We start from the raw sequence: 55,804 nt of genomic DNA, 5'->3' as shown, positions 1-55,804 counted from the left end.
GGCGCGCGCTGGTACTGGGCGTCCTCAACATCGGCGCCTTCAACTTCCTGCTCTTCGTCGCCGCCTACCGACTGCCGGGCGGCATCGCCGCCATGATCATGTCGGCACAACCCATGTTCGTCGTGATCCTCGCCGCCCTGTTCCTCGGCGACAGGGTCAGAGCGGTCCACGCCCTGGCCTGCGCGATGGGCACCGGTGGCGTGGCGCTGCTCGTCTTCAATGGCGCGGCAGCCCTGGACACCATCGGAGTCCTGGCCGCGGTCGGCGGGGCCCTGTGCATGGCGACGGGCATCACCCTGACCAAACGGTGGGGCCGGCCGCAGGGCGTCAGCCTGCTCACGTTCACCGGGTGGCAGCTCACAGCGGGCGGCCTGGTCCTGCTGCCCTTCTGGATGTCACTGGAAAACCTGCCCGACCGTTTCACCGGCTCCAACGTCATCGGATTCGCCTACCTCATCACCCTGGGCGCCGTCCTGAGCTACATCGTCTGGTTCCGGGGCATCGAACGCCTGCCGGCCGTGGCAGTCGCCTTCCTCGCACTGGGCAGCCCGGTCGTGGCGACCCTGCTGGGCTACCTCGTCAAGGACCAGACGCTATCCGCCCTGCAGATCGTCGGCATGGCCGTCATCCTCCTGGCGGTCGTGCTCGGACAGCCGCGCCCACCCGGACCCAAGCCCGAGGCGACCCCCTCGGATCCGTCCCACACCACCGACGCGCACCTCCCCGACCATCCCGCTCCGGAACACGAACGCAGCGGATAACGGCCCGCGGCCCCATCTGCCCGGCACCAGGGGTGGCCAGCACAAGACGGGTTACTGAGGTTTTCATGTTGTCGTTGGGTGGTGACGGTTCGTGACCCCTGAGGTATGCCGGTGGGGTGAGGTATTCGGAGGGTGAGGGTCTGACCGCTGAGCGTCGGGCGTTTCGTGAGGAGATCCGGCTTCAGGCCGACGGAACTCGCTGGCCAGAGAGAAATCAGGCGTTCTGTCGCATAAGGCATACTCGGCTCCGTGCGTTGCACAGGTGACCAGCGACAGCGAATCTCGAACGGCTGTTGCCGTTCCGATCCTGTGGGGTGTTGGTCGAACGGGAGTCTCGATCGGGTGACCGTGGCTGGTGCCGCACTGAGCAGGGCCTCCTGGCAGCTCGAAGGTTGTCTATGCCAACAGGCTGTCCAGAAGGCCCTGCTGCCGCTCTTACGCTCCCGCCGCTGATCGCGACACGTGCTGCGGCGTGTCGTGCAACCCGACACGGCTCAGGTCGGTGCGCACGTCGGTCGGAGCGCCAAGGAGCTTCGAGTGCTTCGCAGCTTCGACGGAACCGAGATCGTAGATGGTGAGCTCGAAGTCACGATGCGCCTTGGCGTCCAGGGCCAGCGGCAGGTGGATACGCCCGTCCCCGACCATGCGTCGTACCCCACTGCGGCTGAGCCCGAGCCCGAGCATGAGCAGGCGTTCGACCCTGACCGGCGCGGGCAGCTCGAAGCTGACCAGGACCTTGAGCGATGCCGGGTCGTCGAGTGCGTAGAGGGGCGTGCGGGTCTCCACCTCCCACGTACCGGTCCAGTCGAGGCGGTATCCGTTCTTCGCGGCCAGCGACTGACTTATCGTCAGCTCCCGTACAACGGCTGGGTCATTGTTCTCGTACGCCATCAGGCGAGCGGGCTCCAGGGACGAGACGTGGACGCGCTCGTGGACGGGCACCTTCGATGTCCGGTCGCACCCTGCACAGCTCAGGAGAAGCCAGACGTCGAGGAGTTTGCCGCTCGCGTTGACACGGATCTTGCCCGAGGGACGGTGCCGGCTGCCGGAGCAGTCCGGGCAGGGGCGTACGACGGTGGGCAGCGCGGACTCACGCACGGCCCACAGGGCCTTGCGGTCAGTATTCATGGAGGTGGTTGCTTTCAGGACTGACCAGGAGCTCTCGCAGACGAGGCTGCGGGCTCCTGGAATATGACGGATGCACACGAGGGCGCGGGTCATCGCCTCGGGGCCGAGTCGTCAGGCTCCGGGGTCAACCGCGCGACAGGTTGGCTTTGCTACGTGGCAGCCGTTACAGGTCCATGCAGGCGATCATGATCGAGGCCACGACCCGCGAGCAACTCGTTTTCCGCGGGCCGCCCGCCGACAGGCCGTTGCAGCGCCTCGGCCTCGTTGCAGGCAAGGCCTGGATCGCTCGGCCTGCCGCGAACTGGCCTGTGCAGTGCCTGGGGGTTGTCTCAGAGATCAGTGGCTGTTGCCGTTGTTCCGATGTCGAGGGGTGTCGGTCGAACGGGAATCCCCGATCGGGCGACTTCGACCGATGCTGTGCATGAGAGCAGGGCACCGCGCCATCCGAAGGTGCGCGGACCGTGCCGCGCGCCCACCGCGTCGGCTGTGAAAATCCGCGTGCGGTCGCACGGGGCGCAGTGATAGACATCCGGCGTGCAAAACACTCTGGACTTCCCTGACCTGCTGCGACTCATCGACGAACGGTCGGGCGCCTTCCGCGCCGCGATCGCCGCCGCTCCCAGCCTGGACGCGCAGGTGCCGACCTGTCCAGAATGGACGCTGTTCGACCTGGCGCGGCACCTGGGCTCGGGCCGCCCGTTCTGGGCCGCCGTCGTCGAGGCCGGTCCGGCCGACGCCCCGCCGGCCGAGGCCGTGGCGGCGCGCGCCGAGGCGCAGGCGCCCCGGGAGCGAGGGGCGTTGGTGGCCTGGCTGGCCGAGTCGACGCAGGAGCTGCTGGACACCCTGCGGGAGGTCGGCCCGGACGCCGAGTGCTGGACGTGGTGGGGCGCCTCGCAGTCGCCGCGGACCAGCGGTGCCGTCGCCCGGCACCAGCTTCAGGAGATCGCGATGCACACCTATGACGCCCAGCTCACCGTGGGCGCCGCGCAGCCGCTGCGGGCGGAGGTGGCGCTGGACGGCGTCGAGGACTTCCTGTTCACCTGCTGCGCGTGGTCGGGCGTCTGGCCGCACAAGCCGGCCGTCGTCGACTACCACGCCACCGAGGGCCGCTCCTGGCGTTTCACGGTCGAGGCGGACGGCGCCCGCGCCGTCCGCCTCCCGGCTGCTGGCGAGGGTGAGGCCCCGGCCGACGCCTCCGCCCAGGGCACGGCCGGTGAGCTGGTCCTGTGGTTCTATGGACGCACCCCGCTGGACTCGGTGAAGATCGACGGCAACCGGGTCATCTTCGAGCGGCTCTTCGCCTGGGACCCGAACGCGTGAGGCGGGGTCGACGACGCGGCGCCCGGTCGCGTCATCGGCTCATCTTCTCCACGCCGGGGTGACGGACCAGCCACGCGGCCAGCGGTCCGGCTTCACGGGTGGGGAGCACATCGACCACACGATGGTCTTCGACGCTGGTCAAGACCGTGGAGTAGGTCTGACCACGACGGATCGCGAAGTCGTCCACGCCCAGTACCCGCGGGGTACTGAACTGCGGATCAGGCAGTGCCATGACTCGGCGCAACAACGTCATCCGTCCCACGCCAAAGCCCAGCTGGGCAGCCAGCCGAGCTCCGGCCCGCCCGGCTAGAGCGTGTCCCTCCTTGATCTGTTTGTCGGTTGATCGGATATGCCCGTCCGACTAGTGATCACTGATGCGATGTGGGACCGGATCAAGCCCTTGATGCCGGCCGATCCGGTCCGCGGTCGGCGATGGGCCGACCATCGTCGCACCCTGGAGGCCATCGCGTGGAAGTACCGCACCGGCTCGCCCTGGCGGGACCTCCCGGACGAGCTGGGCTCATTTCAGACCGCTCACAAACGGCTGCTCAGGTGGGCTGTGGACGGCACCTGGGAACGGATCCTCGCCGCGCTCCTGGCGGCGGCCGACGGTGCTGACGACATCGGCTGGACCGTGTCGGTGGACTCCACCGTCTGTCGGGCCCACCAGCACGCCGCCGGAGCCAGGAAAAAAGGGGCGCCATTTCGGGCTGAGCCCGACGACCATGCGCTCGGACGTTCCCGCGGCGGCCTGAGTACGAAGGGCCATCTCGTTAGCGACGGCCATGCACGGCCCTTGGTCCTCCGCGTCACGGCGGGACAGGCGGGCGACGCGCCGGCCTTCGAGGTGGTCATGGCAGGCATCCGTGTTCCGCGAAGCGGGCCGGGAAGGCCGCGGACCCGGCCGGACGCCGTCCTGGCGGACCGTGCGTATTCATCTCGCGCGATCCGTGAGCATCTTCGGCAGCGAGGTATCCGTGCCGTGATCCCGCAGCCCGCCGACCAGGTCGGTCACCGACTGCGGCGAGGTCGCGCCGGTGGCCGCCCGCCTGGCTTCGACGCTGAGGCATACAAGCAGCGCAACCCGGTTGAGCGATGCATCAGCCGGCTCAAGCAGTGGCGTGGTCTGGCCATGCGAACCGACAAGCTCGCCATCTCCTACCGGGCAGCGCTCTACCTTGCTGCCATCCTCATCTGGGCCCGGGCGTAGAAGCGTCGGGCCGCACAATTTGGAGAGGCACGTCCTCAGCCCAGCGTGGCAGCATGCGGCAATGGTCTTTCGACACCCCGACGGCGACTACGCGATCACCACAATGTACTCCGTGCCCGATGACGCCTGGTATATGGAACTGGATCTCGTGGCCGGGCAACGGACTCTCGTGATCGCAATCGTCCCCGACGAGGATCCGGCACGGGAGCCGACGGTGTGCTTCAACCCGAACGCAGGGCACACTGACGTCCCGTACGAGGTCATGCGCTGGTTCATGCACCAGGTCGATGAAGAGATCCGTAGCTCCCGTGCCTGGATGCAACTGAGACCAGAGCTCGTCGAGATCATCTACCAACTCCGTCAGGAGCACATGGGCGTCATCGATGATGACGACTTTCCCCAGGTTCTGGCGGACGTGCGCACCACGGTCCCTGAGGAAGACCTCCCCACCGTTCTAGAAGCCGCCTTCGGGCGGAATTCTGACGGCACCACCATGAACCACCCGCAAACACCCCGGCCTGTAGACAATCAAGGAGACAGTGCCTAGTCCTCGGCCGCCACGACACCCAGGGCCGGCTGCGCACGGTCGGGTGCACCGTCGCGCTGCATCCGGATCAGGCCCGCCAGGTCCCAGGGCATCTCACCGCTGCCGCGCCCGGGCATCCGTGGGAGGGGTGCGCTTCGCCGCGTCGTGGGGGTCGCGTGAGGTCTTGGACGTTATCCTGGTCCGCCCCGAGGTCGGGGCGGAGATCAGCGTCGATCGGGCCGCGGATTGCGGCGGTACGCGGGCGTCGTCCACCTCATATGCACGCACCGGACCGGTCCAGCCCGCCCGCTGCAACAGCCACGCACCGATGCTGAGCGACATCGGCAGCGTTCTCGCCAGCGGCTCCGCGGCCCGGCCCTGTCCGAGCCGCACGTCCACGGGGATCCCGAGATCCCGGAAAGCCCACAGGGGGCCCCTCTCGTGGAGAAGGGACCGCGCACCCGGACCGACCACGGCCACGATCTCGGGATCCTCGGCAAGTACGGCTGCCACCGCCTCCGCGCACGCCCTGCGCAGCCGCTCCGGCGCCGCGGGCGCGCCCACGTCCGCCTCGAGCGCGAGCGACGGCAGGCAGGGACAGACGGCAGCGGCCACAAGCATGCTCCGCAGCCTAAGGGCTTGCAGATCACGGACGCCTCGTCGCTGAAGAGGGCGGCAGGGTGCCCCGGTCCGGACGGGCCCAATCGAGCTTGAGGCCCCCCGGAGTGGCCGCCGGGCGGCGAGGTCCACCTGGGTGGTGCCGTGTTCCGCCTGGTGGTCTGGTTCGGCTGAGGCAGATGCCGGACGGGCCCGGGGCGGAGGCTGGACGGGCTTCCCGGGGGCGGCCGAGCAGGCGGGCGGGTGGGCCGTCACCCGCAGACTGGGTGGCGGCCCCTCCGCGTGCCGTGGTCCGCTGGCCCGTGGACCGGGTTGCGCCCGTCAGGCGAACTGGCCGACCCGGTAGTCGCCGGCGGGTAGCTGCACCATGACGTTGACCCGGTTGAACGCGTTGATCAAGGCGATCAGCGACGTCAGGGCGGCGAGTTGCTCCTCGTCGTAGTGCTCGGCCGCCTTCGCCCAGACCGCGTCCGGCACCCCGTCGGCCGTGTCCGCGATGCAGGTGCCCTGTTCCGCGAGTTCCAGTGCCGCGCGTTCGGCCTCGGTGAAGACCGTGGCCTCTCGCCAGGCCGCCACCAGGTTAAGGCGCGTGGGGCTCTCACCGGCGGCGGCGGCTTCCTTGGTGTGCATGTCGAGGCAGAAACCGCAGCCGTTGATCTGGCTCGCGCGGATCTTCACCAGTTCCTGCGTCGACAGGGGCAGTCCGGTGTCCTTCAGGCTGGCGCTGGCCACGATGAGTTGCTTCAGGAACTTGCTGGCGATCGGGCTGCCGAAGATGTTCAGACGGGCGTCCATGATGTGCTCCTGTGCCGTTGGTGGCGGGTACACCCCTGTGACCGGACAGCCCCGCGTAACGTGACAGGGGTGCGGTGTGACGTACCTCTCCCGCAGCTCGAACCGCGGGAGCAGCCCGCAGGCGTCCGCTCCGCAAGGAGCCTTCCGTTTCTTGGGCTCCTTATGGGCCAGGCATCCAAGACGGCGGTGCCGCTGGTGTCGGCCTCGGCTGGGGCCTCACTCGCCGCCGCCCCCGCCGCTGTGGCCGCCGCCGGAGCGTCGGCCGCGGCGCCGCCCGTCACCCCGTCGGCACCTCCGGCCGCCCCCGCTACCGAGCTGCTCTCGATGCCGTACCGGGAGCGCAGGCGCATGCTTGAGGTTCTGTTCGCGGCGCGGGGGCTGACTTCGCCGTGGACGCTGTGCCCGATGCCCACCGACGTGACCACAGCGCGAGAGTGGCTCGAGGAATGGGCCGACATGTAGGCATATCGAGGCTGGACCAAGGCGCGCCGGACACCGAAGCGATCATCGGCGCCATCACAAGAACCCTCAGCCGCCCGCAGCTGCCTCGGTGCGAATGAAGGGCCTGACCAGCCCCGATTGTGAGCTGTCCAGACGTGAGGCCCCACGTCATCCCCCACTGGGCGACTTCGGTCGCTATGGGAGTTCCTCTGGCCGGCCCGCCCAGGCCGGCCAGAGGGGTTTGCGTCAGAGGGTGATCATCACGGTGCCGCTGTTGAAGTACGTGCCCATGTTGGTGCGCACGGATACCTTGCCGGTGCCAACCTCGTAGACGAACATGTCCGCCTTGTTGTCCCCGGTGGCGTCGCCGAAACGGATCTCGCCGAGGTCCCGGCGGTCGATCCATGTCGGCGAAGTACAGCCGGCCCATGTCGCTGCCGTTGATCCAGCGGCTCCAGCCGGACGATCTCCCGCTCCACCCGCACCCCACCCAGACGCCCCACCTCCCCCTCCAGGCCCCGCGACAGTTCCCAGTCGGCCGGCACTGGGAACAGCACGGGACGTGGCTGCGCCCGTTGCCTGCTGACGCTCGCGATATTCCTCAAGGCCGCCCTGACCGGGGCCACGGAGGCAACGCGAGGGGAGGCCGTTGCAACGGAAAGTCACCAGGCCTGCCGCCCCCAGACTCGTATGGGGCCCGGCAGACAGGTCACTCCCCGGAAAGCCCGGGATAGTAGCCGCGTTCGTAGTACTGCAGGGTGGCCGCGTGCTTTTCGCCGGCACCACGGCAGATCGGGCACACCCGGTCCTGATGGCACTCCGGACACCTTCGCCGCCCCCGCTCGACGTCCGGTATCCAGCTACGTCCCCAGCACGACGAACACCAGCCCAGGCCATCGCACTCGTAGCACAGCACATACCCCGGCCTGAGCGTGTCGGGTGTCCGCACGGGGTCGGGCTTGACCATAACTTCGGCCGTGCGAAAGGCCAAGGACGGGGTTTTCGCCTGGTAGAGCACCACGTTGGAAATCTTGGAGATCCGCACCTGGACGACGACGCCGTCGTGCCTGCCGGTGATGAAGTGCGCCTCGGTGACCTCTTCCTCCACAGCCCAGCCCGCGGCGGCCAGAGCTTTCGCCGCCCGCTGTCCCATCTCCGCGGGAGACACGGATTCAGGCCTGGCACCACGGAAGGTCATCGTGTGGTGAAACTGAAGCGGCTCATGCCAGTCAGCGACGGAGGGCACTCCCAACTCCTGCGGAGAGACCCTTGCTTCCGGCGTCAGGCGGGACACCAGTTCACGCACCTGCACGTGCATGAACAGACCCAGCCGCTCCAGCTCTTCGCGTGCACCCGGTATATCTGTCATCAGCACCCCTGCAGCACGCTAACTCAAGGGCAGCAGCGTGCCTAGACAAAGCCCCACCCAGCCGCGACATCGTCGACGTTCTGTGGACTGCTGATGTCGTTGCGCCACCAATCGGGCAGCTCCCCGTTCCACCGCGCCGCCAGCGCACAGCGTCCTGCACGGTGCCGTCACCCGCAGCGGCAGACGGTCGTCGCCAGTTCCACGCAGGACACGACGGTCTCGCAGCGTATGCCGACGTCAGCGCCGCGGAACTGATTTGTTTTGGGTGCATCGATCACTGTGTGACCTCGTGGCACAGCGTGATCCGATCGTGCTGGCAAAGACGGCGTGCCCCGCCGCACCGCGCCAGCGTTAGGCGCAGGAGCAGGCCGAGCGGCTGCTCGGGAAACTCGCCGCACGCGGGGACCCTGTTCCCCTTGTGCGGCGGGGCGTCTGCCTATGACACTACGGCCAGTGAGTTCTGAGCCGGGGGTGGGATGCATGGCAGCTCAGCGCAGGCGTATGACTTATCACCAGTTGCGCTTTCGTGTGACGGTGGGCGTTTTCCTTATCGTGATGGCACTGGTGACCTGGGACATCGCGACGTCCTGACGCTCAAGTCTGCTGGGAGGACTACGACCGGGGTTGGAAACGGAGCAGCACTCCCACCTGCGCCTCGCCTCTTATCACGGCGGGTAAGGCGACAGCCCGTTCCTATCGGCATGCCCTGCGGACAGCACCTCGCCGTGCCCCAGGTGGTGCTGATGTCGTTCAGCCACCGGTCCGGCAGCGCCCCGTGCCACAGCGCGGCGAGCGTGTACCGGGGCGGACGGCCGACAGCTGTTGCAGGACGATCAGCGACACCGGATGCGCGAGGAACTCTCGCGCGCCCGTGTTTGGCTGTCGGGGACGGTGGCCCGTATTCCGCGTAAAGCCGTGTCAGCCGGTCCCGGTGGGCGTCCATCAACTTCTCCCGCCGGGCCGGATACGCCTCCCGTTCCTCCTGCGGGATCGCAGACCCCAGGACCGGCAGGACGTCTTCGGTCATGCCGTTGTCGGACCGCCCCTGGACGGCGAAGACGGCGTAGGAGCACACCGCGACCACCAGCACCGCATCCGCGCCGCCTTCCCGTACGTCCCCTCCGCTGCCCGGTCAACCGGTCCGCTGGCGTACGCGTCCGTGCTCATCGTGCCGCCGCCTTCTTCGCCGTGGTCCACTGCATTCCCAGCGCGTCCAGTTCAGCCCCTGGTTCGTCGCTGCGCTTGTCGGCACGCTTACGGATGTTGTCCAAGACCATGCCCGACCTGCACCACCTCACGGCCGCCAGCACCGCTCTCTCATCGGCCGTCTGGTACTGCCCGCTCCCTGCTGGTGGCAGCGCCCACCCCACGCCCCGGGCCCAGTCGGCAAGGCCGCTGCCTGGGACACCGCGCTGGCCTCCCGGTGCCGGGAGGGCAGCGCCGTGCTGTACGTGGTGGAGTCGGGCGTCGGGAATCCAGGCTCCTGTTATGACCAGCTTGCTGAACTGTCGAGGGGTAAGACCGCTGAACGGACGTATCCAGGACAGCTCAGACGCAGTGATCACAACAGCCACAGACCGATCGTCCCATGCACATCGTTACGGGACTTCCCAATGCTGATGTCAAGCCGGTGCTGCGACGGAGTGTGAAGCGCCGTAGCACGTTCTGCCACGGATCATTGCCCAAAGAACGTTGATCCGTCGGCGGGCGAGAGCCAGGGCAGCTTGCTTGCGTCCTTTCCCTTCGCTCCGCTTCCGTTGGTAGTAGGCCTTGGAGGCGGGGCAGGATTTGAGGCTGGCCATCGCCGACAAGTACATAGCTCGCAGAAGGCCGCGGTGGTAGCGGCGGGGCCTGCGCAGGTTGCCGCTGATGCGGCCGGAGTCGCGGGGCTGTGGGGCCAGGCCGGCTCTGACTGTGCAGGTGTGGGCCGTGCTCGTGGTCCTGGGGGGGAGGGGCTATTGTGCTTCATGAGTGGGGCGCCGCCCACTTCCGGGCCGCCTTCACGTACCTGGGCATCACTGGGGTGGTGGGTGGTGGGCTGCTGGTCTTCCCCGGTGGGGCGGCGGGCGTCTTGTCGGCGCTGATGTAGGCCGGCCGCCCGCGTCACCGGGTGAGCCGTCCTGGTGTGCAATCCGCCGGGTCAGAGTTTGGGAACAGGCACTCATCGACGGGCCGTCAGCCAAGGGTTGACGGCCCCTTTTCGCATGCCTGGCGCCGGCCCCCCGGCAGATCGCGCCCAAGGCATCGTCAGCGAAGGTCGGGCCGGTCGATGTGTGATTGGAGTGCGGTTCATGACGCGTGTGGTGCGTGAGGTCTACGACGAGGAGCAGGCCGCGGGGTGGTTGCGTGCGGTACAGCGGGACCACGGTGACGCCACCGTGGTGCTTGTGGTCGATCTCCACCGAGCCGGCTGGGGTGATCCGACTGACCCTGACGACCTGGTCGACGTCCCCGCGCCGGCATCCCCGCAGGCGGCGATCGAAGGGGTGTGGTCAGTCATGACTCGAGCCCCTGGCAGCCACCTACGCACCCAGGCTCCGTGAGCGGCACGGGGAATTCCTCCTGCGGTCCGTCACCGACCGCAAGGCCCTACGGTTGCGGCCCGGCAGCGGCTACGCTCGTCTGCCGGGGAGCGATCGGGGGCTGCGGCTTTGGGTGAGGGACAGGCGGAAGGCGGGGCGGCGGGGTCCGCGGCGCGGCGCGTCGGGCCGTACGTACTCCAGCGATTACTCGGGGAAGGGGGCATGGGGCAGGTCTACCTGGCTCGGATCGCGAGCTCGCCCGACGGTCCCCCGGCCGCGCTGAAGGTCGTCCGGGCCGAGCTGGCGCGCGATCCTGAGTTCGCCGCCCGGTTCCGGCGTGAGGTCGCCGCCGCGCGGGCGGTCGTCAGTGACTACGTCGTGCCGCTCGTCGACGCCGACACCGAGGCCGCCCCACCGTGGCTCGCGACCGCCTTCGTACCCGGTCCAACGCTCGAAGAAGCGGTCACCCGGTCGGGACCACTGCCCCAGGACCGGCTGCACGAGCTCGCCCGGGCCGTGAGCGGAGCCCTGGTCGACATCCACGCCGCAGGCCTCGTCCACCGGGACCTCAAACCCTCCAACGTGCTGCTTGACCCGCGCACCGGCCCCCAGGTGATCGACCTGGGCATCGCACGGGCGATGGAGGGGACGCAGCTGACCCGGACCGGCCTCGTGGTCGGCACGGCCGGCTTCATGGCCCCCGAGCAGCTGAAGGGGACCGGGGCGGCGCATCCGTCCGGCGACGTGTTCTCACTCGGCGCACTGCTCGCGTACGCAGCCACCGGCAGGCCACCGTTCGGAGTGGGACCCGCGCACCGGGTCGGCTACCGGACGATGACGGAGGAGCCGGATCTCGAGGGAGTGCCGGCCGGCCTGCGTCCCCTGCTGGTCTCCTGCCTCGCCAAGGAGCCGTCCGAGCGGCCGGCTCCGCAGCAGGTGAGGGACGCCCTCGCGGGCTCTTTCGCGAACCCGGCCACGCGTCCGGCACAGGGGGTGCGCCCGGCCCGCCGGCCCGCCCGTCGCCGTGTCCTCGTCATCGGCACGCTGATCGCCGTCGCCGTGGCCGGCGGTCTCACCGCCGTTGCCTTCGCACTGCGCGACGACTCCCGCGGCGCCGACGCGCGCGACCCCTCACCATCCGGTGCCTCCCCCTCGGTTCCGCCGCTCGCCGCACCCGTCGGCGCTCTCGGTCCGGCCGCCCCCGTCGGTGTCTGGACGTCCGCCTGGCAGGACACGATCATCCGGCAGGACGAGAACGGGGCCGAATTCGAGAAGGCGACGGCGGAAGGAAATCAGTACGCCGCCGAGGTGTGGCTCACCGACGCGGTGCTGGTCCGGGTCCGGCCCACCGGAGTGGAGGGGCTGTCCCCGGACACCGGCCGGGTCCTGTGGACGCTCAAGCCGCCGACGCCCGGAACGGTCCCGTGCGCGGCATCCCGCACGGCTCCCGGTGGCGTCGGGGCGGTGCTCTTCGGAGCGGTCGAGGAGGGTGACGTGCCGCGCCCCAACAGCACCGCCTGCAACCGCGTCGTCGCCGTGGACACGGCCACGGGTACCGTGCTGTGGGAACGCTCCCGGCCGGGCGAGCCCAGTGCGTCGTTCGGAGTCGCCTCGGACGTCGTGGGGGTCGCCGCGGACCGTGTCGTCGTCAAGACCGGCGACGGGATGCAGGCCTGGGGGCTGCGCGACGGGGCGCCGGCCTGGTCGCACGCGGGCCGGCAGGACACCTGTCACCTGGACGCCATGGCGGTCGGCCAGTCCAGCCTCGTCGAGGCGCTGACGTGCCCTGCGGCAGAGGGTCCCCGGTACAAGGCCCGCCCCACCACCATCCGTTCGGTGAACGCCGTCGACGGGACCGTCCGCTGGACGTCCGCGATACCGGAAGACGTGCCCGCCACCCACATCGAGACGGCCGAACCTGCCGCCCTGAGCCTGGCGGGCCCACCGGGCAGCGGCGGACCGCTCCTCGTCTTCGACAACGCCGGCAGGCCCGCCCCGCAGCTGCGGGAGGCGCAGCCCCTCGGCATCCTCGGTTCCTCGTCGCGCAACCGCATCCAGCTGTCGCCGAGGGTCCACGGGTGGCGCGACACCGTGATCACGCTTACCTCGCGCGACTCCCTGAACGGGACGGGAGGTGACGAGGTCGTCGCCATCGACTCCCGCACGGGGAAGATCCGCTGGCACCGTCCGGCGCCCCTCGGCTCGGACCCGGTGATCGCAGGAGTCGACGAGCGGGGTGTTCTCGTCCTCCACGAGAACACCCAGGGTCCGACCACCCTGGTGCGGTACGCCGTGGACGACGGCGTGTCCTCGGCCGCCGGCTCGCTTCCCGTGCTGCCGGACCGGGCGGCGTTCAGCGCCGTCCGCGCCTACGGAAGCCGTATCGCCCTGCTGACGGACCAGAACGACCTGCTGACGAAGGGCCTGATGATGTTCCGTGCCCCGGGCGGTCCGCAGTGAACGCGGGTACGGCCCCCCTGGGCCCCGGTGACCCCGAACGCGTCGGCGGCTACCGGCTGGTCGGACAGCTGGGGCACGGGGGTATGGGCCGGGTGTTCCTCGGTGAGGACGCCGAGGGACACCGGGTGGCGGTGAAGCTGGTGCACGAGGAGTTCACGGCCGACCCCGAGTTCCGCATGCGTTTCCGCCGCGAGGTGGACGCGGCCGGGAAGGTGCTGAGCTTCTTCACCGTGCCTCTGGTGGACGCCGACGCCGACGCGCAGACCCCGTGGCTCGCGACGCAGTACGTACCGGGGCCCTCGCTCAGCGCCGCCGTGCACCGGGACGGGCCGCTGCCGGTCGAGCGGCTGTGCTCGCTCGCGGCGGCGCTGGGCGAGGCCCTGATCGTCATCCATTCCGCGGGGATCGTGCACCGCGACCTCAAGCCGTCCAACGTCCTGTTGGCCGAGGACGGTCCTCGGGTGATCGACTTCGGTATCGCCAGGGCCACCGAGTCGGACGAGCTGACGCGCGCGGGCCGTGTGCTGGGCACCTTCGGCTACGCGCCCCCCGAGCAGGTCGTCGCCGAGGAGACCGTCGGCGCGGCCGGCGACGTCTTTTCGCTGGGGTGCGTGCTGGTGTTCGCGGCGACGGGCCGCGAGCCGTTCGGTGAGGGGATGCCCGCGGTGCTGGCGTACCGCACGGTGCACGAGGAGCCGGACCTCACCGGCGTACCCGCGCAGTTGTCGGAGCTCGTGCGGCGCTGCCTGTCCAAGGACCCCGCAGCCCGGCCCGCCCCGCGCGAGGTCATCGCCGCCGCGCGTGCCGCCCAGTCCCGGCTCCCGGGCCGCGGGCGGCGGGCTCCCGGGCGTGCCGCCGGCGAACCCACCTCGTATCGTCTCGCACCGCCGTCACCCACCCCTGCGGAGGCTCCCGTACGGAGGACCGCCCCGTCGCACGCGCCCGGTCGCGGGGCGGCTGCGCGGCCTACGCCTCCCCGCCCGGCGCGGCGCGGCAGGGTGCGCGCCGTCGCCGCGGCGGCGACCACGGTCGTCGCCCTGGCCGTCGCGGGACTGACGTACCTGCCGGGGCTGTTCGACGACCGCCGGGGAAGCGCCGACGGTGCGTCCGCCACTCCCGCGCCGGTGCCGGCCTCTCCCGCTCCGGACGGCGCCGACCCACTGCCCGAGGTCGTCGCGAAGGGCGACCGCAGCGCGGTGTGGACCGCTCTGCCCGGCGCCTCGGACGCGTACATGGAAGTGTTCGGCGCCTGGCTGACGCCGACGGCCCTGGTCCGCGTCGATGCCTCGTCGGTCCGCAGCTTCGACCCGCGCACCGGAGTCGCCCGGTGGACGGTCGAGCCGCCTGCCAAGGGCCTCGTGCCCTGTCGGGCCTCGGACGGTTCGACGGCGACCAGCGGCGGGGTGGGGCTGGTCATGTTCGGCAAACCCCACACCACACCGGCCGTCTGCGACACCGCCGCGGCCCTGGACACCGCCACGGGCAGGCTCCTGTGGCACCGCCAGGTGGGCGAGGCCAGACGTCCGCTCGCAGCGGTGTCCCGCGACGTCCTCGTGGCGGGTGGCGAGGAAGGCATCATGGGGCTGAACCGGACGACCGGCGAGCCGATGTGGACATACCGCTGGAGCCAGGGGGGCTGCACCGTGGACCAGGTGCTCCCCGGCTCGCGGACGGTGGTCGTCTCCCAGACGTGCCGAAAGGCCGACGAAAGCAGTTCGGCACGCCTCGTGGAACTCGACAGCACCATCGGCACAGCACACGACCTGCTCGACTTCGGCTACACCCTCGGCGGAATGTCCCTCGTGGCGGCCGAGCCGGTGATCGCCGGATACTCCGACGCCTCCGGCGCGAACCACATGCTCATCCTCAGAGCGGGCGGCCAGAAGCCACTGGACCTGCTGACGACCCAGTCCTACGGAACGTTCGACGTCCATGCCCGCAGAACGCTTGCGGGCAGCGGGGTGCTGGTCCTGCCAGTAGAACAGCGTGGCATCGGCGCCACCGGTCTGGCCGCGGTCGACCTCGCCACCGGGACGGTCCGCTGGCACACACCGGTCCGCGAGGACAACGTCATCCCCGAACTGCTTCGGATCCGAGGCGATTCGCTGTACACCGTGGAGAGCGAGCAGGTGCAGGGCGTGAGCGGGCTGAGGTACACGGTACGCCGCCGGTCCCTGGTAGACGGCCGTGTGACGGAGAGCGGCGGCCTGCCGGCGGGCTACATGGACGGCCACCCCGAGCGGCTGCTCGCGAAGGACGGACTCCTCGTCCAGGTCAACGGGCAGGACCGGCACGGCCTGGTGGCTTTCGACACTCCGGCATGAGGTCGAAGTCTTCAGCTCCCTTCGGGGACGCGGTGCGGGTCGGTGGGGGTCAGCAGCCGTCCTGTTTCCTGGCATCGGCCCCGCGCGTCCACGGCTGCCGAAGTTGGCGGGCTCGGGCACGGCATGGGTGCCGAGACACGGGCTATGCCGTCGGCCGGTTGCTCGGCTTCTGGGCCCAGCCGGAGATGAATATCCCCGACCGCTCAGTCACCGTCACCATGTGCTGACGCCGTCGAAGTCCGCACCCCAGACAAGCTCACGCCCTTCACCGCATCCAGGCGATCGCTGCCCCTTGTGCGGAGCGCACCACGGCGACGCCCGGCCCCTGGCTGATTCCGCGCCACCGTCCTCGAATGCGCCTGCCACACAGGCTCCAGTGAATGAAACGACGGAGCCGGCCCCCTGCCCTCTTCAAGCAGGCGACCGTCGGTGACAACAACACTGCGGCACCTGGCGCGTCTCAGCCACCTCCGGCCGCTCCCGCTCCACCACCCCCCATCGGCGCCGCGCCGGGGCAGGCCTGCGGGGCCGGCCGTGGCCGCGTACCGGCAGCAGGTGGCCTGGGGGAAGGGCGCGGGGCAGGACCGCCGCCTGCCAGGGCACCCGCCCGCCTGGGGCGCGAGGGCGGGGCGTCCGGGTGCGGGCGTGACAGGGGGGGGCGGTTTGGTGTGCGCTTTCCGGTCGGGACCGTCATGCGCCCCGGGCGCTTTGCCGTGCGGCCGAGAGCGGTGTGGATGGTTCGGGGTCGGGAAGGCTGGTGCTCGTGATCGAACGTGATGCGGGCGGCCGGGAAGAGGCCGGCGGAGCAGATGTCCTGGACCTGCACCTGGAGATGGCGCGTGCCCGGCTGTCCCCAACACGGTTCGAGGCGGTTGTCCGGGCGGTGCAGGACACCTGCGGGCTTCTCGCCCAGGGCCACCAGGCGCTGGTGGCGATGCCGGGGGAGGAAGGTTTCAGCCCGGACCTGCAGCGCGAGTACCTGGCACGCTCGCGGTGATGATCACAGGCAGCCTCGACCACCGGGTCGTCGAACTCCCCGGCCCCGATCACGCGCCCGTCCTGGCTGTCGTCCGAACAGCCAGCGACCCGGGCCCCGCGTGTGGCACAGCAGGGCGTATTGGACGGTGCGACACCACGGACCCCCGTACGGCAACACCATCATGACGACAATCACACGCCGGCCTCCCTGGCTTCAACCCAGCACTGAGTAGCTCAGCCACTCAGTGCTGGGTTGTGCGTACCAGCTGCGGGCCCAGCAGCAGGGTGGCTTTGGTCCGGCGGGGATTACACGTACAGGGCGTAGAGCTTGCCGACGGGGTGCGTGTTCTGGCGGGGGTGTGGTCGTTGGGAGTGCAGGAGGCGGGTGCGGCTCCGGCTTCCGGGCGGTCTTGATCACGCTGGGAGGAGTGGGCCGGGCCCGTGTGAATGTCGACCAGGGGAGAGTCGTGTCCCAGCCTCATGTTTCCGATGTGCCGCCGCGGGGCGAGGGCCGCCGCTGGCATCCCGCCCTTGCTGTTCCCGTCGTGATCGCCGCTACGGCCGTGCTTCCGCCGCTGGGTGCGGTGCTGGCGTTCTGGGCTCGCTGGGGCAAGCCGGCCAGGGCCGTCACGGTCACCCTGGCCTGTGTCTGGTTCATCGTGCTGGTGGCCGCGGATCCAGGTGCGCAGAAGCCGCGGGACGACGCCAAGGCCGCCCCGCAGCCGACTGTCACGGCCGCCACGACCGCGACTGCCACGGTAACGGTGACGCTCACCCCGGCCCCCGCTCCGGCTACGGCGTCGGCCTCTTCCGCCGCCGCGTCCACGCCGGCACCCGCCGTGCCGTCCCAAGACGCGGCGAAGACCACGGGACCCCGCCAGGCGCCCCCCGCACTCGGCGGCCCGGAATCCGGTTCCGGCAGCGGCGGCCGAGCCGACGCCGACGACGGTTCGAGCAGTGCGGTCAGCTACCGCAACTGCACTGACGTCCGATCCGCTGATGCCGACCCGATCCGCCGCCCCGGATACGGGCGTCATCTCGACCGTGACGGCGACGGCGTCGCCTGCGAGTAGACACCACCACGGGCGCCGCCCCTGATGGGGGCGGCAGGCACCAACTGTTGGACCGACCGCCTGCCCTGGGCCGGCATGGAGGCTCCTTCTGCACATCGCCCTTTTGCGGGCCCCGGCGGCGTGCTGGTGGGCGCGGGCGATCGTGGAGTCCACACTGACATCCCACGTGATCAGGCCCTTCGCATCCTCCTTTGCCCGCTTCCGAAGCCTCAGGGTTCGACGTCGGAAACAAGTCCTGCAGAGAGCTTCCGTCCGGTTGCGCGGCGCGTATACGCTCACTGGCTATGGGAGCGCTCCCATAGCTGTCGAAGCAGCGTCATGTGCAGTACCGGAGGTCATCCAGCCAGGTAAAGGTGCATTGCCACTGTGGAACCCGCTTTTGAGGCTGGTCTCTCGCCGGGCGGCGCCCATATGGCGTGATCGGTCATATACGTGCGTTGAGGGAGAGCGCGATGAGCATGCGAAGAGCCCTTCGGGCTTTCGGCGTTGTCGGAGTGCTTCTGGCGGGTTCGGTGGCCGGATTCGGCGGCCCGGCCTCCGCGGTCGCCTCGCCGGCCGCCGGTCAGTCCGCCGCAGACGGCAGGGCATCAGCGGTCGCCGCGGCGCCGGCACTGCGCGTGTCGGGCAACCGCCTGGTCACCGGATCCAATTCCACGTTCCGCCCACTGGGCGTCAACCGGTCCGGCGGGGAGTTCGGATGTGTCCAGGGCAAGGAGATATTCGACGGGCCGACGGACCAGGCGGCCGTCGACGCGATGAAGGCATGGAAGATCAACTCAGTCCGGCTCCCGCTGAACGAGGAGTGCTGGCTGGGCACCGGGAACTTACCTCCGACAGCGCCCAGCGCGGCGGCGTACCAGCAGGCGGTCAAGACCTACGCGGACCTCCTGGTGGCCAATGGCATCAACGTGATCCTTGACTTGCACTGGACCTGGGGCGAGTACACCGGTCCCGGCGGAGGCTGCCCGGACGTCGCGGCCACCTGTCAGAAGCCGATGCCGGACGCGCGCTACACCCCCACGTTCTGGTCCGAGGTGGCCACGATGTTCAAGGGGAACGGAGCAGTCATCTTCGACCTGTTCAACGAGCCGTACCCGGACGCGGCCAACAACTGGTCCGACGCCACGGCCGCATGGACCTGTCTGCGTGACGGCGGCACCTGCGCCGGGATCACCTACCCGGTCGCCGGCATGCAGACCCTCGTCAACGCGGTACGCGCCACCGGTGCCACCAACGTGATCATGTCGGGCGGTCTGGAGTGGACGAACAACCTGAGTCGGTGGCTGGAATTCAAGCCGGCCGACCCCACCGGCAATCTGATGGCTTCATGGCACTCCTACAACTTCAACGGCTGCGTGACCACTTCGTGCTGGGACAGCAACATCGGAGCGGTCGCCGCCCAGGTGCCGGTCCATGCCGGCGAGATCGGTCAGAACACCTGCGCCCATGACTACATCGACCAGGTGATGGCCTGGGCGGACGCCAACAAGGTCGGGTACACGGCCTGGACCTGGAACCCTTGGGGTTGCAGCGGCGGCAATGTGCTCATCGAGGACTGGAACGGCACACCGACCAGCACCTACGGTGAGGGGTTCAAGGCGCACCTGCTCAGCCAGACCCCCGGTGATCCCGGCGGTGACACCGCTGCGCCCACCGCTCCGGGGACTCCCACCGCCTCCGAGGTGACGGCCACCTCCGCGACCTTGAGCTGGGCGGCCTCCACGGACAACGTGGGTGTCACCGGTTACGACGTCGTCCGTGTCACCGGCGGCACCGAGACGCAGGTGGCCGGCTCGGTGTCCAACCGGGCCACGGTCACAGGGCTGTCCGACAACACGGCCTACACCTTCGCCGTTTACGCCAAGGACGCGGTCGGCAACCGCTCCACCCGCTCGGCCACCGTTACCGTTACCACCACCGGCACCCCGGCGGGCACCTGCTCCGTCGGCTACCGCTTGGTGGGGGACTGGGGGAGCGGCTTCCAGAGCGAGATCACCATCCGCAACACCGGCGCCGCCGCTGTCAGCAACTGGAAGCTCGACTTCATCTTCACCAACGGCCAGACCATCAACAACATGTGGGGCGGTACCCCCACCCAGACAGGCAGCTCCGTGAGCGTCATCCCCGCCTCCTACATCAATACCATCACCGCCGGCGGCTCCGTCACTCTCGGTTTCATCGCCAACAGGGGCGCCACGAACACCGCCCCGACCACCTTCACCCTCAGCGGCAGGACCTGCACCGCAGCCTGACCACAGCCGCTGCCCCGCAACCGACATCAGTTACGCCCCCGCAGTTGCCCCACCGCAACCCCGGAAACCCAGACCCGGCGGTATCGGACAGGGAACACCCGCCGGCCCGGCCACAACCGCCGGGCCGGCGGCCCTGTAGGGTGCCGGAATCGCAGGTACGCGATCAACGAGCGGCCGGACCGCACGTTCGCCTTCGACGAGTTCGGCCCGCTGGGCATCCGCCCCACCGCCGGCTCCTGCTGGGCAGAACAAGGCAGGCCAGACCGGCTGCCGACGACCTACCGCCGCACCCACGGAATCACCTTCTTCCATGGCTGCTACTCCGTCGGCGACGACGACATGTGGGGGACCAACCGGCGTCGCAAGGGCATCGACCACACTTGGGCCGCGCTGCGATCAATCCGCGCCGCTCCACCGGACGCCGCCCATATCTACGTGATCCTCGACAACCTCTCCGCCCACCTGAACTGGCGAATCCGCAGGTGGGCGACCCGGAAAAGGATCGAGCCGTGCTTCACCCCGACCTACGCGTCCTGGGCCAACCCCATCGAAGCCCGCTTCGGACCCTTGCGGCAGTTCACCCTGGCCAACGAACTCCCCGGCCCCAACGACGCGCCCGCCCCGGCCGTCGTCCCGACGCGCGCACCCCGGCGCCGATGGCGTCTCCCATGCCGCCGGCCCCCTCGGGACTCACCGGAGCATCGACCGCTCCGTGGGTGCCAGCCGCAGCCGTTGCGGGGTTCTGGCCCACCGTTGGGGAAGGGCCGGCAGTACCTCCTCCCGCCAGCGTTCCGAGTGCTGTAGGCGATTCAGGTGGTCGGCCATGCGGCCTTCGTCGGTGAAACGCGCGAACCATACGAAGACCTCCTCGTGCGTCCGTACCGGCAGCGCGGGGTAGGTGTTCGGGGCATGTTCCGACTGCAGGTACGCCAGTGGCTCGCCGCCGGTCTCGGCCAGTACCGGCCGCACCCGCCGCTCGAAGAAGTCGACGAACGCGGTGTCGAACGGGCCGTGGCCGTACCAGATCGTGGCGAGGAACAGCGATGGTGGTGATGTCGCCGGCTCGCCGGGGGCTCGCCGGGCTGCGGCCGGCACCGGGAACCCGCCGTGTGCCGAGGCCGGCCGCAGCAGCAGTACGTCATCGGAGTCGACCATCGTCGCGTTCGCCTTGTCGCGGTGCGCCCGCCAGACCGGCCCACCGTAGAAGCTCCCCAGCGCCTCGGCGCGGCGCGGCATGTCGTCGAAGCCGCGGAGCCAGACGAACCGGTCGGGGTCGTCCAGGTCGCGGAACTGCCCGAGCACGGTCGCGCCCACTGCCTCCTGGGACTCGACGAACTCCCGGTCGAACAGGTCGATCAGTGCGTCCCGCTGTCCTGCGTGCAGCGTGTACTGCCGCAGTTCAACGACCGGACACCGTGGGGCTTGCATCAGCCTTACTCCTCGTTCAGTTGCCGGAACAGTTTTTGTTACAACAAGCGGCAGCGCGGGCGGCGGCCGGTCGTCCGGGGTACCGGCCAGGCGGCTAGCTCACCAGCTAGTTCACCAGCGTCTCGCGAAGCACATCGGCGATCGACGTGTCCGCCAACTCCTGTCGCATGACCTGCTCGACCCGACCGTAGACCTCGCCCAGGGCGGGCCGGATGCCCCGGCCGACCGGGCATTCCAAGTTGGGCTCGGTGTGGTGCAGGCCGAACGGCGGCTGCGCACCGACGGCGTCGTACACCTCGAGCAGGCTGATCTCCTCCGGCCCACGAGCCAGACTCCAGCCCGCACCGGCGCCGTGGCGGACCTCCACCAGGCCGGCTCGCCGCAGGTCACCGAGGCTGCGCCGGATGATCACGGGGTTGGTGTTGACGCTGGCCGCGACCTGCTCCGAGGTGAGGACCTCCTGGCCACGGCGGTGCGCCAACGTCAGCCAGGCCAGCGCGTGCGTCGCGATGGTCAGTCGACTGTTCGCCGCCATGTGCACCCCTCCCTGCTGCAACAGCTTCTGTTACAGGGGTGCGTGGAGTCAAGCAGTCGCATCCGCAGTCCGGAGGACAGGCGGAGGGAAGCCGGCGCTTTCGCCGTAGCGCGCAGGGGAAAGCGCATGGGAAAGCAGCCGGTCCCCCTGAGGGTGGATCAGCCCAGGGACGCAAGCGTGAAGTGCCGCACGGCAAGGGGCGCGAGGAGGTACTCGTCCTCGCCCGGCAGGACCACGGGCTGGTCCCGCCAGTGCTCGCCGGCGTAGCCGACCAAGTCCTGCTCGCTGCGCCAGCGACTGACGTACAGCAGCGAGTCGGGCGGCGCGAGCAGGACCTCGTGGTCCACCAGCCCCGGGTACCGGCCGGGAAACTCCCGTACCGCCGAGACGATCACGTCGCGGAACGCCTCGAAACGTTCAGGACGTACGCGTGCCTCGCTCACCCTGATGATCACGGTCATCAGGGTGCCACGCGAGCAGACCCGGCGCCACCCTCGTGCGGCGCGCTCTGTCGCGTGCCGACGGGCCACTGTGGAGGTGTGGACGAGTCGTGGTGGGACGCCGTCCCGGCCGACGGCGACCATCGCTTCTGGGTGCCGCGTAGCGCCCGGACCGGACCGCGGCCCGGCGGGCCCCGGTGAGCACGAAGGCGGCCAAGGCCCCCTGACCACCCGCCGTCGGTATCGGCCCTTGCGGTTCAGCGCAGGCAGGGCGCGCTCACTGCTTGCTTGGGCCTGGCCCGCTCCGGCGCCTCTGGACTTGGACCCCTCACGGAAACCAGCTGCGAGGACGCATCGTGACGGCCTGGAGGTACCCGCTCCCCGGCGGTGAGACGGGGGCGGCTGGACCTCTTCGGCGTCCGCGTGCGCAGGATATAGCCCTGGCCGCACCGTACGGTCCCCCTGATCGGGCGCCGCCCGCTTCGGCGGGCTCCAGCTCGGCGGTGCCGAGGAAGCAGGCGACCTTGCCCGGTATATGTCGATGGCAACCGGAAGCTCCTGGGCGGGGGCGTCCTCCTCGACGGCGATGTGGCTGGGCATGAGGTCGGCGACGGCCGTGCAGATGGCGCCGCGGCTGACGCCGTCGTCACACGCGATGTCCTCGTCCTTGATGTCGTGGCCCTCGGCGCGGAGCTGGGTGACAGCGGCGTCCAGGCAGCGGGTGTTCCACGAAACGACGGCGTTGAGAACCAGGCCGAACGCCCCGAGCTGGTCCTCCTGGCCGTCGCGGTACGCTGCATGTCTGCCCGCGCTTGCCGTGGCAGAAGTCCCGGGCGAGCTTGTGCCGGCACTCCTGGACGGTGAGCTGGCGGTTCATCTGCCGCCGGTAGGTGCCGTCCACCGGGCCGACCGCAGCAGGTCGTAGGGTCTTGGCGATCCGCCCGTACTCCATGAACGCCTGCCCGACCTATGCCGTCTCTTTCGGATCTTGCCGTGTGGTCTCGCGGACGAAGAGGGTTCCCGCGCGGGCTGCGCATGTGACCGGCCGTCAGGCTTCCGGGGTGAGGGTGAAGGAGCCGAAGGTGCCCTTCGCCGCGAAGAACAGACCGCCGTCGCCGGCGGCGGCCAGCGTGTCGAGGCGCCGACGCGGCAGGGAACACCCTTCCACGGTCCGGCCGTCGGGCCCCAGCCGCCGGAGGCCGCCGTTAGCGTCCCCCACCAGGAGTCCGTCGGCGTACGGCAGCGGGTCGGCCACCAGTCGCCGATCTCCCTCGACCGACCAGCGCGTCGTTCCGTCGGCGGGATCCACCGCGAGGAGCCCCCTGCCTGGCCGCAGCATCCAGACAGACCCGTGGACGTACCCAACCGTCCCGAACGGATCGTAGGATGCGAGCCGGGCGGGCTTGTCCACGCCGACCCCGAAGGTCACCAGTGAAGAGGCCTCGCAGACCGCCACCACCCGCTGCGAATCCACCGGGACGAACGCCTTCGCGTCGGGTCCAGTGAGCCGCTCCGGCAGCCGCCATCGCGCCAGGTCGCTCCCGTCGGCCGGATTGAGGAGCACCGCCTCGTACCCGCTGCCTGTCAGTACCCCGCCGGCCCACGCCAGGGTCCGTACGGACGTCACCGGTGACGGCGTCGTCCACCGGACGCTCCCGTCGGCGAGGTTCAGGCCACTCATCGGGGTGTAGCCGCGCCAGCCGCCCATCACCACGGTGTGCCGGTGGACCGCGAGATTCCCCGTCCACCGTGGTGTCGGGGTGCTCCACAACGACGCACCCGTCCGCACATCGATGCAGGAGAGCGAATTCGGTGCTTGGGGCAACACCAGCACACGGTTCCCCGCGAGGACGATCCCGCGCGGCCAGGTACCGAGCGGCACGTCCCAGCGCACCGTGCCGTCAGAGCGCTCCAGGCAGACCAGCCGGTTGTGCCGTTCGTGCAGGACCACACAGTCCGGCCCCACGACGAAAACGGAAACGCTGCCCCGCTGGTGCAGTTCCCGCTCCCACAGCACTGTGGCGATCATCAGGCCATCCCATCACAGGGATTCGTCACAGAAGCGATCCTGGACGCCCTGTTTGCGTTTCCAGACGCCTCAGCATCCAGAATGTTTCTCTGGGTTGGGTGGGTACACGGAACATGGGGATACGGGGTTATGAGCTGGTACGTGCTGGTGGAGGCCAACGAGTCGTACAGCAGTGACGAGAGACGGGAACTGGTGGCCAAGATCCCCGTCGAAGGCGGGAGGGAAGCAGCCCTCGCCCGCGCCGAGGAGATGAGCCGGACCTATGTGCGGGGCGCTGACCCCGAGAAGTACGGCCGCCTCGTGTTCCGTACCTCCCCCACAAGCTGGCTTGTGGAGCAGACCTGGCTGGTCCGGTACGACCGCTCTGACAGCCCCTACACACTCTCCCAGCTCATGCGCATCTGCGTCGCCGAGCTTGTTTTTGCGCGGGAGCCCGCCGAGCCTCCCAAGAAGGGGTGGCTGCGCAGGTGACCGACGCACCCTGATCGAGCCGGTGAACGATCTCCAAGGCCGACTCGACCCGGAAAGCAGCGGCCGCCTACGGCCACTGACCACAGCGGAATGACTCGTTTAGCACGCGCGGGCGGGCTTCCCCAGTGCCCGTCCGGCGGGGGCTGATGACTCGTCTCGTCAGAGGTCGACGCGATGCTCTACAGCTGATGGGTCATCGACGGAGCCGTAGCGCAAGACGACGTGCGCCGGCCGGAACGGCAGACCGATCAGGATGGGTGCCATGACAGCGAAGAGTACGTCAGCGTCCGGTCCGTAGGCGTAGAGGGCCACCTCGCCTCCTCCGTACTCGTTTCCGTCGAACTCGCCGACGTCGGCTTGCTCGATCGCCTCGGTCAGCAGGGACCGGGCCTGACGGACGACCTCCCGTTGGCTTGGCTCGCCGAGGCTGCCATCGTCCAGTCGGTAGTGAGCGATGACGCCATGCTCAACGTCAATTTCTGCTTCGTCTGTGTCGGCCATGCGGGAAACGATCTCATCCCGCGACCGACATCCTCGTCAGCCTGGCCCTCCGGGACGCGGTCCTAGGTGATCGTGGGCTTGGCTGGCTTCTCCGTCGGTTCTTAGGGCGCCTGTTCGGGCGGTAGCTGGGGCCGTTCATGATGACTTGGTGGCTGGTGTTGATCAGCCGGTCCAGGAGTGACTCGGCGAAGACGGGGTTGGGGAAGGGGGGATACCAGTCGCAAGGCGCCCGGTTGCTGGTGATGATCAGGGACCGGCCCTGCCGCTCGCTGACCAGCTCGTAGAGGTCATCGGCCTGGGACGCTCCGAGCTGGCGCATGGCGAAGTCGTTGAGGATGAGCACGTCGGGCCGTACCAGTTCACGGATCTGCTTGTCCCAGGTGCGGCCGGCGTGGCCGCCGGCGAGGTCCGCGAGGGTCCGGCTGATCTTGGCGAAGCGGACGTGGGCGCCGTGGCGGACGGCGAGGTGGTCGAGGGCCTGGGCGACGTGCGTCTTTCCGACCCCGACCGGGGCGAAGATGGTGACCGACTCGCCGGAGTGGAGCCAGCGAAGGGCCTGAGGCCGAGGATCGGGGCGGCGTACCACGGGGGTCGCCTGCACCCGCAACACGCGGCCCCGAGCGGCGCGTATGACGTTCCCGGTCGCCATGATCTGCGCGGCTCGGCGAGTGCCTCGGGCGGTGCGGCGCAGCGCCCGCTGGCCGGTCCGTTCAGGGGCGCCCGCCCGCCGGGGGCGGGCGTTGTTGGGGTCAGGTGAGGGGGCGTTGGGGCAGGTGGAGGCGTACCGGGGCAGGACGGTCTTCTCGGCTTCGTCGACGGAGAGGTCCTAGCGGGTCTTGACGGCGATCCATTCGGTGATGTACAGGCAGCGCACCGCCTCGACGGGGGCACCCACTCGGCGGGGTCCTTGTCGGCTTTCTGGCGGTTCGACCGCGCGGTGACCGCAACGAGGTGGTGATCGACGAATAGGTCGTTGGCGTAGGCGACCCGCTGGGCCTTGTCCCAGTTGCGGGCGCCGGAGTCCCACGCCTCGGCCAGGGGCACGAGGTGGTCGATGTCGACCCGGTCAGTGGGGTATTCGCCGTCGTAGTGCGAGAACCACTTCCCGCCCGTGATCCGGCACCGCTCGCCGACCTGCGGCGCCTCGACGGCCTCCTCGATCAACACCTCGGCGCGGGTGTTGCAGCCGTCCTTGTCGGCGTCGATCCAGCCCCCGAACTCCCGCTCCCGACGTCCTCACCGTGCCGGGTCACTCCGGGCTTGATGGCCGACAGCCGCGCTCCTTCGGCCAGGAAATGGGCGAGGTAGGCGTAGTGGCGCCGCCAGTCCGGCCGGGCCATCGCCGCACCGTCTTGAACTTCGCCTACACCACTCCCACCGCCCGACCGCACCGCACCGGGTTGGCCACCGAGCTCTACGCCGGACACCGGCCCCACTTCCGGGGCGGGACGGACAGCCTCAGGGAGAGCCGGCCTTAAAGAGCGTTTTATCCCTTCTGGGGTGTTTGGTAAGTCGCCCAATGTCGGCGGTGTCGGCGTACACGTGAACGTGGCTCTGGCAAGATTTTCGTAGGCGGAGATCATCGCGGTGCCACGGTCGGCCGGTCCGTGTAGCGTCGGCGCAGGTGGGCGATCAGGACGACGCGGTGGCGGAGAAGAGAGACGCCGGCACGTCCGGCCATGATCCGTTTCTGCAGCTTGACGTCGGTGATGCGGCCTTCGTTGACTCCGGAGTTGTAAGGGGTCGTGATTCCCTGAGCGACGGCATGTCGGTCTTCGTGCAGGGCTCCGGCGAGGCCGGTGAGAGGAGCGAGTCCGCTCTGTGCGAGGTCACTCAGCCAGCCCGGCAGAGGTGCCGCGTCCTGGTTGTCGATCATGGTGGCGAAGCGGCGGACCAGGTCGTGGGTGAGCTTGAGTTCGGGGCAGTGTTCGAGGAGCCGGGGCAGGTGCTCGTTGATGTGCGGGCTGCGGCGGTGCGGGTGGATGGTGATCCAGCGGGCCGCTTCGCGAGGTGAGGGTGGGCGCTCGCGTGGCTCGTCGATGGGCAGGCCGCGGCGGAGCGGTGCGACGGCCATCTTCACGCGCTGATAGTGACCGAGGTAGCCCTTGGACTGCAGTTCTTCGTGCAGGATCTTCGCGCTGTGTTGTCCTTCGTCCCAGCGTTGTCGCAGGTAGTCGAGGTAGGGGGTCCAGCGTGGAGGGCTTGCGGGGCGGCCGACGCATTACTTCCTGCCAGGTGCGGGCACGGGCGTACTTGCCGACGGTGCGGCGGTCCAAGCCGAGCTCGCGGGCCACGGAGCTGTGGCTCCGGCCGGTGCGGGTCAGGGCTTGGACCGCCTCGAACAGACTCTGGGCATGGCGCCCGGCCCTGCTGCCCGCCGCGGCGTTCTCGGTGGTCTCCTCGGCCGGCGGGCGATCATCCTCGCTGACCGGTGGCAGGGCTGCGGGCAGGCAGCCGCGGTGGGCAGAGGCGATGTCCTGAACTCGGCGGGACAGGCCCTGCCAGAGGTGAAAGCGGTCGCTGACCTGCACGGCTTTGGGGGCGCCGGCTGTGATGCCCTGCCGGTAGGTGAGGGAGCCGTCGCGGCAGGCGACCTCGACGCCCGGGTGTTCACGGAGCCAGCGGCCGAGCTTTTCCGCGTCACGTCCTTCCCAGAGGGTGAGTGGAAGCCGGGTGGTGGCGTCGACGAGGAGGGTGCCGTAGGTGCCGCCGTGAAGAGCGAAGTCGTCGACCCCCAGGACCCGGGGCGTGACCAGTGGTGGCAGCGACACCCGCATCAGCTGGGACAAGACGGCGACCCGCGAGAGCCTGATATTCAAGATTCGAAGCATCCGGGATCCGCCGCGGCCGGCCAGCACCACGCCGATGTCCTCCACCAGGCGCTGCAGTCGTGGTGTCCGCCGCTGGCAGCGCACGGCCAGACCCGGTACTTGCTCGGCGAAGGTCGTCTTCGGGCAGATCGTATTCTCGCAGTACAGGCGGCGTACGGACAGGTCGATGCGCAGAGGGCGGCCTGCGAGCGTGACGTCGACGAGGCGCCGTGCGTAGCGGCTGTGGCACCACTCGCTGAGCTGGCCACATTCCGTGCAGCCCGCTGGTTCACCGGATCTCGTGCGGGCGCGGACCGCCACCACCGCATCGGAAACCTCAACCGAGACCACCTGTACATCGGACAACTGCGGTAACAAGCTTGCCAGTTCATCAGAGCACAGTCACAGGCTGCCCATCCTGCGGACCGGCCGACCGTGGCACCGCGATGATCTCTGCCTACGAAAATCTTGCCAGAGCCACATAGGCAAGTACGCCGACAGCAGCTAACCACTGCATCGCGCGCCGAGCTGGAGCGTTCATGAGCAAGGACCACGAGTCGGCGATGAAGGAGATGCGCCGTCGAGAAGCAGTCGAGCGCGAGTGGCTGGGAGGCGTAACGCGGGGCCGGCTGACCTTCTCGGAAGCCGAGACCTTCGATCGCCAGGGAGTGCCGTCTTGCCACACATGGAGGGTCCCCGGCAAAGAGGTGCCAGTGCACCTTTCTGCCACGCAGGCGGTCCGGCGTTGGCAAGCTGGCGCCTGCGCGATGTGCAGCGCGCACCCTGAGCGGCTACTGGTCGACCACTGTCACCGGACTGGTCTCGTGCGGGGCCTGCTGTGCACCAGTTGCAACACGTCTGAGGGGGTGCGGAATGTGCCATCGTTCGTCGCTTATCGGGAGCGGCCCCCTGCGGTGATGCTGGGCCTGGATGAGCAGTACGGCTCGGCCTGGGACGGTTTTGGGCTCGACCCGGCAGAGCGGGGCCAGCGCAACGCCGCCCACGTCGACGCTGCCGAAGCCCTCTTCGGAGGAATCGCTGACCGATTCCGACTGGGGAGAAAGTGACCGCTCACGAGGACGCTGTCGGCGTGCCACAGGCGTTGGCTACTTCTGGTTCGAGGGAGGCTCTTCCCCGAGTTCGAGCCTGAGCTTGCACACCTTGAGGCCGGCTGCGCGTCCTCGCATGGCCTGTCCGGTGTCGTAGGTGATCAGGGTGACTGGGCTGCCCGCCAATGTCTGAGCTGCCACAGCTCTGTCGACGATTTCGTCATCAGTGATGGGAAGCCTTTGATGGCCGGGGGGATCGAAGAGACTCGACCGTCACGGGCCCTCGCGGCGTCGGAATGCGGCCCGTGGGGTCTGTGACCTTGTCGTCTTGGGCCTTCAGGAGTCCCGGCTGTGATGGGTCCTCGCTGAGGATGCGGTCCAGTACGGCGAGGGTGTAGCCGGCTCTGTATCGCACAAGCGGTTAGCTGGCTTGCGGCAGGCCGCCCTCCATCTCGAGGACGTAAGCGAAGCGCCAGTGGGACGTTAGAGGAGAGGGCGAGGATATCCACGTCGGGTGGCAGGGGGGTTGGTTCTTCCCGCTCCCCGACATGACCACGCCACTCGGCAAAGGAATATGGACATGCGCGGATTCAAGAGTGCCCTCGCGACAGTCGCGGCTTTGGCCGCTTTCGCGGGGGTGGGGGTCGCGGCGTCGCCGGCACAGGCGGCGACCTACTGCTCGACCAAGGGGCAGACATACATCTGTGAGTACGGCGTCTCGACCATGAGATTCGCCAACGGGACGAAGGAGGAGTTCGTCGTCGGTGCCGATCACGCGGTGTGGACGAACTGGACCAGGTCCGACGGATCCTGGAACGGCTGGATGTCCATGGGCGGGTGGGTCCAGAGCCGCATCTACGCGACCCCTGAGCAGGAGAACAGCACTTCGCTCCTCTACATCATCGCCACCGGCTCGGACGGCAACGACTGGGCCCGTGTGCGCCACTCCAACGGCTACTGGACCAGCTGGCAGCCCCGCTGCTTCGCCATCCCGGAGGGCCATAACTGCGCGTAACCGGCGGGGCGAGCGGTACTCGCCCCGACCACCGCACGCGGTCCACGGGGTGTCACTGGCGGCGGACCGCACACCGGCGCGGCGCGTAGCACGGATCATCGAGGAGCCTTTCGAGGAATGTGGCGCGGAAGTGGCCTGGCAGGGTCGAAGCTGCGCATCTGGTCGCGGCCGGTGATCGGCTCGGCCGCCCGGCTCCCGCGGCCTGCAACGGCAACTTGGGGTGCCGGTCCGCAGAGCGGGAACAGCAGTGCCGGGGCCTGCAGGTGGCCGCGGTCCCACCTTCTGGCTCCGCGACTTGCCCCCGCCCTCCCCGCAGGCGGAATCGGCCGGGAGGCGGCCGGTGCCCGGCGTGGCGGCACTGCCCGGGGCCGCCCAGTCCGTGGGGCGGGAGGCGCAGCCTGGTTGTGCGCCGCATCCTCCCGCCCCACGGCGTCCTCGGCGGCCGGGGCCCGAGGCGGCTGTGGGCGGGCGTAGATGGGGTGGCACCTGTTGCCCGAGCGACCCGTATGGAGCCGATGACGTGAGCCCCCGCACCGCCCCGAACCTGCCCGATGAGGGCCTGGCCATCGGCTTCCAGCCGTATTTGCCCGTAGAGATGCGCTGGGAAAGGGCGGTCGCGGACGGCCTTCCCCTCGACGTTTCCCACGCCTTCGGCATCTTCGACAGGACGCTGTGCGGAGTCCAGCAAGTCGGCATGTCGCCGTCTGATTACGGATGGCTGCCGCAGCTGGGGAATGCCTGTCGCGCTTGCCGGGAAGCGGCGGGTGTCATTGATGACCGCTGGCCGCAGGCTATGAGGGGCGAGGACGCGCGGGTCAGTGTGGCCCGGCGGCTATGAGTCCTTCCAGTTCGGAGTCGACTCTCGTGTGAGCCTGCGGCTCATCAGGTCGATCATCGCGAGGCGGATCATGGCTTCGGAGCGGTGCGGGTGGGTTTCGTAGTCGCGGGCGAGACGGCGGTGATTCGTAAGCCAGCCGAACGTCCGCTCGACGACCCAGCGCCGCGGGATGACCTTGAAGCCCTTCTGGCCCGGGTCGCGGCGGGTGACCTCGACGTCGATGCCGAGGGTGGCGCCGTGGTCGATGGCCTTGGTTCGATAACCGCTGTCGGCTCATGCCTTGGTGATTCTGGGGTGGGCCTTGGCGATGTGCGAGAGCAGATGGATACCGCCGGCGTTGTCGGAGACGCTGGCCGCGGTGACCCAGACCGCGATAAGGAGGCCGAGGGTGTCGACGCCGATATGGCGCTTGCGGCCCGCGATCTTCTTACCCGCGTCGATGCCCTGGCCAGTGGCCGGGACGTTGGCGGACGTCTTGATGCTCTGGGCGTCCAGGACGCATGCGCTCGGTTCGGCGTCCCGGCCTGCAGCCTCCCGGACAAGTCGGCGGAGCAGGCCGTTGAGCTGGTCGAACACGCCGTCCTTCTGCCAGGCGGCGAAGTATCCATAGACGGTTTCCCACGGAGCGAAGTCGTGGGGAAGGTAGCGCCAGGGGATCCCGGTCCGGTCCACATACAACACCGCGTCCATGATCCGGCGCAGGTCGTGCTCGGGCGGCCGCCCGATATCCAAGGCCCTTCCCTCGCCGGTCGGCCCGCCAGGCCGACACAATGGGCTCGAGCAGTTCCCATCGGGCATTGGACAGGTCACTCGGATACGGGCGCTGTCGAGACATGTTTCGATAGTTCCGCCGAGCGGCATCCCGCCACAGGGCGCAAACGGGAGTGCGTGGGGGCGTCTTGGGATCAGACAGGAGCGAAAGGGCGGAAACGTGCCCTGCTTCGGCGAGGGCGCGGACGGTCTGGTTCCCGATGCCGGTTCCGGCGCCGGTGACCAGGATGGTGAGGGGAGTCATGGGGAATCTGCCTTCGAGGGCCGGCGTTCGGAGCGGTGATCCCCCGGGGACGGGGGCGTTTCAGGCTCACCGCTTGTGACGGTGGTACGTGCGGACAGGAGGAGCATCGCGGTGATGAGGATCGCGGCGAGGATTCCGGTGATGAGGAGGGGCGCGGGGGTGAAGGTGGCGGCCATGACGGCGAGGACGGCCAGGGGATGGATGATGTCGCTCACGGTGTGCCGCTCGGAGGGGCGGCGGTGCAGGAGCCATACGAGGGTGATGAAGACGGCGACGGGGATCGTGTAGGCGGCTGCGGCGGTGTGGTCGGTGAGGTGGCCGTGGCCGGTGGCGTGGGCGACGTTGAGGGCGAGTCCGGCTCCGACGGCGGCGGCGGATGCGAAGACGGCGTAGTGGCCGTAGCCCCACATCATCGCCGTGGTGAGGCTGGTGAGGCGGCGGGGTGCGTTCTGGGCGAAGTAAAGCCACCACAGGGCGAAGACGGTGAGGATGCCGCCGATGATGAGGGGGATGAGGTCGCCGAGGGCCGCGTCGCCGTCGAGGGCGCTGTGGACGGCGACGGTGGCGGCGGTGATGGATTCGCCGAGGACGATCAGGGTGAACAGGCCGTAGCGTTCGGCGATGTGGTGAGGGTGCCAGGTGGTGTTGACCGCGCGCTCCGCCCATACGGGAACTGCGAGTTCGGCCAGCGCGAGGATCGCGAACACAGTGAGGCCGCCGTTGTCGGGCAGGGCCAGGCGGGAAACCCAGCCGACCTGCACGACGAAGATTCCCAAGGCGTAGCGCAGGCAGCAGGGGCGGCGCTCGGGGTCGGAGCGGGCGGCGCGCAGCCACTGTGTGACCATGGCGAGGCGCATGACGACGTAGCCCCAGGTGATGACGGTGAAGTCATCGTGCTGGAGGGCTTGGGCGACGCCGGCGGCCATGATCAGGGCGCCGGTGATCTGGACCAGGGTGAGAAGCCGGTAGGGCACGTCGTCGGTGTCGTAGGCGGAGGCGAACCAGGTGAAGTTCATCCAGGCCCACCAGATCGCGAAGAACACCAGCGCGTAGCCGAGAACACCGTGGCCGATGTGTCCTTCGGCCAGCTCGTGCTCGAACGCCGCAGCCGCCTGGGCGACAGCGGCGACGAAACACAGGTCGAAGAACAGCTCCAGCGTGGTGGCGGTGCGGTGCTTCTCGTCGGGGAGACGGGCGATCATCGGCCGGTGCCACGCGCTGACGGTGGAGGATGACGGGCTCATGAGCGTGTGGTCTCTCTGCGGTCCGTGAAAGGGGCGTCCCATGCCGGTCCAGTGTCCTGGTTCAGGCTTGGCCGGTTTCGAAGCGGCTGACCTTGCCGCCGGTGACGGTGAAGGTCCACCGGGTGCGCATGCTTCCCCAGGTGGATTTGGTGTAGGTCGCGGTGAGGGTGCGCCCGTCGGCGGAGGCGCTCTCCACGTCCATGCGACCGCTTGAGGAGAAGATCTCCTTCTCGGCCCAGGAGGACAGGTCGCGGTCGGTGCCGTCGTCGGACATCGTGGCGTCTGGGGTGAGGGTGGCGAAGAAGGCGTCCTTGTCGCCGGTGTTGACGGCGGCGACGAACGCGGCCACGGCAGGGTCGGTGAGCTGAGCGGTCATGGGGTTGCCTCCGCATGGATGGATCTGCCCAGGGCGCCGGCGGCCCGGCGGATGGCTGATGACGCGGCGCGTCCGCCGGGCCGGGTCTGGTCAGCGGGTGGTGTAGCCGCCGTTGAGGAAGAGGGTCTGGCCGTTGGCCCACCAGCCGTCGGTCAGCAGGTGCCGCACCCACGGAACGATGTCCTCGATCTTGGTGAGGTCGCCGTTCATCGCGGAGGACTTGTGGTAGGCGACGGAGTCGTCGTCCTCCGCGGGGTAGAAGAACGAGGTGTCCATCGGTCCGGGAGCGATGTTGTTGACCGCGATGTTCCGGCCGAACAGTTCCTTCGACAGCGCGCGGGTGAAGTGCTCGACCGGGGCCTTGCTGCCCGCGTAGGAGGAGTACAGGCCGGTGTAGGCGGCGAGGAGGGACGTGACGATCGTGATGATCTTCCCGCCGTCCTCGATGCGGCGGGCCGCTTCCCGCATCACGAAGAACGCGGCCTTGGAGTTGACCGCGAACATGCGGTCGTACTCCTCCTCCGTGATCTCGGTCAGCGGCTTCTTCAACACCATCCCTGCGGTGTTGATGCTGTAGTCGAGCTTCCCGAACCTGTTCAGGACCTCGTCGAAGACCCGCTCCACCTCGGCGACCTTCGTCAGGTCACCCTGGATCGCGAACGCCTTGCCCGGGCCGTTGTTGATCTGCTCGACGACATCCTCGGCCTTGGCCCGGGAGGAGTCGCTGTTGTAGTGCACCGCGACCAGGGCGCCCTCCGCGCCGAGGGTGGTGCTGATGAGCCCGCCGAGGTTGCGGGACGCGCCGCCGACGAAGGCGACCTTGCCGTTGAGCGTCTTGTCCGGGGTCCTGACCATGACGGCCTCCTGCGGTGTGCCGAACGGGGACGGCACGGCCCCGGCGGACACCGAGGGCCATGCCACGTGCCACATAGGATCACCGCAGCGAGGTGTGTGCATCTTGAACGATCCGATCAGCGGTGGAACAAACCGCTCACGACATCCCGCAGACCCCTCAGCGCCCGCCGTCGCCGTCCCGCAGTGTCTGCGGCGTGGCACCCTCGTGGCGCCGCATCAGCCGCGTCAGATGGCTCTGGTCGGCGAACCCCGCCTCCGCGGCGATCTCCGCGATCGGCCTGCCGGTGTGCATGAGTTCGCGCCGGGCATGTTCGAGGCGCTTCTGCATCACGTACTGGTGCGGGGACTGCCCGGTCGAGACCTTGAAGACACGGGTGAAGTGGGATTCGCTCACCCCCGCCACGGTGGCCAGATCCGCCAGCGTGACCCGCTGGGACAGATTGGCGTGGATGAAGTCCCCCACCTGGGCCAGCCGACGGGGCGGCAGCCCACCCTCACGGGCCGGCGTCACGCCGCCTTCGCCCGCCAGGCGCAGCATCACCGCCGCAGCGGCCTGCACCAGCGACTGCGCATACAGCGCGTCCGCCGGGCCGGGACCCGCGTACTGCGCCACCAGCCGCTCCAGCAGCATCCTAAGCAGCGGATCCGTGAAGTGGAACTGCGGGACGATCTCGACGTGGCCCGTGGCCCCGCCCTCTGCCGCCAGCTTCTCCAGCCACACCGGATCGATGCCGAGCAGCAACAGCTCCACCTCGTCCTGCCAGCGGGGCCGCGACGCCCAGCCGGCCGGGTTGATCAGCGCCTGTCCGGCATGGAATCGCTCCCGGCGTGCCGTCCCGTCTGCCGACCAGCGCAGATTTGCCGACCGGCCGGTATGGACCACGAGCACGTGCACTGGCGGGCCGACCGGCAACGGCACCACGTCCGAGACCCCCGCAGCACGCTCCACCGCCCGCTCCACCACCGCATGGCCGAGATCGGACCCGCTGGTGGACAGGCACCGCAGGTGAGGCTTGATGTGCGAGACGTTCACCCCACCAGTATCGGGCTTCAAGTAGGCAACGGCCTGATGCCCGCCGGAGTCACGGGTCAGGAGAATCGGAAAGAACACCAGGGATTGCGTGACGACGCTGCGCGGCTGTTGGGCGAGCTCTGCGGATTCTCGGAGGCACCAGGGCCCACGATGTTGTCGCCGTCGAGGACCAGCACTCTGGGACTGCGCCCAGGCCCCTAACTGATCGTTTCAGAATGAGGTTCGAGAAGGCACCTGTGTTCCTGCCGGGGTTGTCAGCCGAGCTTGTCTAGGACTTGCGGGATGCGCCGTTCGTGACACAGACGGTGCCAGGCCAGCGACCCGCGTCGCATGAGGCGCCCGCCAGCAGGGCGCAATTGTGTTGGACACGGTGATCACGGTGGCCGTAGCCTCGATCGGTCCCAGCCTTCATACGTTCGAAGAGGTGTATTTGATGACGGTTCAGGTTCTCGCGGTCAGCTCCCGTCGGCCGCTCAGCCCCACCGTTGTGACCTCCACGAACCGAAGGAACCCCTGTCATGGATCTGCCGGGTAGCTTCACCATCCGCGAGAGCAGCCACCGCATCTGCAACCCGTTCACCAGCGACAAACTGGCGCTCCTGGGCCAGGCCATCAGCCCGGCGACAGGCACGCGCATGCTCGACCTCGCCTCCGGCAAGGGCGAGATGCTGTGCACCTGGGCCCGGGACCACGGTGTCTCCGGCACCGGGGTCGACATCAGCACCGTCTTCCTCGACGCCGCCCGTGAGCGGGCTGCGGAGCTGGGCGTTGCCGACCGGGTTGACTTTGTGCATGCGGATGCCTCGGGCCACGTCGCCGCCGAGCCCGTCGCCATCGCCGCTTGCATCGGCGCGACCTGGATCGGCTCCGGCGTCGCCGGTACCGTCGAACTCCTGCGGCGCAACCTCGCTCCCGGAGGCATGATGCTGATCGGCGAGCCGTACTGGCGCCGCGAACCGGAGGATCAGACGGTCGTCGAGGGCTGCCACATGGCCCGCAAGGACGATCTGCTCACCCTGCCGGAACTGCTGCAGCAGTTCGGGGACCTGGGCTGCGACGTCGTCGAGATGGTCCTCGCCGACCAGGACAGCTGGGACAGGTACGTCGCGGCTCAGTGGCTCAACATCCGGCGCTGGCTCGACGCCAATCCCGATGACGAGCTTGCCGACGAGATACGCGCGGAACTGACCGCGGCACCCGTCCAGCACGCCAGGTACCAGCGTGAATACCTCGGGTGGGGCGTTTTCGTCCTGATGGACCGCTGACAAACCACTTCGTGTGAGCCCCGGCACCACCTGCCGGGGCTCACCCCCGTGGCGCCACCATGGTCTTGCGCTCGCCGATCGCGGTCGGCAGGGTGTCCCGCTGCGTACTGATCTTGTTCCGGACGACCTGTGGGAGCGGGTGGCCCCGCTGCTGCCGCCAGCTCCCGAACGACAACACCGGCATCCTGGACGGTGTCGTGTTCCGGACCGGGCAGCTCTCGCTGGCATCTTGTACGTCCTGCGGACTGGCGTTGCCTGGCGTGACGTCCCCGCCAGGACCGTGGGCTGCTCCGGAGTCACGGCCAGGCGCCGGCTGCGGGACTGGACCGAGGCCGGCATCTGGCCCGCCTGCACGCTACCCTGCTCACCGAGCTGCGCCGCGCGGGTCTGCTGGACTTGGACGACTGCTCCGTGGACGGTTCTCACATCCGGGCCCTCAAAGGGGGGACCTCGTGGGGCCCTCACCCGTTGACCGTGCCCGCCCCGGCTCCAAGCACCACCTGATCGTCGACCGCCACGGAACCCCGCTTGCCGTAACGCTTACCGGCGGCAACCGTCATGACGTTACCCAGCTCCTGCCGCTGCTCGATGCCGTGCCGTCGATCCGGGGAAGGCGAGGACGCCCCCGCCGCAAACCCCGGCGCCTGTACGCCGACCGGGGCTACGACTTCGACAAGTACCGCCGCCTGCTGTGGAAGCGCGGGATCAAGCCGCTGATCGCGAGACGTGGCTTCGCCCACGGCTCCGGACTGGGTAAGGTGCGCTGGGTCGTCGAACGAGCCTTTGCCTGGCTGCACCAGTTCAAACGGCTCCGCACCCGCTACGAACGACGCGCTGACCTCCACCAAGGTCTGCTTGAACTGGCTTGCAGCCTTAGACCGTGTCCTATGTGGTGAGGCGGTCGTTGAGCCGGTCATGGGGTGGGGTACGTGGAGTTGGATTGTTCCGGACGGCTTGTGGGAGATCACGGAGCCGCTGATCCCGCCGCCGACGGTGCGGCCGCAGGGCGGTGGGACGCAGGACACGCCTGATGAGACGCTGTTCGCCGCGACCATCTACGTCCTGGTCAGCGGCTGCGCCTGGCGGGCCTTGCCGCCCTGCTTCGGGATATCAAAGTCGACAGCCCATCGCCGGTTCCTGATTTGGTCGAGAGCCGGCGTATGGGGCCGGCTGCACGAGGAGATTCTGCACCGGCTCGACGACGCCGGCCTCCTCGACCTCTCCCGTGCAGTCCTCGACTCCGCCCACGTCCGGGCTAAAAAAGGGGCGAACTCACAGGTCCAAGCCCCGTAGACCGGGGCAAGCAGGGTTCCAAGATGCACGTCCTGTCGGACGCGAACGGGCTGCCCCTCGTCGTCGGCATCTCGGCCGCCAACACCCACGACAGCCAGGCCCTGAAGCCCATGGTGCTCGGTCACCAAACGAGACACGACCCTCACCGCGGCCGACACTTCAAACCCCAACGCCTGCACGCCGACAAGGCCTACGACATCCCTGAGCTGCGGAAATGGCTCCGCGGGAAACGCATCGGCGTCCGCATCGCCCGCAAGGGCATCGAGTCCTCCGAACGACTCGGCCGCCGCCGGTGGGTGATCGAGCGCACGATGTCCTGGCTCACCGGATACCGCAGACTCAACCACCGCTACGAGCGTCACCCCCGCAACTACCTGGCCTTCCTCGGCCTCGCCGCAGCCATCTGCTGCTACAAGCGACTCGTCCGCCTCACCACATAGGACACGGTCTTAGGGTCCGTCTTCAAATGATCGTTCGATGATGGATCATGGTGTCGTGATTCGCCGTCATGAACTGACCGACGCTGAGTGGGAGTTGCTGGCTCCGCTGATACCGAGTGCCGACAGAGGGCGGCCTCGGGCGGAGGACCGCCGGGTCATCAACGGGATGGTCTACAAGATCCGGACCGGGGTTTCCTGGCGTGACCTGCCGGAACGTTACGGCCCGTGGAAGACGGTCTACACCCGCTTCCGCCGCTACGCCATCGCGGGTGTGTTCACCCAGGCCCTGCAGCAGATCCAGGCCCGGGCCGACGCCGCCGGTGACATCGACTGGCTGATCCAGGTCGACTCCACCATCGTCCGCGCCCATCAGCACGCCGCCGCAACCGGCCGAAAAGGGGGCAGCACCGGACGGACGAACCGGACGATCACGCCCTCGGCCGATCCCGAGGAGGCCTGACCAGCAAAATCCACCTCGCCTGCGACGGCCGTGGCCGCCCCCTGGCCATCCTGTTGACTCCCGGGCAACGGCATGACGGTATGTGCGCACGCCTCCTTCTCGAGCGCATCCGGGTGCCCCGCACCGGCCTGGGCCGGCCCCGATGCCGCCCGGATCACGTGATCGCCGACAAGGCCTACAGTTCACGCGGATTCCGCGCCTACCTGCGGCGACGCGGTATCGGGCACACGATCCCGGAGAAGAACGACCAGAAGCAGCACCGCCGCAACCGAGGCCGGCGAGGCGGTCGGCCCACAGGATTCGACCGCGAGATCTATCGCCGCCGCAACACCGTCGAACGCTGCTTCAACCAGCTCAAAGGCTTCCGTGGCATCGCCACCCGCTACGAGAAGACCGCCACCTCCTTCGAAGCAGCGGTCACACTCGCATCACTACTGCTCTGGGCAAGATCAATTTGAAGACGGACCCTAGTACCAACGCTGGTTTTCGCTCCAGTGGCAGTCCCACTGGGTGGCCGGGGCACCGTTGTCGGTGCGCCAGCCGCCGATCTCCAGGCATTTTCCGCTGTTCACGTTGACCAGGGCCACCGTGTAGTCGCTCGTGGCGCGCAGCTGCCACAGCTGGTTGGCGCCCCCGTGGCAGTCCCACTGGTCGATGGCCGCGCCGTTGGCGGTGGACCAGCCCTTGACTTCGAGGCACTTGCCGCTTTGGGCGTTGTAGATGAGCCTGGCGTTTCCGTAAGCGGCCCCGTACCACTGCTGGTTGGCGCCGCCATGGCAGTCCCACTGGGCGACCCCGGCGCCGTTGGCGGTGGACCAGCCGCTCACTTCCAGGCACAGCCTGCTGTTGAGGTTGAGCAGCAGGTCCCACTTGGACAGGTCCACGGCGGCGGCGGGAGAGGCGGGCAGGGCAACGGAGATGAGCACGGCTCCGACGGCTGCGCCCAGGGCGCGGCGGACGGACTTGATGATGTTCAGGCGCACGAAGAAATCCCCCCATAGGGCCGGTCACGGCCCACACGAAATCGACGCTGACCATACTTGATCTTGACGCGGTCACCAAGGCGTCTCATGCCTCGGTCGTTGCTGACTACGCCGGCTCCGATCGGCAGACGGCGCTGCTGGCGAGCACCCGGGCCTGGCCCCCGCGCGCGGCCCGCACAGCCGACGCCGCCCCCGGCCCGGAAGGCGAAGCGGAGCTGCGGAGCGGCCGAAGGCCGGCCTCGCGGCAGCCGGGCCCGCCCGGGCGGCCAGGCGGTGCAGCAGCTGCTCCCCCAGCGGCCGTAGTGCGCTCAGGTCAGTGCAGGCGATTCGGGCGCCGCGCTCGGTGGGGCACAAGACGGCCCGCGGCCACCGCACGTCCGCGTTCCGTGTAGGAGCCCGGCTTCGACCATGGGTCGCACCCGCTGCCGGGCGACCCGCGGCCATGCTGGAGATCTTTCATCGCTCTCGCGGAAATGGGGGAGGTCTTCGTACAGGTGATGACGGCGGGCGGTGACCCGCTCGTGTTGCAGGGCGGCCGCGCGAGGGGTCCCCCGCGTCGATCAGGGCACGGGCGAGGATGTCCTGGACGATCTCCCGTCGGGCGACGGCAGACGTGTGTGTGGGCGGTCGACGAGGAACGCGCGGACGAACTCGGCGGCCAGTTCATCTGGGCTGGCTACCGTTCCCCGGCTGGGTGCGAGGCCGGGCCATGTCTGTCCGAAGGGGGCGGTGACGGCGAGGCGCCTTTTGGAGTCGAGCATGTCGTCGTCTTCATCGTCGGCCGTGTAGGTCGCCCACCACTGCGCGAGAAGGTCAGCTGGGTCGTGGTCTGCCGGGGAGGACATCCGCTCGGGGAAGACCTCCCCGGATGCCCAAGGACGGAACTCGCCATCATTCGGATCCAGCGCGTCGAGCAGCAGGGGCCACACGCCTGTGTGGGGGTGATGGTCGCGGATCCGCTTCCACGTCTCTGCGGGTACGGCGCCGTCACTCAGCCACAGAGCTTGGACGTCTCCGTCGCCTTCATCGGACGTGATCAATCGGCCGGGTGGGAGGGGGCCGGCAATGGTCGACAGCAGCTCAGGGGTCACGGGCGGATGCAAGCCGTGGGCTCTGACATGCTCGCAGTCGCCTGCTCAGCCTCGGCGGTTGGCGTCCATCCATTCGTCGCTGTTCCACATGACGGGCATGGCACCGACCGGGTCGAATTGGATGTCGGGGTCGTTGCTGTGGACCAGGCAGATCAGCCGGCGCTGAAGCACGGCCGCCCGTCGGGCTCGGTCGGCGATGATGTCGAGTACAACTTGCGCGGCCCTGGGGCAGGCGCCTGCGAATCGGTCGTAGTCGGTGAAGGCGAGGACCAGCCCCGCGCCTTCCTCTGAGTCGTCGTGACCGCCGTAGCAGGCGACGTCGCCGAGGCAGTCGTTGAGTGCGTCAAGGTTGTGTCCGTAGTAGTCGGGGAACTGCAAAGCTGCAGCGATGGCGCGGTGCATGTCCTGCTCCGTGCTCCATTGGCCTGCTGCCAGCCGGACGATACGGAAAATCGCGGTCTTCGAGACTCTGCACGGCCTGGTTGAGGAGTCGCTGGCGCCAGAAGAGGGTGACGAACGTGTTGCCCATGTACTCGATGCCGGGAAAGCGGGCCATTGAGGTGTTCGGCGTCGGATTCAAGGCAGCGTGACTGCGGTAGTCGTCCAGGAGTCGGAAGAACTCCTCGATCGGAGTCGAGCCGTTCGGGGTGTTGCGTTCGATCTCCGCGGCCCAACCGAGGGAGATGGACATGCCGTGGTGCTCATGCAGCCACTGGGTGAAGTGGTCGTCGGGCCAGAAGGCGAAGGGCTCGTCGATGGAGTGCACGCCCAGTGCGACTCGGTAGCCGACGAGGATCGACTGCAGGTGGATCAACGAACCACCGGGCAGCCACATGCCGGGGGGCGGAGGCGGATCTGCTCCAGGAAGTCGTACACGTCTGTGCACTTCTGCCAGTGCTTGGCGCTGCTCTGCGGGCTGTCTTCGGTCGGCATGTGCTGAGCCTACGGCTCGGACAACACCAGACCGAGGCCGTGGAGAAGAGGGGCAGGGCATCTCCGCCCGGTCGCCGGCCCTGGGGTGGGAGGCTGTCGGCATGGATGCTGCGTGGTGGGACCGGCGTGTGTACGGGTCGGAGCCGGATGACCCGGAGCCTGGCCCCAGGCCGGGTCACGACTACGTGGAGCTGGTCGGCGGCCCCCAGGACGGCACGCTCCTCGACGTGACCGGCTGGCCCCCTCAGGAGATCGTGGACGGGGCGCTGCTGATGTCGGAGCACGGGCACTTCGGGCTGGCGGGACGCTCGGAGTACGTCGCGGCCGAACCCGGCCGGCCCGGCGACGTCGGCCGTTCGTGTGGCAGGGCGACGTTCCCTAGAACGCCCGTTTAGGGTGCGGGTAGCCCGTGCCGATATGGCGTGCACGGGCAAGGTCCGGTGCCCCAGTGCGTTCTGGGGGGCAGTACCACCGGGCCGCCTCAAGCCGGGACCTGGCCGTTCTCCTCGACCGGCACGTCCCTCTCGGCCCGGACCGGGCCGCCCGCCGGCTCGGTGTTCGCCGCGTCGACTTCGACCAGGTGGTCAGGCTCGGTTGGGTCGCCCCGGTCGGCTCGGTGGAGATCGACTACAAGCGGCAGGGCGGCGTCACCACGGTCCCGCTGTACTCCGCCGAGGACGTCGCCCTGCTCCCCGTTGTCCGGCCCACAGTGGACTGGCGGGCGGTGTACGCCGTCCCTGCGGGCGCCCGGTCCCCGCTCGCGGCCCCGGTGGGCCGGCTGACGGCGCCCGGTACGGCGCCGTTGGCGGTGTTGGGGGAGGTGCGGGTGATCGAGCGGTTCCGTTCGGGGTCGGGTGGCCTGCGGGTGACCTTGGCGTGGCCGGCGGGCCTGCGGGGCACCCGTCGCGGAGGGGTCGGCGGGCGGGGTGGTCCGGCATGGGGTGCCGTTCGCCGGCTCGGGGGAGGGGTGCTTGTGCCGCCGGTACGACTGCGGGGGCCTGGTCCCGGTGTCCTTGTGCGCCGAACACGGGGACGCAGCCGGCCCGGTGATGGAGTGGCACCCCGGCGGCGGACTGCGGTGTGCGGACCCGGTCCGCAGCCGTACCGGCGCCGCGGATACCGTGCCCGCTGGTGGTGCCCTGTGACCTGGAGTGGGGCCACTACCGGGACACGGGCGCCTACTTCAGGTCCGCGCTCGGACAGGCGATGCAGCGGGCCCACCTCAGCTTGTCGTTTATGGTGCGGCCTCGGTGGAGGGGGCGGGCAGTGAGGGACGTCAGATCCAGTTGCCCCGACCGAACGTTGCGAGGTAGGCCCGTAGGGTGGCGTCCCAGCCACGGCCGCTGCCGATGTGGATCACTGTCAGTGCAAGGATGAACCAGGCCGTGAAGGCACCTGCAAAGATCAGTGTCCATCGAGGGCCGAAGCTGGCGACCACGAGGGCGATGATGGTCACGCCCGAGCCCATGTGGGGGGCAGCTCGCGAAGTTCGGAGATAACCGTGACGGGGTCTGTGTGGTGCTGCAGCAGCTCCGCAGCGCAGTCCGGGCTCGCCGCTGGGTATGCGTCGTCCTGATTGTCCCAGTTTATGAACAGGTCCTCAACGACTCCCTTTCTGTAGTCATCAGGCCAGCGCTCTGGGTTCGTCGCGCATGCCCGCACCCCGTCGATCCGCACGGTGTTCGTCTCGTTGGCCGTGCGCCGGCCGAGCCGCAGATGGGCCGCATGACCGCAGGAGTCCACCAGGCCGTCACCGCGAACATCGCGCGGACGAAGGCGGAGGGCACCGACCGGTGGGCCGACCTCCTCAAGGCCACGATGCCCGAGGGCCTGGTGCGCGACGCGATCCTCGCGTCCCCGGCCTGGCCGGACATCGCGGCCGCGATGGGCCAGCTCGACGCCCGCGGTATCGACGTCGCCCGGATCCTCCTCGACGCGCACGCCGCCGGAGCGGGCGTCGACCAGGCCGTCGCCGCCGTCACCACCGCGGCCGCCCCCAAAGCACCCGCGCCCGCCCCGGCCACCCCGGCGCCCACCGCCGCCCCCGCTCCCGCCCCCGCTGCTCCCGGTGCTGTAGCGCCGCCGGCCCGGGACGAGCTGGCCTCGCGCATGGGCAGCTCCGGCGACCCGTGGGGCGCGCCTCCGGCAGGACGCGTACCCGCACCCGTGCCCGCCCCGGCCCCGGCTCCGGGCACTGCCACCTCACCCGCTCTGACCCCCGCCCCCGCTGCTGCGCCGGTGCGGGAGGCCGCCGACCCCTGGGCGCCACCCGCGAGTACGGACGCGAAGCGCTCCTGGGGTCCACTGACCGAGGGCCTGGCCGTGCCCCGGGACCTGGACCTCGGCGACCGGGCGAAGGCATTGGAACAGCTCGGTGTGAACCGGCTCGCGCACGCCGCGATCGTCGGAGTCGTCAAGGACGTCCTGTCCGAGTCGGAGGCGGGCCTGTTGGTCGGCTCCCGCCAGTGGCCCCTGCTCGCCGCCCGGATGGACCGGATCCGGGATCAGGGGGGTACCGGTCTCGTTGCCGCGCACATGGCCCGCCTCGGTGAGAACGCCTCGTGGAAGGAGGGCCCGTCCTCCTCTGCGGTGGGACGGCTCGTGGAGGCGACTTTGCACGCTCTGACGACGCCGCCGTCCGCATCGGCTGTGCCGGTGTCCCGGGTCAGGGTGTCCCCGGCCGCGGCCCGTCTCCGCTCCACGACCATGCCCGCCGCCGCGGCTCCCGGCCAGCCGGCCTCGACGGAGGCCGCGGTCCCCGCCCACCGGCAGCCGGCCTCACGGGTCAAGGGCACGGGACGCGCCCGGTGGCGACGGCAGCCAAGCCCGGCAGCCGGCGCCCGAGGCGCGGTTTTCGGGCGTGGGCGGACCGGGTACGGGCGGCCTGGTGGGCGCTGTCGGCCCGGGACCGGATCGCTGTCGATGGCCTGCTGCTGTCCGGGGCTCTGCTTGCGGCTGCCTGGCGGGCGGACTACCTGGGTCTGGTGCAGGCGGACTTCGTCCTGACGGTACTGGGTGGCACGGCGGGCGCGGCCACCTTGTGCCGGGGTGCCGTGTACCGGAAGCAGCCCGCCCCGGCTCCGGTCGGGCCGCTGGTGGCGCCCTCGGAGGAAGTCCAGCAGCACGCGGCCCGCGAGGCTGGCGCCGGGCCCACAGTCTGAGCGGGGAGAACTGAGAGGAAGGGGGAAGACGGATGGTGATGACGGGCAGGCAGCGCCGGGCCGGTGGCAGTGCGCTGGCGGGGACCGGGCTGGCCGCGGCCGGCTGGTGGGCGCAGTGGTCCGGGTACGAGGCCGTGGGCATGGCCTTGACCCTGCTGGCCGGGGCCGTGGTGCTGGGCGGTGCGTGGCGCTCCGGCGCCCTGCACCTTCCGCAGACCGCCGAACCCGCGCCGGACACCGCGCCGGTGCCGCCGTCCTCGGCGGGGGCCAAGGCGGACCAGGAGCGGTCGATGCGGCGGTGGCAGGCGATCGACGATGGTCTGCCGGGCGAGCTGGCGGAGTTCGAGCGGATCGTTCTCTACGGGGTGGCCGAGCTGCCGGGCCGGGAGTACCCGCCGCCGGGCCACGGCTACCCGCGTACGTGAGGACGCCGCCCGCTCCGTAAGGCGCCTTACGGAGCGGGCGGCGTGTAAACACAGACAGGGCCGGCCCGGGTGCGGGTCGGCCCTGTCGCGTGCGGCACTCGCGCTGCAACGCGGGTGCCGCTGTGTCCCTGATCTGCGGAGTCACCAGCAATTCGAGGGGTTCCGCCGGTCTCCCGGTCGGTTCTGCACCCACGGTGCCCTGGGCGGTCACGGGAGGCAAGTTTCGTTTGGACGGCGGTGGACCAACGGCTCGTCACTCCAACAATCCTGGGTGGTGCTGGGGCGTTCGGCGGGATTCCGCGGGGGGGATACGAGTCGGGACGGGGCGTTCTTGCTGGTCAGAGCCTGTTGGGTAAGCCAGTGAACCCCTTGGACAGAAACGAACCAACGAACGGACATGTGGGGCATCTCGACCCCCGAGTGCCCGATCGCGCTTAGGCCGGACGGGCGGGCCCTGCCACCATGGACGCATCGGGTGTGGCGACTGCAATCCCCTCCCGATGAACACCAGTTGGAGTCACCAGCACGAGGGGGCGCGCTTCGTCGCGCCCCCTCGCACAACAGCGGGGCCGGGGGTTCTTCTCCCGTGTCTCCCGCGAGGGGAGATAGATGTGCAGCAGGGAACGGACCGCCCGCAGGGGCGGCGTGAGGCGGGCGTCCTGCCGGGGCCCGTGGGCGGCATGACGGCGGCGCAGGCGGCGGTCGTGTGCGTGGTCATGGTGCTGGCCGTGGTGATGCGGCTGTACGGGCAGCTGCCGATGAGGGAGATCTTCCAGCTCCTGGGCGGAGCCGCCGCGATCGGGGTGGTGGTCGTGTTCACCTTTGTCCCGGGCGGGCGCGGCCAGGTGGCTGCGGCCTCTCGCGCGGCGGTGGCCGCGTTCCGGGCCGGTCGGTAACGGGGGCGGGGATGGGACGTCCTGAACTGCCTGTGGACTTCACGGTCCCGGCCCGCGGCGAGCTCGCCGCGGCACTGCGCAAGCTCCGCACGGTGGCCGGGCTGACCTATGCGGGGCTGGCCGAGAAGACCAGCATGTCGCAGGCCACGCTCAAGCGCGCCGCCTCGGGGCGGATGGTGCCGTCCTACGAGACGGTCGGTGCGATCGCCAGGGCCTGCGGGAGCGTGCCGGGTGACTTCTACCGGCTGTGGCTCACCGCCCGGATCGCCGACCGCGGCCGTCTCGTAGGACTGCGCCGGCCTGGTTCGCCGGAGCTGGTGACCACGCGCGGGGCTCTGAGCGAGGCGATGGAGTACTTCTACGAGAAGGCGGGCGCCCCCTCGCTGCGCCGGCTCCAGGAGCGGGCGGGTGGCGCCCATCTGCTGGCGGTCAGTTCGGCCGCGCGGATCGTCAACCGGGAGGCGCTGCCGGCCAGCCGCCAGCAGTGAGTCGCCTTCCTGACCGCCTGCGGTCTTACCGACCGTCTGGCGGATCGGTGGGGCACGGCGTACGAGCGGGTCGTAACGGCGCCGGTCACCGGTGTAGCGACGAACACTGACCTGGAGGTCGCCATGGCCCTCCTCCTGCACAACGAGGCAACGGGAGACCACGGGATTCGGCCGGTCAACCGGGACGGCAAGCTCCTCGTGCGGCATCTGACCGAACAGACCACCCGCGTCGGCAAAGAGTTCGTGCAGCGCATGTCGTCGCGGCCTGCGGATGACGGCCAGGCTGATCGGAGGCCGAGAGCCGCGTGATCCGGTCGGCCCGGGTGAGCTGACCGTGCCGGGGCTGGGGCACAGGCGCTGAGCCGGCCCCGGCTCCCGCAGGCGCGAACCGGACTGTCCCGCGGGGAGGCCCGGCCAGGCCCAGCTGTTCCAGATTTCTGGAACAGCCACCGACCCCTCTACCGGGCCCAGTGGACGCCGACTTCGGCGAGCTGGGCGGGGGTGAGGGGGTCGCGGCGCTGTTTCTGGTTGACGATCCACACCCCGGTCCGGTGCTCCGCGCCGTCGGGGAGAGGCTCGACGTGGCCGCGCCCCGGCGTCCCGCCGCCTTCTCGCTCCCGGTACTGCATGAGGGCCTGGATGCCGGTCTGGAAGGCCGCTGCGCCCCGTCCGGACGTGGCGGTCGCGGGCGTCTTCGCCGTGGCCCTGGGGGCCCGTACGGCCTTGATGCCGAGCTCCCCGAGCCGTTCGCGCTGCTCGTCGCTGAGCGCGCTCCAGTTTCGGCGTTGGGTGGCGAGCCACCGGCCGATGTCCTCTCCGTGCCGGGTCACGCCGGGGACGATTGCGCTGAGGCGGGCGCCGTCGGCGAGGAACTGGGTGGGGTAGGCGTAGTGGCGTTGCCAGTCCACCGTCCAGCCGCGCGCGCCGGGGTTCCAGTCCTTGTCGATCGCCGAGAGCGCTTCGGTCCGCCGGCGGGCGCGTACAGGGTCCTCGCCGAGGCCGCCGGGGCGGCGGATGTTGGTGAGCCACTGCCCGACGGGACGGTCGAGGGCGGTGGAGTGCCGCGGGGCCGGGAGCGTTCCGTGGAGCTCGTCGCGCCTTCGACGGTGATTTCCTCGCCGTGGGCGCGTGGGACGGGCCGGTGGGTGCCTTCCCGTTCGATCCACTGGGTGAGGGCTGTCAGGCCTCGCTGGAACGCCTGCTGTGCCTTGCTCGGCCCCTTGGCCGTACGGCCGCCCGCGGGGGCGGGAGGCGGCGCCGGGGCGGGTTCCACGCCCAGTGCGGTCAGTCGCGCCTGCTGTTCGGGCAGGAGCCGGGCCCAGGTGGCTGGCTGTTTCTGTTGCTGGAGCCATCGTCCGATGTCGTTGCCGTCCATGAGTACGCCGGGGACGATGTCGGGCAGCTGTCCGTCGGCGTCGACCAGGTCCGCGAGGACGCGGTGGTGGCGTTGCCAGTCCAGGGGCCAGGGGCAGTTCCAGTCCTTGTCGATCGCGGCCAGGAATATCCGAGCAACCGACCCAACCGACCCACCCCAGACCACCAAGCCTCGGACGCCGCAGTTGCCCCCTCCGCGACGGCAGACCGTGGTCGGCACTCATCGCTCGAGCCCACTGACTTTCGGTGCGAGTTCGGCAGTCACCGGGTTGAGTACGCCGTGCCCGCCACGGCTACGGGTGGCGGCCTGGGTGACGCTGGCCGGGAGCGTCACGCCGGGCAGGAAGGCACTGGCCTGCGCCTTGAGCTTCAGTTCGCCGTAGCTCTTCGCCCCTGCCAGCCGGTCCACGGCTTGCTTGTGCGCCGCCTTGTGGCTCTCGGGCACGTCAATGGCGGCCAGTGCACCAGCGAAGCTCTGCGGAGACTTTGTGGAGGCGTAGTCGTCCTTGAACAGCTGGCAGCGAACGGGGTCGGCAGAGATGAGCTCGTGGATCTCCTTCGGCAGATGTTCGTGCGGAGGTAGCGGCGTCGCGAACTTGATGCCCTCCTTGCCGACGTTGGCTTTCTTGAGGAGCGCTGACATCTCGGTCTTGCCGAGCACCGAGCCCCTGGTGACGTCGGCGGCGAAGGGGATCGCCAGGCCCTCGGTCGCCTGGGCAAACCGGTCCGAAAGCGAATCCCATGCCTGGCCGTGGACGGTGTCCAGTTCCATCGGATCGAAGTCGAAGTGTTCGACGAGACCTTCCAGCACATAACGATTGTCCAGTGCGTAGGAATTCAGTTGGTGCCCGGCCGGAGTGTCCTCCAAGACCTGCAGGCCGCGCGATTCGCCGCATGCCCGCGCCAGGAACCGGTTCGGCACCGGGGTATCCGCGCCCTCGAGCTCGGACTCGTAGGACCAGAAGGCCCGGTGGGGGCCCCGGGCGTCATTGGTGACCGATTCGTTTCGCCCGATTCCCTCGATGAAGTCCGGCAGAGTTAGACCACCGTCCGGATAGCTCGCCTGGTAGTCCCTGTATATCCTCTCCGCCACCTCGGCCCCTGCCTCCTGGTCTTTGGGAGTCGCCTCAGCATGCTGCTTCTGCAAGGCGAAGGCCCTGGCTATTTCCTCCGGTGTGGGAGGAGCATCGGGCCTCACAGCTGTCGCCCTGTCCCTTCAGGGGCGTTCACGCTGAGTCGAAGGCGTGAGCCGCCGGGCGTGTCGGAGGTCCACGCCGCGAAGGAGACCGACTGGACCAGCACGAACCACGGCTGGCCGGGGTGACCACCCGTAGGCTGCCAGAACGCCATGCGATACGGGGTGCGCGTCTTGAGGCGGTAGTCCCGGCTCGGCCAGAAACCGGTCACCGGCGGCTCCGGGAAGTCCTGTGCGTCCCAGGGCCCGCTCCAGGCCGCCGGCCCCAGAACCCCTTCGGCTGCCATGAGAAACTCCGGCCACATCCTGGCGGCGTGCGCGAGGACCTCGGGGTTCTCCGCCGCGTCGGTCGCACCCACGTGCCACGCCCAGTGGGTGAGACTCTCGACCGGGTGCCAGTTGCCGTTCGCTTCGAGCGTCCACCTGCCCCCGGCGCTGCTGTGTACGACGAGGTTGCGATCCGCCGTCTGCGGCTCCCAGCCGTTACGCTGGCACCACGTACGGCACTCCGACGAGCCGCCCTGCGGCGGGCCCTGCCACACAGAGGTCCAGTCCAGACCACGCAGGCCCGCCAGCTCGGCGGCCAGGTCCTGGGCCGTGCGGCCCGACGTCTCCGTCAGCATTGTCTTTCGGCTCCTTGTGTCAGACCTCAGCAGGCATTGTGGCACGCCGTCAGAGAAAACGATCATCCCAAGGGAGTGGTCGGCGCACGCTGTTGGATACGGCACCGGCACCCCGCCCCGCGCCGACGTGGACGTCCCCGTCAGCGGCGGCCGGGTCACCGCCGTTGGATACATCGCCTGGCACCCGAACCTCGTGTCAGGCCAAGGGTGCGCCGCAGAGGGGTGTCCTGTTTCGCCAGTGGCCGGCCGATCTAAGGGAAGATCAACTGCTCTCGTCCGATCAGCGCAGGAGCGAAAGCCGCCGCGCGGCCTCGCTTCGACTTCCGGCTTGACGGCAGCGTCAGTGCATCGGCGATTGCGGCAAGCGGCGGGTCAGTTACACCATGCCAAGGGGCATGACCGCCGGTGGGACCCCGGGCCAGGCCTCTGCTGGACGACCCTCCATCGGCGGTTGCCCTGGGCCCAGGAGTGCGAGGGCGCGGCTGAGGATCAGGCGGCTCCGGGGCGCCCGGCTTCAGCCGAGGGTGATGGGGCCGCCTGGGAGCCAGCCGTCCAGGTAGCCGTCGGTGAGGTTCGAGGTGTCTTGAAAGAGCCGGCCGGTGCGGTGGCTGTTGAGGTGCAGCCGTGAGACTCACATGAGGCTCGTGTCGGCGGGCTGGGAGTTCGTCCGGGCGATGAAGTAGTGCACCTCCGTACGTCGGCCCGAGCCTGGTCTGCCCCACCCAAGCGATCGAGGGCGAAGGCAGAGGTGGTGTGGGCGTAGGACCCGCGCGTGGGCACCTCGCGCTCGGGCAGCGCTCAGGTTTGGGGTCGAGGAGGTGTGAGCCGAACAAGCGCGATCCGTGCGTGGCTGTCGATCGTGATCAGTCGTACGAGTCTTCGCAAGCGCGGGGCGGGGAAGTCCATGTCAAACAGGGGCGGGCTGCTGTGGGCGGGCGCGGACGGCTCCCAGGGCCTCACAGGCCGGCCGCGGCCTTCTCCCGTAGTGACGCCCAGGCCCGCGCGCTCACCTCGGGGCGCAGCAGCACGTCCGCCGCTGTGCAGGCGAGCGCTTCCGCTGCCGCGAGCAGGGCGTGTCGCCCGCGCGGCGACGCGGCCGCGGCGGCGAAGAGAGGCGTGTGGTCGGAGCCGTCGGTGGCGTCCATGATGGCGATGAACGGGTGGATGGCCGGTACGTACGTGCTCACGTTGCCGATGTCGGACGACCCCAGGTACACGCCCTGCTCCGGTTCGGTCAGCTGGATCCCGGCTCGCGCCAGGTGCCCGGCGAACCGGCCGGAGAGTTCGGGGTTGTCGCGGAAGTGCTCGTAGCGACCGCCCACCCGCTCCACGGTGGCCTCGGTCCCGGTGGCCGTGGCCGTCCCCGCGGCGCACCGCTCCAACTCGCCCGCGAGCTCTTCCAGTGCGGCCGTGGTCGCGCCGCGGAGCCCGAACAGCCCCTCGGCGTAGTCGGGCACGATGTTGGTGGCCCGTCCGCCGTCGGTGATGATGCCCTGGATGTGGGACCCGGACGGGAGCCGGCGGTGCAGCACACCGAGGGTGTTGAACAGCTGGATCAGGGCGCTCAGCGCGTCGATGCCCTCGGTCGGGTTGCCCGTGGGGTGGGCGGCGCGACCGTGGAAGCCCACGCGCACCTGCGCACTGGCCGTCAGCGGCGCCGAGGACCAGCTGTATACGCCGGGATGCATCATCAAGGCCGCGTCCACGCCGTCGAACACGCCGGCTTCCACCAGCGTGACCTTGCCGCCGCCCCGCTCCTCCGCCGGGGTGCCGACGGCCAGCAGGGAGCCCTGCGGCTCGCCGACAGCGGCCCGTAGGGCGAGGGCCGCCCCCAGGCCGGCGGCGGCGATCAGGTTGTGCCCGCAGGCGTGCCCGAGCCCCGGCAGCGCGTCGTACTCCATGAGCAGCGCCACCCGGGGCCCCCAGCCGCTGCCGGCGGACGCGGTGAACGCGGTGGGCAGGCCGGCCGACCCGCGGTCGACACGGAAGCCCTCCCGTGCCAGCTCCGACGTGAGCAGCCCGGCCGCCCGGTGTTCCTCGTACGCCGGCTCGGGGTCGCGATGGAGGGCCAGGGCGGTGTCCCACAGGCGGTCAGCGCGGGCCGCGACCTCCTGGTGGATCCGGTCGTACACCGCGCCCAGCCGGTCCTCCCGGTGGGCGACGGACGACACCGGGCCGGGGTGGCCGGGGACGGAACGGTCGAGGTGGTCGGGCACGGAATGCCTCCCTGGGGGTGCCGGTCGTTCTCCGTACGTGTTCCACGGCGGCGGCCCCCGATGCGCCGTTCCCTGGCTTCGCCCGCCCGAGCCAGGTGATCGGGGCGGCACCCCCCCGAAGACCACGCCTCCCTGCGCTGATGGAAGGCCCGGTAGCAGCTCGGTGGCGTTCGGAGTGAAGATCAGGCGGGCTCGCGCGCACGGCTGCATCCGGAGGACAGGCCGGGTCCTCGGCAGACTCAGGAACGGCTGCCGGACAGCCCGGCGCTGCACAAGTACGTGAGGGTCCCCGCAGGCGACCCCCCCTACAAGCAGTTCCGTGGGTCATGACATGTACGTCCTGATGGACGGCCTGCTGAGGGCAAGCTCGCCAAAGGCTCGTAACACGAGGGTCGGGAACCTGCGCGGTTCAGGTCACTGCTGGCGGGGCCAGGGCGGCAAGCTCGCCGTCTCCGTGGAGGGCACCCCGTACCGGCTGCTCCTGGAGCACGCCGGGGCGCCGGCCGGGTCGAGCTGGCGGAGTGGGGCCCGGCCTTCCCGCTCGATCCGCCCGCCCGGGGCCAGACCGGTGGACTACGGCTCCCAGCTGCCGGCGACGAAAGACAGCGAGACCAAGGGCGTCGGGCAGGGTTCGAACGCCGCCAAGCCGTAGCCCGGCCCGCCCGTCGCGCCTCGTCGGCGGCGACGCTCGCGCCTGGTCTGCTGGAGACCCCGGCCCGGCGAGCTGGCTTCCGCATACCGGCAGTGGGCAGGGGCAGGCGTTGACCGATTGATGAACAGCACGACGAGGCGATGGGCTGCTGCATGCGAAGCGTGGGCGTAGAGGAAGAACTGCTGCTGGCGGACGCGGAGACGGGGGAGCCGCGAGCCGTGGCGGGAGCCGTTCTCGCTGCGGCCGACCGGGCCGGAGCCGGCCCGGACCGGGCCGCCGAGGAGGGAGAGGAGCCGAGCCACACCTTCGAGGCGGAGCTCCAGAAAGAGCAGGTGGAGTTCGCCACGAAGCCGGTGACGGAGATGGGCGAGCTCCACGAAGAGATCGTCCGGTGGCGCGCGGAGGCCGCCAAGCACGCGGCGACGGCCGGCGCGGTCGTGGCAGCGCTCGGCACCTCCCCGCTGGCCGTCCGGCCGTCCCTCTCCCCGGGCCACCGCTACGACTGGGTGTCGCGCCAGTTCGGCATGACCGCCCAGGAGCAGCTGACCTGCGGCTGCCACGTCCACGTGTCGGTGGAGTCGGACGAGGAGGGCGTCGCCGTACTGGACCGCATCCGCCCCTGGCTCGCCGTCCTGACGGCGATGAGCGCGAATTCCCCCTTCTGGCAGGGCGAGGACACCCGCTACGGGAGCTACCGCAGCCGCGTGTGGAACAGGCTCCCCGCCGCTGGCCCCGTGGACGTCTTCGGTTCTGCGGACCGCTACCACGCGGAGGTGCAGGCCATGGTCGACTCCGGTGTCCTGCGCGACAAGGGCATGATCTGGTTCGACGCACGGCTCTCCGCTTCCTACCCCACGGTGGAGGTCAGGGTGGCGGACGTCTGCCTCGACGCGTCCACGCCGGTCCTGCTGGCCGCCCTCGTACGGGGCCTGGTGGAGACCGCGGCGAGGTCCTGGAAGGCAGGCGAGCCCGCGCCGCGGGTGAGTACGGGACTGCTTCGGCTCGCCTCCTGGCAGGCCGGCCGCTCAGGCCTCGACGGCCCGTTGCTGCACCCCGAGACCATGCGCGAGACCGCGCCCGCCACGGCCGTCGAGGCGCTGTACCGGCACGTCGGCGACGCGCTGGCCGACGCCGGCGACCAGGAAGTCGTACGGGCCGGCATCGCGGGCCTCCTGGAGCGCGGCAACGGAGCGCGCGTCCAGCGAGCCCTGCTCGGCTCGGAGGGGGACCTGGCCTCTGTCGTCCGGCACTGTGCAGGGCGGACCACGGAGGGGTGACCCGGCTCGGGCAGGATCGGAAGACGGATCCTGGTCCAGCATCATGACTGCATCCCGCATCGCCGTGCTCCCGTACCCCACCAGACGGCCAGTGGTCGCAGACCACCACCCCGGAGCCAACCGCCGCCCCCGCCGCACCGGAAAGCCACGAACGGCCGGGCAGTCCATGGGCCGCAGCTCTCCGGCTGTGGTTCGCCACGGCCGCTGGACCATGCCCCCGTCAGGCCCCACGAACCGCACATTCACATGACGCGGATGCACCCCGCCTCCTCTGTAGAGCCCAGGGCACCACCACAGGCACACCCCTTCACTGGGTACACGCCGACCGTGGTGTCGCCGGTCAGTAGAACTGCGTATCCGTCACGCTTGTGACCTGGGGTTGTGCAGGTTGGTTGAGTGCTGCGCAGTTTCACTGGTCCTCGGTGTGTGGTGCGTGTTTGCCCGGTGCGCTGCGCACTCTCCCTGCGCGGGCTGTTGTCGTACGGGGGAGGCACAATCGGCGCATGTCTGAGATCTTCGTCGACCTGGGTGATGTCGATGTGCCCTCTGGTGTGCTGGTGCTCGGCATGGCCGGGTGGATCGACCAGTGGCGGGAGCTCGGTCAGCCCTTGTCCGAGCGCGCGCGGACGGCGGCGGCGTCTGGGGGAGGCCATCTTCGTGAGTGGTTGTGCGAGGCGGTCGCCGTCCCAGTGGCCGCGGACCGGCCGTTGACCGTACAGGCGAGCACCTGTGTGTCCCCGTTCGGCGGAGAGGTGACCATCGCGACGTTGGAGATCAGGCTCGGACTTTCGTGGCCCGGGGCCGCGGACCGGTTGGTGCCGGTCCGGCTCGGGGACCTGCCCGTTGACCGTTGCGGCATGGTCCTCGGGGACGCCGCGGCGCTGGACGCGTGGACGGGAATGGACGGCGAGTCGGCCGACGGGCTCGCCGATGTCTCCTACTGGGGCCGGTACAAGGACGACGCACACGTGCGGTTCGGCGGTGAGTACGTCGGACGGTTCGGTAGCGACGGACCGCGCGGATGGCTGGATCTCCCCGTGGCCGAGGCGGCCGCGCGCGCGGCCGAGCTCACTGCCTGACGCGACCGACTCCATGGCCAGGGCCTCGTGGTTTCGGTCGACAAGCACACCGACGATCATCGCTTCCGGCGGGCCGGATGGCAGCACGCACTGCGTGTCGGTGCGATCGAGGTCAGCGGTTGCCAGGTGCTCGGCATTGAATGGGACCAGGGCGACCACTCGATGAGGCACCGCGGCGAGCGTGCCGCCGGCCAGGTCTATCCAGTCACGCTCGAAGCCGATGAGGCGGGAGAGATGGTGATGCGATGGACAATTCCGCCCTACGACTTCGACGGCGAAGCCGAGTGATGAGCCCAGCTCCCAGTGCGATCACCCGCATGACCAGTCTCAATGGCTGTCGGCATTAGTGTCGCCGGTCAGTGAATCTGAGCGGTCGTCATGCTTCTGGCCTGGGGTTGTGCAGGTTGGCTGAGCTGGCTGGCGGCTGTGCTGGCTCACTGAATGCTATTCGGCGGTGGTTGTTCAGTGCTTCGGTGTTTCGTTTTCAGTGGATGCTGCGCCGTCTGACCTGCGGGTTTGCTGCGGGGGTGTGGCCCT

General features: G+C 69.6%; 51 protein-coding genes and 10 pseudogenes (1 of these 61 cut by a window edge). 28 read left to right on the top strand and 33 right to left on the bottom strand.

Going from position 1 to position 55,804, the window contains the following annotated elements:
* Nucleotides 1-761, top strand: partial view of an EamA family transporter gene (locus ACZ51S_RS26920; RefSeq protein ID WP_468962192.1) — the 3' portion only. Its footprint begins 193 nt before the window's first position; only the last 761 of its 954 coding nucleotides appear in the window; its start codon lies beyond the left edge, outside the window; the stop codon is at nt 759-761.
* A 435-nt stretch (nt 762-1,196) separates the two neighbouring features.
* Here the strand turns inward: ACZ51S_RS26920 and ACZ51S_RS26915 are convergent, their stop codons facing one another.
* Nucleotides 1,197-1,889, bottom strand: coding sequence for a DUF1062 domain-containing protein (locus ACZ51S_RS26915; protein ID WP_468962190.1), 693 nt, complete (start codon nt 1,887-1,889; stop codon nt 1,197-1,199).
* 534 nt (nt 1,890-2,423) lie between these two features.
* Here ACZ51S_RS26915 and ACZ51S_RS26910 point away from each other — a divergent pair.
* Complete coding sequence (locus tag ACZ51S_RS26910; RefSeq protein WP_468888569.1) at nt 2,424-3,209, top strand: maleylpyruvate isomerase family mycothiol-dependent enzyme; 786 nt, start codon at nt 2,424-2,426, stop codon at nt 3,207-3,209.
* Between the two features lie 34 nt (nt 3,210-3,243).
* On the opposite strand, the pseudogene ACZ51S_RS26905 reads toward ACZ51S_RS26910, so the two are convergent.
* Nucleotides 3,244-3,522 (bottom strand): annotated as a pseudogene (locus tag ACZ51S_RS26905) (transposase); the annotation flags it as partial.
* A gap of 36 nt (nt 3,523-3,558) precedes the next feature.
* On the opposite strand from ACZ51S_RS26905, the gene ACZ51S_RS26900 reads away from it, so the two are divergent.
* Both ACZ51S_RS26900 and ACZ51S_RS26895 read left to right on the top strand, forming a co-directional pair.
* Complete coding sequence (locus ACZ51S_RS26900; protein ID WP_468962188.1) at nt 3,559-4,419, top strand: IS5 family transposase; 861 nt, start codon at nt 3,559-3,561, stop codon at nt 4,417-4,419.
* Between the two features lie 61 nt (nt 4,420-4,480).
* Nucleotides 4,481-4,966 (top strand): hypothetical protein, encoded by a 486-nt coding sequence (locus ACZ51S_RS26895; protein WP_468474447.1) that lies wholly within the window; start codon nt 4,481-4,483, stop codon nt 4,964-4,966.
* A gap of 93 nt (nt 4,967-5,059) precedes the next feature.
* On the opposite strand, the gene ACZ51S_RS26890 is transcribed toward ACZ51S_RS26895, so the two are convergent.
* The 5 genes and pseudogenes from ACZ51S_RS26890 to ACZ51S_RS26870 form a co-directional block, all read right to left on the bottom strand.
* Entirely contained in the window at nt 5,060-5,566 is a 507-nt protein-coding gene (locus ACZ51S_RS26890; RefSeq protein WP_468962186.1) for a hypothetical protein, read from the bottom strand.
* Nucleotides 5,567-5,884: 318 nt separating this feature from the next.
* A complete protein-coding gene (locus ACZ51S_RS26885; RefSeq protein WP_468962184.1) occupies nt 5,885-6,358 on the bottom strand; it encodes a carboxymuconolactone decarboxylase family protein in 474 nt (157 codons plus the stop codon).
* A 1,150-nt stretch (nt 6,359-7,508) separates the two neighbouring features.
* The gene (locus tag ACZ51S_RS26880) at nt 7,509-8,174 is read right to left on the bottom strand and encodes a hypothetical protein (RefSeq protein ID WP_468474444.1); all 666 of its coding nucleotides are present in this window, start codon (nt 8,172-8,174) and stop codon (nt 7,509-7,511) included.
* Nucleotides 8,175-9,658: 1,484 nt separating this feature from the next.
* A pseudogene (locus tag ACZ51S_RS26875) lies at nt 9,659-9,742 on the bottom strand (IS5/IS1182 family transposase); the annotation flags it as partial.
* A 48-nt stretch (nt 9,743-9,790) separates the two neighbouring features.
* A pseudogene (locus tag ACZ51S_RS26870) lies at nt 9,791-10,075 on the bottom strand (transposase); the annotation flags it as partial.
* A gap of 53 nt (nt 10,076-10,128) precedes the next feature.
* Here ACZ51S_RS26870 and ACZ51S_RS26865 point away from each other — a divergent pair.
* From ACZ51S_RS26865 to ACZ51S_RS26835, 7 genes and pseudogenes are all read left to right on the top strand, one after another.
* The gene (locus tag ACZ51S_RS26865) at nt 10,129-10,257 is read left to right on the top strand and encodes a hypothetical protein (protein ID WP_468474442.1); all 129 of its coding nucleotides are present in this window, start codon (nt 10,129-10,131) and stop codon (nt 10,255-10,257) included.
* Nucleotides 10,258-10,819: 562 nt separating this feature from the next.
* Entirely contained in the window at nt 10,820-13,150 is a 2,331-nt protein-coding gene (locus tag ACZ51S_RS26860; RefSeq protein ID WP_468962182.1) for a protein kinase domain-containing protein, read from the top strand.
* The gene (locus ACZ51S_RS26855; RefSeq protein WP_468962180.1) at nt 13,147-15,474 is read left to right on the top strand and encodes a protein kinase domain-containing protein; all 2,328 of its coding nucleotides are present in this window, start codon (nt 13,147-13,149) and stop codon (nt 15,472-15,474) included. Before ACZ51S_RS26860 ends, ACZ51S_RS26855 begins: the two co-directional genes overlap by 4 nt.
* Before the next feature lie 757 nt (nt 15,475-16,231).
* Nucleotides 16,232-16,471 (top strand): hypothetical protein, encoded by a 240-nt coding sequence (locus ACZ51S_RS26850; protein WP_468803507.1) that lies wholly within the window; start codon nt 16,232-16,234, stop codon nt 16,469-16,471.
* 424 nt (nt 16,472-16,895) lie between these two features.
* Nucleotides 16,896-17,525 (top strand): excalibur calcium-binding domain-containing protein, encoded by a 630-nt coding sequence (locus tag ACZ51S_RS26845; RefSeq protein WP_468888556.1) that lies wholly within the window; start codon nt 16,896-16,898, stop codon nt 17,523-17,525.
* A 452-nt stretch (nt 17,526-17,977) separates the two neighbouring features.
* A complete protein-coding gene (locus ACZ51S_RS26840; RefSeq protein WP_468962178.1) occupies nt 17,978-19,777 on the top strand; it encodes a cellulase family glycosylhydrolase in 1,800 nt (599 codons plus the stop codon).
* Between the two features lie 156 nt (nt 19,778-19,933).
* Nucleotides 19,934-20,461, top strand: a pseudogene (locus ACZ51S_RS26835) (transposase); the annotation flags it as partial.
* 6 nt (nt 20,462-20,467) lie between these two features.
* Here ACZ51S_RS26835 and ACZ51S_RS26830 read toward each other — a convergent pair.
* The 5 genes and pseudogenes from ACZ51S_RS26830 to ACZ51S_RS26810 all read right to left on the bottom strand — a co-directional run bounded on the left by ACZ51S_RS26830 (nt 20,468) and on the right by ACZ51S_RS26810 (nt 24,209).
* On the bottom strand, nt 20,468-21,205 hold the full coding sequence (locus tag ACZ51S_RS26830) for an NIPSNAP family protein (protein ID WP_468803513.1): 738 nt from the start codon (nt 21,203-21,205) through the stop codon (nt 20,468-20,470).
* Between the two features lie 106 nt (nt 21,206-21,311).
* Nucleotides 21,312-21,740: an Rrf2 family transcriptional regulator gene (locus ACZ51S_RS26825; RefSeq protein WP_468962175.1), complete on the bottom strand. Its 429-nt coding sequence runs from the start codon at nt 21,738-21,740 to the stop codon at nt 21,312-21,314.
* A gap of 158 nt (nt 21,741-21,898) precedes the next feature.
* A complete protein-coding gene (locus ACZ51S_RS26820; RefSeq protein ID WP_468474434.1) occupies nt 21,899-22,201 on the bottom strand; it encodes an antibiotic biosynthesis monooxygenase in 303 nt (100 codons plus the stop codon).
* Nucleotides 22,202-22,831: 630 nt separating this feature from the next.
* Nucleotides 22,832-23,147 (bottom strand): annotated as a pseudogene (locus tag ACZ51S_RS26815) (Tn3 family transposase); the annotation flags it as partial.
* A gap of 81 nt (nt 23,148-23,228) precedes the next feature.
* Nucleotides 23,229-24,209: an outer membrane protein assembly factor BamB family protein gene (locus ACZ51S_RS26810; protein WP_468962174.1), complete on the bottom strand. Its 981-nt coding sequence runs from the start codon at nt 24,207-24,209 to the stop codon at nt 23,229-23,231.
* Between the two features lie 129 nt (nt 24,210-24,338).
* Between ACZ51S_RS26810 and ACZ51S_RS26805 the strand changes: the two genes are divergently transcribed.
* A complete protein-coding gene (locus ACZ51S_RS26805; RefSeq protein WP_468962172.1) occupies nt 24,339-24,680 on the top strand; it encodes a hypothetical protein in 342 nt (113 codons plus the stop codon).
* Between the two features lie 159 nt (nt 24,681-24,839).
* Here the strand turns inward: ACZ51S_RS26805 and ACZ51S_RS26800 are convergent, their stop codons facing one another.
* The 5 genes and pseudogenes from ACZ51S_RS26800 to ACZ51S_RS26780 form a co-directional block, all read right to left on the bottom strand.
* Nucleotides 24,840-25,181 carry a hypothetical protein gene (locus ACZ51S_RS26800; protein WP_468962170.1) on the bottom strand — a complete coding sequence of 114 codons (342 nt, stop codon included), beginning with the start codon at nt 25,179-25,181 and terminating at the stop codon, nt 24,840-24,842.
* A gap of 13 nt (nt 25,182-25,194) precedes the next feature.
* Nucleotides 25,195-25,782: an ATP-binding protein gene (locus ACZ51S_RS26795; protein WP_468962169.1), complete on the bottom strand. Its 588-nt coding sequence runs from the start codon at nt 25,780-25,782 to the stop codon at nt 25,195-25,197.
* 356 nt (nt 25,783-26,138) lie between these two features.
* A pseudogene (locus tag ACZ51S_RS26790) lies at nt 26,139-26,225 on the bottom strand (HNH endonuclease); the annotation flags it as partial.
* 535 nt (nt 26,226-26,760) lie between these two features.
* Nucleotides 26,761-27,261 carry a hypothetical protein gene (locus tag ACZ51S_RS26785; protein WP_468474681.1) on the bottom strand — a complete coding sequence of 167 codons (501 nt, stop codon included), beginning with the start codon at nt 27,259-27,261 and terminating at the stop codon, nt 26,761-26,763.
* A gap of 439 nt (nt 27,262-27,700) precedes the next feature.
* A pseudogene (locus ACZ51S_RS26780) lies at nt 27,701-28,312 on the bottom strand (transposase); the annotation flags it as partial.
* Nucleotides 28,313-28,530: 218 nt separating this feature from the next.
* On the opposite strand from ACZ51S_RS26780, the gene ACZ51S_RS26775 reads away from it, so the two are divergent.
* From ACZ51S_RS26775 to ACZ51S_RS26765, 3 genes are all read left to right on the top strand, one after another.
* A complete protein-coding gene (locus ACZ51S_RS26775) occupies nt 28,531-29,058 on the top strand; it encodes an endonuclease domain-containing protein (protein WP_402079176.1) in 528 nt (175 codons plus the stop codon).
* A gap of 562 nt (nt 29,059-29,620) precedes the next feature.
* Nucleotides 29,621-30,055, top strand: a complete 435-nt coding sequence (locus ACZ51S_RS26770) for a DUF8189 domain-containing protein (RefSeq protein ID WP_125516029.1) — start codon at nt 29,621-29,623, stop codon at nt 30,053-30,055.
* A gap of 520 nt (nt 30,056-30,575) precedes the next feature.
* Nucleotides 30,576-30,893: a hypothetical protein gene (locus ACZ51S_RS26765; RefSeq protein ID WP_240660044.1), complete on the top strand. Its 318-nt coding sequence runs from the start codon at nt 30,576-30,578 to the stop codon at nt 30,891-30,893.
* Here the strand turns inward: ACZ51S_RS26765 and ACZ51S_RS26760 are convergent.
* The 5 genes and pseudogenes from ACZ51S_RS26760 to ACZ51S_RS26740 all read right to left on the bottom strand — a co-directional run bounded on the left by ACZ51S_RS26760 (nt 30,888) and on the right by ACZ51S_RS26740 (nt 35,416).
* Nucleotides 30,888-31,728: pseudogene (locus ACZ51S_RS26760) on the bottom strand (IS5 family transposase). The gene ACZ51S_RS26765 and the pseudogene ACZ51S_RS26760 overlap by 6 nt on opposite strands.
* Before the next feature lie 176 nt (nt 31,729-31,904).
* On the bottom strand, nt 31,905-33,152 hold the full coding sequence (locus ACZ51S_RS26755; RefSeq protein WP_468474426.1) for a low temperature requirement protein A: 1,248 nt from the start codon (nt 33,150-33,152) through the stop codon (nt 31,905-31,907).
* 61 nt (nt 33,153-33,213) lie between these two features.
* Complete coding sequence (locus tag ACZ51S_RS26750) at nt 33,214-33,528, bottom strand: nuclear transport factor 2 family protein (protein WP_468962166.1); 315 nt, start codon at nt 33,526-33,528, stop codon at nt 33,214-33,216.
* 90 nt (nt 33,529-33,618) lie between these two features.
* Nucleotides 33,619-34,383: an SDR family oxidoreductase gene (locus ACZ51S_RS26745; RefSeq protein WP_468474424.1), complete on the bottom strand. Its 765-nt coding sequence runs from the start codon at nt 34,381-34,383 to the stop codon at nt 33,619-33,621.
* Nucleotides 34,384-34,540: 157 nt separating this feature from the next.
* A complete protein-coding gene (locus ACZ51S_RS26740) occupies nt 34,541-35,416 on the bottom strand; it encodes a helix-turn-helix domain-containing protein (RefSeq protein WP_468962165.1) in 876 nt (291 codons plus the stop codon).
* A 518-nt stretch (nt 35,417-35,934) separates the two neighbouring features.
* Between ACZ51S_RS26740 and ACZ51S_RS26735 the strand changes: the two genes are divergently transcribed.
* Entirely contained in the window at nt 35,935-36,681 is a 747-nt protein-coding gene (locus ACZ51S_RS26735) for an SAM-dependent methyltransferase (RefSeq protein ID WP_468962163.1), read from the top strand.
* A gap of 40 nt (nt 36,682-36,721) precedes the next feature.
* On the opposite strand, the gene ACZ51S_RS26730 is transcribed toward ACZ51S_RS26735, so the two are convergent.
* Complete coding sequence (locus ACZ51S_RS26730) at nt 36,722-36,865, bottom strand: hypothetical protein (protein ID WP_468962324.1); 144 nt, start codon at nt 36,863-36,865, stop codon at nt 36,722-36,724.
* Here ACZ51S_RS26730 and ACZ51S_RS26725 point away from each other — a divergent pair.
* The 3 genes and pseudogenes from ACZ51S_RS26725 (at nt 36,809) to ACZ51S_RS26715 (ending at nt 39,332) form a co-directional block, all read left to right on the top strand.
* Nucleotides 36,809-37,577: pseudogene (locus ACZ51S_RS26725) on the top strand (IS5 family transposase). The gene ACZ51S_RS26730 and the pseudogene ACZ51S_RS26725 overlap by 57 nt on opposite strands.
* A gap of 19 nt (nt 37,578-37,596) precedes the next feature.
* A protein-coding gene (locus ACZ51S_RS26720) for an IS5 family transposase (protein ID WP_468474421.1) occupies nt 37,597-38,414 on the top strand; the annotation gives its coding sequence in 2 pieces (ribosomal slippage) (nt 37,597-37,945 and nt 37,945-38,414; 819 coding nt in all).
* Nucleotides 38,415-38,472: 58 nt separating this feature from the next.
* A protein-coding gene (locus ACZ51S_RS26715) for an IS5 family transposase (RefSeq protein WP_468962319.1) occupies nt 38,473-39,332 on the top strand; the annotation gives its coding sequence in 2 pieces (ribosomal slippage) (nt 38,473-38,839 and nt 38,839-39,332; 861 coding nt in all).
* Nucleotides 39,333-39,341: 9 nt separating this feature from the next.
* Here ACZ51S_RS26715 and ACZ51S_RS26710 read toward each other — a convergent pair.
* The 5 genes from ACZ51S_RS26710 to ACZ51S_RS26690 all read right to left on the bottom strand — a co-directional run bounded on the left by ACZ51S_RS26710 (nt 39,342) and on the right by ACZ51S_RS26690 (nt 43,337).
* Nucleotides 39,342-39,857, bottom strand: a complete 516-nt coding sequence (locus tag ACZ51S_RS26710) for an RICIN domain-containing protein (RefSeq protein WP_468474420.1) — start codon at nt 39,855-39,857, stop codon at nt 39,342-39,344.
* A 560-nt stretch (nt 39,858-40,417) separates the two neighbouring features.
* On the bottom strand, nt 40,418-40,948 hold the full coding sequence (locus ACZ51S_RS26705; RefSeq protein WP_468804583.1) for a hypothetical protein: 531 nt from the start codon (nt 40,946-40,948) through the stop codon (nt 40,418-40,420).
* Nucleotides 40,949-40,993: 45 nt separating this feature from the next.
* On the bottom strand, nt 40,994-41,350 hold the full coding sequence (locus tag ACZ51S_RS26700) for a barstar family protein (RefSeq protein WP_468804580.1): 357 nt from the start codon (nt 41,348-41,350) through the stop codon (nt 40,994-40,996).
* Complete coding sequence (locus ACZ51S_RS26695; RefSeq protein WP_468962160.1) at nt 41,292-41,783, bottom strand: hypothetical protein; 492 nt, start codon at nt 41,781-41,783, stop codon at nt 41,292-41,294. Before ACZ51S_RS26695 ends, ACZ51S_RS26700 begins: the two co-directional genes overlap by 59 nt.
* Before the next feature lie 1,374 nt (nt 41,784-43,157).
* A complete protein-coding gene (locus tag ACZ51S_RS26690) occupies nt 43,158-43,337 on the bottom strand; it encodes a hypothetical protein (protein WP_468804573.1) in 180 nt (59 codons plus the stop codon).
* Between the two features lie 269 nt (nt 43,338-43,606).
* Between ACZ51S_RS26690 and ACZ51S_RS26685 the strand changes: the two genes are divergently transcribed.
* The 5 genes from ACZ51S_RS26685 to ACZ51S_RS26665 all read left to right on the top strand — a co-directional run bounded on the left by ACZ51S_RS26685 (nt 43,607) and on the right by ACZ51S_RS26665 (nt 47,160).
* Nucleotides 43,607-44,887, top strand: coding sequence for a hypothetical protein (locus ACZ51S_RS26685; RefSeq protein ID WP_468962158.1), 1,281 nt, complete (start codon nt 43,607-43,609; stop codon nt 44,885-44,887).
* 193 nt (nt 44,888-45,080) lie between these two features.
* The gene (locus tag ACZ51S_RS26680) at nt 45,081-45,467 is read left to right on the top strand and encodes a hypothetical protein (RefSeq protein ID WP_468804569.1); all 387 of its coding nucleotides are present in this window, start codon (nt 45,081-45,083) and stop codon (nt 45,465-45,467) included.
* A 611-nt stretch (nt 45,468-46,078) separates the two neighbouring features.
* Complete coding sequence (locus ACZ51S_RS26675) at nt 46,079-46,363, top strand: hypothetical protein (RefSeq protein ID WP_468479997.1); 285 nt, start codon at nt 46,079-46,081, stop codon at nt 46,361-46,363.
* Nucleotides 46,364-46,374: 11 nt separating this feature from the next.
* Complete coding sequence (locus ACZ51S_RS26670) at nt 46,375-46,851, top strand: helix-turn-helix domain-containing protein (RefSeq protein WP_468888504.1); 477 nt, start codon at nt 46,375-46,377, stop codon at nt 46,849-46,851.
* A gap of 123 nt (nt 46,852-46,974) precedes the next feature.
* On the top strand, nt 46,975-47,160 hold the full coding sequence (locus ACZ51S_RS26665) for a hypothetical protein (protein ID WP_468804567.1): 186 nt from the start codon (nt 46,975-46,977) through the stop codon (nt 47,158-47,160).
* A 149-nt stretch (nt 47,161-47,309) separates the two neighbouring features.
* Here the strand turns inward: ACZ51S_RS26665 and ACZ51S_RS26660 are convergent, their stop codons facing one another.
* The 5 genes and pseudogenes from ACZ51S_RS26660 to ACZ51S_RS26640 form a co-directional block, all read right to left on the bottom strand.
* Nucleotides 47,310-47,759, bottom strand: a complete 450-nt coding sequence (locus tag ACZ51S_RS26660) for a helicase associated domain-containing protein (protein ID WP_468804565.1) — start codon at nt 47,757-47,759, stop codon at nt 47,310-47,312.
* 188 nt (nt 47,760-47,947) lie between these two features.
* Nucleotides 47,948-48,349 (bottom strand): annotated as a pseudogene (locus ACZ51S_RS26655) (helicase associated domain-containing protein); the annotation flags it as partial.
* A gap of 96 nt (nt 48,350-48,445) precedes the next feature.
* Entirely contained in the window at nt 48,446-49,372 is a 927-nt protein-coding gene (locus ACZ51S_RS26650; RefSeq protein ID WP_468804563.1) for a hypothetical protein, read from the bottom strand.
* Between the two features lie 47 nt (nt 49,373-49,419).
* Nucleotides 49,420-50,043 carry a hypothetical protein gene (locus tag ACZ51S_RS26645; RefSeq protein ID WP_468480001.1) on the bottom strand — a complete coding sequence of 208 codons (624 nt, stop codon included), beginning with the start codon at nt 50,041-50,043 and terminating at the stop codon, nt 49,420-49,422.
* A 956-nt stretch (nt 50,044-50,999) separates the two neighbouring features.
* Complete coding sequence (locus ACZ51S_RS26640) at nt 51,000-52,184, bottom strand: amidohydrolase (RefSeq protein ID WP_468804600.1); 1,185 nt, start codon at nt 52,182-52,184, stop codon at nt 51,000-51,002.
* A 394-nt stretch (nt 52,185-52,578) separates the two neighbouring features.
* Here ACZ51S_RS26640 and ACZ51S_RS26635 point away from each other — a divergent pair, with 394 nt between their 5' ends.
* From ACZ51S_RS26635 to ACZ51S_RS26620, 4 genes are all read left to right on the top strand, one after another.
* Nucleotides 52,579-52,911, top strand: coding sequence for a hypothetical protein (locus ACZ51S_RS26635; protein ID WP_468962155.1), 333 nt, complete (start codon nt 52,579-52,581; stop codon nt 52,909-52,911).
* A gap of 152 nt (nt 52,912-53,063) precedes the next feature.
* The gene (locus ACZ51S_RS26630) at nt 53,064-54,188 is read left to right on the top strand and encodes a glutamate--cysteine ligase (RefSeq protein ID WP_468804560.1); all 1,125 of its coding nucleotides are present in this window, start codon (nt 53,064-53,066) and stop codon (nt 54,186-54,188) included.
* A gap of 503 nt (nt 54,189-54,691) precedes the next feature.
* On the top strand, nt 54,692-55,267 hold the full coding sequence (locus ACZ51S_RS26625; RefSeq protein WP_468962153.1) for a hypothetical protein: 576 nt from the start codon (nt 54,692-54,694) through the stop codon (nt 55,265-55,267).
* Between the two features lie 27 nt (nt 55,268-55,294).
* Complete coding sequence (locus tag ACZ51S_RS26620) at nt 55,295-55,555, top strand: hypothetical protein (protein ID WP_468962152.1); 261 nt, start codon at nt 55,295-55,297, stop codon at nt 55,553-55,555.
* Nucleotides 55,556-55,804: the final 249 nt, after the last annotated feature.

The organism is Streptomyces sp. NPDC034043, assembly GCF_055575675.1.
The sequence above is the reverse complement of the archived record's forward strand: the minus strand, read 5'-3'. Positions and strand labels throughout refer to the sequence as shown.

Bases quoted from the DNA above. Each gene is read 5' to 3' on its own strand.
- ACZ51S_RS26915 (WP_468962190.1), bottom strand. From the start codon at position 1,889: ATGAATACTGACCGCAAGGCCCTGTGGGCCGTGCGTGAGTCCGCGCTG.
- ACZ51S_RS26900 (WP_468962188.1), top strand. From the start codon at position 3,559: ATGCCCGTCCGACTAGTGATCACTGATGCGATGTGGGACCGGATCAAG.
- ACZ51S_RS26895 (WP_468474447.1), top strand. From the start codon at position 4,481: ATGGTCTTTCGACACCCCGACGGCGACTACGCGATCACCACAATGTAC.
- ACZ51S_RS26890 (WP_468962186.1), bottom strand. From the start codon at position 5,566: ATGCTTGTGGCCGCTGCCGTCTGTCCCTGCCTGCCGTCGCTCGCGCTC.
- ACZ51S_RS26885 (WP_468962184.1), bottom strand. From the start codon at position 6,358: ATGGACGCCCGTCTGAACATCTTCGGCAGCCCGATCGCCAGCAAGTTC.
- ACZ51S_RS26840 (WP_468962178.1), top strand. From the start codon at position 17,978: ATGAGCATGCGAAGAGCCCTTCGGGCTTTCGGCGTTGTCGGAGTGCTT.
- ACZ51S_RS26830 (WP_468803513.1), bottom strand. From the start codon at position 21,205: ATGCAAGCCCCACGGTGTCCGGTCGTTGAACTGCGGCAGTACACGCTG.
- ACZ51S_RS26825 (WP_468962175.1), bottom strand. From the start codon at position 21,740: ATGGCGGCGAACAGTCGACTGACCATCGCGACGCACGCGCTGGCCTGG.
- ACZ51S_RS26820 (WP_468474434.1), bottom strand. From the start codon at position 22,201: ATGACCGTGATCATCAGGGTGAGCGAGGCACGCGTACGTCCTGAACGT.
- ACZ51S_RS26810 (WP_468962174.1), bottom strand. From the start codon at position 24,209: ATGATCGCCACAGTGCTGTGGGAGCGGGAACTGCACCAGCGGGGCAGC.
- ACZ51S_RS26805 (WP_468962172.1), top strand. From the start codon at position 24,339: ATGAGCTGGTACGTGCTGGTGGAGGCCAACGAGTCGTACAGCAGTGAC.
- ACZ51S_RS26800 (WP_468962170.1), bottom strand. From the start codon at position 25,181: ATGGCCGACACAGACGAAGCAGAAATTGACGTTGAGCATGGCGTCATC.
- ACZ51S_RS26775 (WP_402079176.1), top strand. From the start codon at position 28,531: ATGAGCAAGGACCACGAGTCGGCGATGAAGGAGATGCGCCGTCGAGAA.
- ACZ51S_RS26770 (WP_125516029.1), top strand. From the start codon at position 29,621: ATGCGCGGATTCAAGAGTGCCCTCGCGACAGTCGCGGCTTTGGCCGCT.
- ACZ51S_RS26755 (WP_468474426.1), bottom strand. From the start codon at position 33,152: ATGAGCCCGTCATCCTCCACCGTCAGCGCGTGGCACCGGCCGATGATC.
- ACZ51S_RS26750 (WP_468962166.1), bottom strand. From the start codon at position 33,528: ATGACCGCTCAGCTCACCGACCCTGCCGTGGCCGCGTTCGTCGCCGCC.
- ACZ51S_RS26745 (WP_468474424.1), bottom strand. From the start codon at position 34,383: ATGGTCAGGACCCCGGACAAGACGCTCAACGGCAAGGTCGCCTTCGTC.
- ACZ51S_RS26735 (WP_468962163.1), top strand. From the start codon at position 35,935: ATGGATCTGCCGGGTAGCTTCACCATCCGCGAGAGCAGCCACCGCATC.
- ACZ51S_RS26730 (WP_468962324.1), bottom strand. From the start codon at position 36,865: ATGCCGGTGTTGTCGTTCGGGAGCTGGCGGCAGCAGCGGGGCCACCCG.
- ACZ51S_RS26700 (WP_468804580.1), bottom strand. From the start codon at position 41,350: ATGCACCGCGCCATCGCTGCAGCTTTGCAGTTCCCCGACTACTACGGA.
- ACZ51S_RS26695 (WP_468962160.1), bottom strand. From the start codon at position 41,783: ATGTGGCTGCCCGGTGGTTCGTTGATCCACCTGCAGTCGATCCTCGTC.
- ACZ51S_RS26685 (WP_468962158.1), top strand. From the start codon at position 43,607: ATGACCGCAGGAGTCCACCAGGCCGTCACCGCGAACATCGCGCGGACG.
- ACZ51S_RS26680 (WP_468804569.1), top strand. From the start codon at position 45,081: ATGACGGGCAGGCAGCGCCGGGCCGGTGGCAGTGCGCTGGCGGGGACC.
- ACZ51S_RS26670 (WP_468888504.1), top strand. From the start codon at position 46,375: ATGGGACGTCCTGAACTGCCTGTGGACTTCACGGTCCCGGCCCGCGGC.
- ACZ51S_RS26665 (WP_468804567.1), top strand. From the start codon at position 46,975: ATGGCCCTCCTCCTGCACAACGAGGCAACGGGAGACCACGGGATTCGG.
- ACZ51S_RS26645 (WP_468480001.1), bottom strand. From the start codon at position 50,043: ATGCTGACGGAGACGTCGGGCCGCACGGCCCAGGACCTGGCCGCCGAG.
- ACZ51S_RS26630 (WP_468804560.1), top strand. From the start codon at position 53,064: ATGCGAAGCGTGGGCGTAGAGGAAGAACTGCTGCTGGCGGACGCGGAG.
- ACZ51S_RS26625 (WP_468962153.1), top strand. From the start codon at position 54,692: ATGTCTGAGATCTTCGTCGACCTGGGTGATGTCGATGTGCCCTCTGGT.